Origin of the sequence: Comamonas sp. JNW (assembly GCF_003105075.1) — a bacterium.
GTDB lineage: Bacteria > Pseudomonadota > Gammaproteobacteria > Burkholderiales > Burkholderiaceae_C > Comamonas > Comamonas squillarum.
Window position 1 is genome coordinate 1 of record NZ_QETI01000019.1, and the last position, 55,669, is coordinate 55,669.

At 66.3% G+C, this 55,669-nt stretch carries 50 protein-coding genes and 1 pseudogene (1 of these 51 cut by a window edge); 24 read left to right on the top strand and 27 right to left on the bottom strand.

Features of this window, described 5'->3' with window-relative positions:
• Positions 1 to 397: 397 nt before the first annotated feature.
• The 5 genes from DCO45_RS20625 to DCO45_RS20645 all read right to left on the bottom strand — a co-directional run bounded on the left by DCO45_RS20625 (position 398) and on the right by DCO45_RS20645 (position 5,048).
• Positions 398 to 1,177, bottom strand: a complete 780-nt coding sequence (locus DCO45_RS20625) for an SDR family oxidoreductase (RefSeq protein WP_116927570.1) — start codon at positions 1,175 to 1,177, stop codon at positions 398 to 400.
• A gap of 11 nt (positions 1,178 to 1,188) precedes the next feature.
• The gene (locus DCO45_RS20630) at positions 1,189 to 2,223 is read right to left on the bottom strand and encodes a 2Fe-2S iron-sulfur cluster-binding protein (RefSeq protein WP_116927571.1); all 1,035 of its coding nucleotides are present in this window, start codon (positions 2,221 to 2,223) and stop codon (positions 1,189 to 1,191) included.
• Positions 2,224 to 2,260: 37 nt separating this feature from the next.
• Positions 2,261 to 2,737: a heme-binding protein gene (locus DCO45_RS20635; RefSeq protein ID WP_116927572.1), complete on the bottom strand. Its 477-nt coding sequence runs from the start codon at positions 2,735 to 2,737 to the stop codon at positions 2,261 to 2,263.
• A gap of 25 nt (positions 2,738 to 2,762) precedes the next feature.
• Positions 2,763 to 4,220 (bottom strand): aldehyde dehydrogenase family protein, encoded by a 1,458-nt coding sequence (locus DCO45_RS20640; RefSeq protein WP_116927573.1) that lies wholly within the window; start codon positions 4,218 to 4,220, stop codon positions 2,763 to 2,765.
• A 90-nt stretch (positions 4,221 to 4,310) separates the two neighbouring features.
• Positions 4,311 to 5,048 carry an iron-containing redox enzyme family protein gene (locus DCO45_RS20645; protein WP_116927629.1) on the bottom strand — a complete coding sequence of 246 codons (738 nt, stop codon included), beginning with the start codon at positions 5,046 to 5,048 and terminating at the stop codon, positions 4,311 to 4,313.
• 302 nt (positions 5,049 to 5,350) lie between these two features.
• On the opposite strand from DCO45_RS20645, the gene DCO45_RS20650 reads away from it, so the two are divergent.
• Genes DCO45_RS20650 through DCO45_RS20670 form a run of 5 tightly spaced genes read left to right on the top strand, consistent with a single transcriptional unit; the run spans position 5,351 to position 8,062 of the window.
• Positions 5,351 to 5,716, top strand: a complete 366-nt coding sequence (locus DCO45_RS20650) for a 2Fe-2S iron-sulfur cluster-binding protein (RefSeq protein WP_116927574.1) — start codon at positions 5,351 to 5,353, stop codon at positions 5,714 to 5,716.
• Positions 5,717 to 5,725: 9 nt separating this feature from the next.
• Positions 5,726 to 6,055, top strand: coding sequence for a ferredoxin (locus DCO45_RS20655; RefSeq protein ID WP_116927575.1), 330 nt, complete (start codon positions 5,726 to 5,728; stop codon positions 6,053 to 6,055).
• A 9-nt stretch (positions 6,056 to 6,064) separates the two neighbouring features.
• Complete coding sequence (locus DCO45_RS20660; RefSeq protein WP_116927576.1) at positions 6,065 to 6,355, top strand: 2Fe-2S iron-sulfur cluster binding domain-containing protein; 291 nt, start codon at positions 6,065 to 6,067, stop codon at positions 6,353 to 6,355.
• Positions 6,352 to 7,098, top strand: coding sequence for a sulfite exporter TauE/SafE family protein (locus DCO45_RS20665; RefSeq protein WP_232539478.1), 747 nt, complete (start codon positions 6,352 to 6,354; stop codon positions 7,096 to 7,098). Before DCO45_RS20660 ends, DCO45_RS20665 begins: the two co-directional genes overlap by 4 nt.
• A gap of 37 nt (positions 7,099 to 7,135) precedes the next feature.
• Positions 7,136 to 8,062 carry an ornithine cyclodeaminase family protein gene (locus DCO45_RS20670; protein ID WP_116927577.1) on the top strand — a complete coding sequence of 309 codons (927 nt, stop codon included), beginning with the start codon at positions 7,136 to 7,138 and terminating at the stop codon, positions 8,060 to 8,062.
• 9 nt (positions 8,063 to 8,071) lie between these two features.
• On the opposite strand, the gene DCO45_RS20675 is transcribed toward DCO45_RS20670, so the two are convergent.
• Positions 8,072 to 8,725: a GntR family transcriptional regulator gene (locus DCO45_RS20675; protein ID WP_021024713.1), complete on the bottom strand. Its 654-nt coding sequence runs from the start codon at positions 8,723 to 8,725 to the stop codon at positions 8,072 to 8,074.
• A 140-nt stretch (positions 8,726 to 8,865) separates the two neighbouring features.
• Complete coding sequence (locus DCO45_RS20680; RefSeq protein WP_116927578.1) at positions 8,866 to 9,096, bottom strand: hypothetical protein; 231 nt, start codon at positions 9,094 to 9,096, stop codon at positions 8,866 to 8,868.
• Positions 9,097 to 9,443: 347 nt separating this feature from the next.
• Here DCO45_RS20680 and DCO45_RS20685 point away from each other — a divergent pair, with 347 nt between their 5' ends.
• On the top strand, positions 9,444 to 10,982 hold the full coding sequence (locus tag DCO45_RS20685; RefSeq protein WP_116927579.1) for a hypothetical protein: 1,539 nt from the start codon (positions 9,444 to 9,446) through the stop codon (positions 10,980 to 10,982).
• Between the two features lies 1 nt (position 10,983).
• Positions 10,984 to 12,456, top strand: a complete 1,473-nt coding sequence (locus DCO45_RS20690) for a gamma-glutamyltransferase (RefSeq protein ID WP_116927580.1) — start codon at positions 10,984 to 10,986, stop codon at positions 12,454 to 12,456.
• A 20-nt stretch (positions 12,457 to 12,476) separates the two neighbouring features.
• Here DCO45_RS20690 and glcF read toward each other — a convergent pair whose 3' ends face one another.
• From glcF to DCO45_RS20710, 4 genes are all read right to left on the bottom strand, one after another.
• The gene (gene glcF, locus DCO45_RS20695) at positions 12,477 to 13,742 is read right to left on the bottom strand and encodes a glycolate oxidase subunit GlcF (protein ID WP_116927581.1); all 1,266 of its coding nucleotides are present in this window, start codon (positions 13,740 to 13,742) and stop codon (positions 12,477 to 12,479) included.
• 33 nt (positions 13,743 to 13,775) lie between these two features.
• Positions 13,776 to 14,927, bottom strand: a complete 1,152-nt coding sequence (gene glcE / locus DCO45_RS20700; RefSeq protein WP_116927582.1) for a glycolate oxidase subunit GlcE — start codon at positions 14,925 to 14,927, stop codon at positions 13,776 to 13,778.
• Between the two features lie 70 nt (positions 14,928 to 14,997).
• Positions 14,998 to 15,945, bottom strand: a complete 948-nt coding sequence (locus DCO45_RS20705; RefSeq protein ID WP_116927583.1) for an SMP-30/gluconolactonase/LRE family protein — start codon at positions 15,943 to 15,945, stop codon at positions 14,998 to 15,000.
• A 75-nt stretch (positions 15,946 to 16,020) separates the two neighbouring features.
• On the bottom strand, positions 16,021 to 16,482 hold the full coding sequence (locus DCO45_RS20710) for an Lrp/AsnC family transcriptional regulator (protein ID WP_027011371.1): 462 nt from the start codon (positions 16,480 to 16,482) through the stop codon (positions 16,021 to 16,023).
• Between the two features lie 100 nt (positions 16,483 to 16,582).
• On the opposite strand from DCO45_RS20710, the gene DCO45_RS20715 reads away from it, so the two are divergent.
• Positions 16,583 to 18,835, top strand: a complete 2,253-nt coding sequence (locus tag DCO45_RS20715) for an aminotransferase class V-fold PLP-dependent enzyme (protein WP_116927584.1) — start codon at positions 16,583 to 16,585, stop codon at positions 18,833 to 18,835.
• A gap of 88 nt (positions 18,836 to 18,923) precedes the next feature.
• On the opposite strand, the gene amt is transcribed toward DCO45_RS20715, so the two are convergent.
• The 3 genes from amt to DCO45_RS20730 form a co-directional block, all read right to left on the bottom strand.
• On the bottom strand, positions 18,924 to 20,231 hold the full coding sequence (gene amt, locus DCO45_RS20720) for an ammonium transporter (protein ID WP_043338911.1): 1,308 nt from the start codon (positions 20,229 to 20,231) through the stop codon (positions 18,924 to 18,926).
• A gap of 65 nt (positions 20,232 to 20,296) precedes the next feature.
• Positions 20,297 to 20,635 (bottom strand): P-II family nitrogen regulator, encoded by a 339-nt coding sequence (gene glnK / locus DCO45_RS20725; RefSeq protein ID WP_027010591.1) that lies wholly within the window; start codon positions 20,633 to 20,635, stop codon positions 20,297 to 20,299.
• Between the two features lie 43 nt (positions 20,636 to 20,678).
• On the bottom strand, positions 20,679 to 21,410 hold the full coding sequence (locus DCO45_RS20730; RefSeq protein WP_116927585.1) for a TorF family putative porin: 732 nt from the start codon (positions 21,408 to 21,410) through the stop codon (positions 20,679 to 20,681).
• 327 nt (positions 21,411 to 21,737) lie between these two features.
• On the opposite strand from DCO45_RS20730, the gene DCO45_RS20735 reads away from it, so the two are divergent.
• The 8 genes from DCO45_RS20735 to DCO45_RS20770 all read left to right on the top strand — a co-directional run bounded on the left by DCO45_RS20735 (position 21,738) and on the right by DCO45_RS20770 (position 29,903).
• Positions 21,738 to 23,282: a YifB family Mg chelatase-like AAA ATPase gene (locus DCO45_RS20735; RefSeq protein ID WP_116927586.1), complete on the top strand. Its 1,545-nt coding sequence runs from the start codon at positions 21,738 to 21,740 to the stop codon at positions 23,280 to 23,282.
• Between the two features lie 167 nt (positions 23,283 to 23,449).
• Positions 23,450 to 24,676 carry an ABC transporter substrate-binding protein gene (locus tag DCO45_RS20740; protein WP_198424340.1) on the top strand — a complete coding sequence of 409 codons (1,227 nt, stop codon included), beginning with the start codon at positions 23,450 to 23,452 and terminating at the stop codon, positions 24,674 to 24,676.
• Positions 24,673 to 25,449 (top strand): ABC transporter ATP-binding protein, encoded by a 777-nt coding sequence (locus tag DCO45_RS20745; RefSeq protein ID WP_116927588.1) that lies wholly within the window; start codon positions 24,673 to 24,675, stop codon positions 25,447 to 25,449. The genes DCO45_RS20740 and DCO45_RS20745 overlap by 4 nt, the downstream gene beginning before the upstream one ends.
• The gene (locus tag DCO45_RS20750; protein ID WP_116927589.1) at positions 25,446 to 26,168 is read left to right on the top strand and encodes an ABC transporter ATP-binding protein; all 723 of its coding nucleotides are present in this window, start codon (positions 25,446 to 25,448) and stop codon (positions 26,166 to 26,168) included. The genes DCO45_RS20745 and DCO45_RS20750 overlap by 4 nt, the downstream gene beginning before the upstream one ends.
• On the top strand, positions 26,168 to 27,031 hold the full coding sequence (locus DCO45_RS20755) for a branched-chain amino acid ABC transporter permease (RefSeq protein WP_243419438.1): 864 nt from the start codon (positions 26,168 to 26,170) through the stop codon (positions 27,029 to 27,031). Before DCO45_RS20750 ends, DCO45_RS20755 begins: the two co-directional genes overlap by 1 nt.
• Positions 27,028 to 27,933 (top strand): branched-chain amino acid ABC transporter permease, encoded by a 906-nt coding sequence (locus tag DCO45_RS20760; protein ID WP_116927590.1) that lies wholly within the window; start codon positions 27,028 to 27,030, stop codon positions 27,931 to 27,933. The genes DCO45_RS20755 and DCO45_RS20760 overlap by 4 nt, the downstream gene beginning before the upstream one ends.
• A gap of 2 nt (positions 27,934 to 27,935) precedes the next feature.
• Positions 27,936 to 28,499 carry a carboxymuconolactone decarboxylase family protein gene (locus DCO45_RS20765; protein ID WP_116927591.1) on the top strand — a complete coding sequence of 188 codons (564 nt, stop codon included), beginning with the start codon at positions 27,936 to 27,938 and terminating at the stop codon, positions 28,497 to 28,499.
• Positions 28,500 to 28,529: 30 nt separating this feature from the next.
• Positions 28,530 to 29,903 carry an LLM class flavin-dependent oxidoreductase gene (locus tag DCO45_RS20770; RefSeq protein WP_116927592.1) on the top strand — a complete coding sequence of 458 codons (1,374 nt, stop codon included), beginning with the start codon at positions 28,530 to 28,532 and terminating at the stop codon, positions 29,901 to 29,903.
• Between the two features lie 97 nt (positions 29,904 to 30,000).
• Here DCO45_RS20770 and DCO45_RS20775 read toward each other — a convergent pair whose 3' ends face one another.
• The 11 genes from DCO45_RS20775 to trpB form a co-directional block, all read right to left on the bottom strand.
• On the bottom strand, positions 30,001 to 30,612 hold the full coding sequence (locus DCO45_RS20775) for a peroxidase-related enzyme (RefSeq protein WP_116927593.1): 612 nt from the start codon (positions 30,610 to 30,612) through the stop codon (positions 30,001 to 30,003).
• Entirely contained in the window at positions 30,609 to 31,127 is a 519-nt protein-coding gene (locus DCO45_RS20780) for a CMD domain protein (protein WP_116927594.1), read from the bottom strand. The genes DCO45_RS20775 and DCO45_RS20780 overlap by 4 nt, the downstream gene beginning before the upstream one ends.
• 16 nt (positions 31,128 to 31,143) lie before the next feature.
• Entirely contained in the window at positions 31,144 to 32,451 is a 1,308-nt protein-coding gene (locus DCO45_RS20785) for an acyl-CoA thioesterase/bile acid-CoA:amino acid N-acyltransferase family protein (RefSeq protein WP_116927595.1), read from the bottom strand.
• Positions 32,451 to 34,019: an ABC transporter substrate-binding protein gene (locus tag DCO45_RS20790; protein WP_116927596.1), complete on the bottom strand. Its 1,569-nt coding sequence runs from the start codon at positions 34,017 to 34,019 to the stop codon at positions 32,451 to 32,453. Before DCO45_RS20790 ends, DCO45_RS20785 begins: the two co-directional genes overlap by 1 nt.
• A gap of 72 nt (positions 34,020 to 34,091) precedes the next feature.
• Entirely contained in the window at positions 34,092 to 35,120 is a 1,029-nt protein-coding gene (locus DCO45_RS20795) for an oligopeptide/dipeptide ABC transporter ATP-binding protein (protein WP_116927632.1), read from the bottom strand.
• A gap of 5 nt (positions 35,121 to 35,125) precedes the next feature.
• A complete protein-coding gene (locus DCO45_RS20800; RefSeq protein ID WP_116927597.1) occupies positions 35,126 to 36,154 on the bottom strand; it encodes an ABC transporter ATP-binding protein in 1,029 nt (342 codons plus the stop codon).
• Positions 36,151 to 37,089, bottom strand: a complete 939-nt coding sequence (locus DCO45_RS20805) for an ABC transporter permease (RefSeq protein ID WP_116927598.1) — start codon at positions 37,087 to 37,089, stop codon at positions 36,151 to 36,153. The genes DCO45_RS20800 and DCO45_RS20805 overlap by 4 nt, the downstream gene beginning before the upstream one ends.
• Positions 37,086 to 38,060: an ABC transporter permease gene (locus tag DCO45_RS20810; RefSeq protein ID WP_116927599.1), complete on the bottom strand. Its 975-nt coding sequence runs from the start codon at positions 38,058 to 38,060 to the stop codon at positions 37,086 to 37,088. Before DCO45_RS20810 ends, DCO45_RS20805 begins: the two co-directional genes overlap by 4 nt.
• Entirely contained in the window at positions 38,057 to 39,544 is a 1,488-nt protein-coding gene (locus DCO45_RS20815; protein ID WP_116927600.1) for an NAD(P)/FAD-dependent oxidoreductase, read from the bottom strand. The genes DCO45_RS20810 and DCO45_RS20815 overlap by 4 nt, the downstream gene beginning before the upstream one ends.
• An 11-nt stretch (positions 39,545 to 39,555) precedes the next feature.
• Entirely contained in the window at positions 39,556 to 40,557 is a 1,002-nt protein-coding gene (locus DCO45_RS20820; RefSeq protein WP_116927601.1) for a LysR family transcriptional regulator, read from the bottom strand.
• A gap of 194 nt (positions 40,558 to 40,751) precedes the next feature.
• On the bottom strand, positions 40,752 to 41,960 hold the full coding sequence (gene trpB / locus DCO45_RS20825; RefSeq protein WP_116927602.1) for a tryptophan synthase subunit beta: 1,209 nt from the start codon (positions 41,958 to 41,960) through the stop codon (positions 40,752 to 40,754).
• Positions 41,961 to 42,052: 92 nt separating this feature from the next.
• Between trpB and DCO45_RS20830 the strand changes: the two genes are divergently transcribed.
• The 3 genes and pseudogenes from DCO45_RS20830 to DCO45_RS20840 form a co-directional block, all read left to right on the top strand.
• On the top strand, positions 42,053 to 43,567 hold the full coding sequence (locus DCO45_RS20830) for a DUF2868 domain-containing protein (protein ID WP_116927603.1): 1,515 nt from the start codon (positions 42,053 to 42,055) through the stop codon (positions 43,565 to 43,567).
• A 13-nt stretch (positions 43,568 to 43,580) separates the two neighbouring features.
• Positions 43,581 to 45,185, top strand: coding sequence for a DUF3482 domain-containing protein (locus DCO45_RS20835; protein ID WP_243419439.1), 1,605 nt, complete (start codon positions 43,581 to 43,583; stop codon positions 45,183 to 45,185).
• Positions 45,186 to 45,400: 215 nt separating this feature from the next.
• Positions 45,401 to 45,682 (top strand): annotated as a pseudogene (locus DCO45_RS20840) (signal peptide protein); the annotation flags it as partial.
• 49 nt (positions 45,683 to 45,731) lie between these two features.
• On the opposite strand, the gene DCO45_RS20845 reads toward DCO45_RS20840, so the two are convergent.
• Both DCO45_RS20845 and DCO45_RS20850 read right to left on the bottom strand, forming a co-directional pair.
• Positions 45,732 to 47,633 carry an ABC transporter permease gene (locus DCO45_RS20845; RefSeq protein WP_116927605.1) on the bottom strand — a complete coding sequence of 634 codons (1,902 nt, stop codon included), beginning with the start codon at positions 47,631 to 47,633 and terminating at the stop codon, positions 45,732 to 45,734.
• Positions 47,634 to 47,744: 111 nt separating this feature from the next.
• On the bottom strand, positions 47,745 to 48,959 hold the full coding sequence (locus DCO45_RS20850) for an ABC transporter substrate-binding protein (protein ID WP_116927606.1): 1,215 nt from the start codon (positions 48,957 to 48,959) through the stop codon (positions 47,745 to 47,747).
• A gap of 293 nt (positions 48,960 to 49,252) precedes the next feature.
• On the opposite strand from DCO45_RS20850, the gene DCO45_RS20855 reads away from it, so the two are divergent.
• From DCO45_RS20855 to dapA, 5 genes are all read left to right on the top strand, one after another.
• Positions 49,253 to 50,683, top strand: a complete 1,431-nt coding sequence (locus DCO45_RS20855; protein WP_116927607.1) for an FAD-binding oxidoreductase — start codon at positions 49,253 to 49,255, stop codon at positions 50,681 to 50,683.
• Between the two features lie 50 nt (positions 50,684 to 50,733).
• Positions 50,734 to 51,810: an ABC transporter substrate-binding protein gene (locus DCO45_RS20860; protein ID WP_021029043.1), complete on the top strand. Its 1,077-nt coding sequence runs from the start codon at positions 50,734 to 50,736 to the stop codon at positions 51,808 to 51,810.
• Positions 51,811 to 51,923: 113 nt separating this feature from the next.
• Positions 51,924 to 53,018, top strand: coding sequence for an ABC transporter ATP-binding protein (locus tag DCO45_RS20865; protein ID WP_116927634.1), 1,095 nt, complete (start codon positions 51,924 to 51,926; stop codon positions 53,016 to 53,018).
• Entirely contained in the window at positions 53,015 to 54,778 is a 1,764-nt protein-coding gene (locus DCO45_RS20870) for an ABC transporter permease subunit (protein ID WP_116927608.1), read from the top strand. The genes DCO45_RS20865 and DCO45_RS20870 overlap by 4 nt, the downstream gene beginning before the upstream one ends.
• Before the next feature lie 6 nt (positions 54,779 to 54,784).
• Positions 54,785 to 55,669, top strand: partial view of a 4-hydroxy-tetrahydrodipicolinate synthase gene (gene dapA / locus DCO45_RS20875; protein ID WP_116927609.1) — the 5' portion only. 30 nt of this gene lie beyond the right edge of the window; 885 of the gene's 915 nt are visible here — the first part of the coding sequence; it begins with the start codon at positions 54,785 to 54,787; its stop codon lies beyond the right edge, outside the window.

Sequence of the window (55,669 nt, forward strand, 5' to 3'; positions counted from 1 at the left end):
CGCAGCGCATCGGCCATGGCCGAGTTCAGCACCGGCGCTTGGCCTGAAGGGCGCTCGCGGCGCTCCTGCTTGGGCTGGCGACGCGTATCACCGCCCGCTGCGGGCGCTGCCGCAGCTGGTGCCGGTGCGGAAGCATCAGAAGAGGTGGGGAGGGTCGGTTCGGTCATAAACAGAGGCTGGCGCAGAAAAAAGTGCAGACCCGCCAAGAGCAGCTGCACCGGTAAAAAGCAAAACGCCCTGGATCACCCAAGGCAAGACTGCAAGTATAACGAATCAAGCCCATCGCCCGGTAAGCAGCTGCACACCGCAGCAGGGCTTTAGAACGGACGCAGACAAGGCCAGTTGCGCGCTTGCATCGCGCAGCCAGGCCACCCAGCAGCCCCGGCTTTGTCCTTTGTCAATAAGTGCCCGGATACTCGCCCCCATCGATCAGCCAGCTCTGCCCGGTCACATAGCCGGTGTGCTGCGATGCCAGGTAGGCGATCAGCGCGCCGACTTCTTCGGGCTGGCCAAAGCGGCCTGCGGGGTTGGCGGCCTCGCGGCTTTGACGCACCTGGGCCGGCGAGCGGCCGCTTTGCTGGGCGAGCTTGTGGATGTGGCGAGCCTGGGCATCGGGGTCGAACGCGCCGGGCAGCACATTGTTGATGGTGACGTTGTGGCGCACCGTCTGGCGAGCCAGGCCCGCGACAAAGCCGACCAGTCCCGAACGCGCGCCGTTGGACAGGCCCAGCTCGGCATGCGCCGCCTTGACGCTGCGCGAGACGATATTGATGATGCGCCCATAGCCGCGCTGCTGCATGCCATCGACCACGCGGCGCATCATGTCGATGGGGCCGACCATCATCATGTCCAGCGCCTCGTGCCAGGTCTCATCGCTCCAGTCACGGAAGTCACCGGGCGGGTAGCCGTCCGAGTTGTTGACCAGAATGTCCGGCTGCGGGCAGGCAGCCAATGCCGCTTCGCGGCCCGCCTTCTTGGTGATGTCAGCCACCACATAGCGCACGGGGCGGCCGCACTCGGCCGACAAGGCCTGCGCCGCAGCCTGCAAGCTGCTTTCGGTGCGCGCGGCGATCACCACGTCCACCCCTTCCAGCGCCAGCTGGCGCGCGGCGGCATAGCCCATTCCCTTGCTGCCGCCCCAGACCAGCGCGGCCTTGCCCGTTAATCCCAGATCCATGGTGTGGTTCCTCAGCTTTGTTCGCTCAACTCGGCCACGGCGGCCGCTTCGTTCTGGAAGATGAAGCTGTCGCTGTAGATCTTGTCCAGCGCCGCGCCCGACAGCGCCATCAGCGCTTTCGCATCGGCAATCATAGAGGGCGATCCGCACAGGTAGATCGAATGCTCGGACAGGTCCTCGAAGTCCTCGGCAATGGCGTCCTGCACATAGCCACGCCGGCCGGTCCAGCGATCGGACGGGCGCGAGAGCACCGGCACAAAAGTGAACTCATAGAGCTGCCCGGCCCAGGCCGCGATCTCATCGAGCAAATACAGATCGGCCTCACTGCGCATGCCCCAGTAGAAGTGGATCGGCGGGCAGTCGGCATCGCCCAGCAGCGATTCAAGAATCGCCTTGATCGGCGCAAAGCCGGTGCCGGTGGCGGCAAACACCATCGGCTGGTAGTCCTGCGCGCGGTAGTAAAAGCTGCCGTGGGGCAGTTCCACCTCCAGCACATCGCCCACTGCCATCGTCGCCAGCAGGCCATCGGTAAAGCGCCCGCCGGCAATCCTGCGGATCTGCAGGCTGACGCGCCGGCCCTGCGGCGGCGTGGCCATCGAGAAGCTGCGGTACGCGCCACCGGGCAGGCAGATGTTCAGGTACTGGCCGGGCACATAGCGCAGGCCATGGTCCTCGGGCAGGTCGAGCGCCAGGTGGTAGATATCGGGCGTGTGCATGCGCAGCTCGGCCACGGTGGCCTGCACGCGGGTGGGCGCGGAGCTGTCCGGCCCGGTCGCGATGCTGATGACCAGATCGGACTGCGCCCGGGCCTGGCAGGCCAGCGCATAGCCCTGGGCGTGCTCCTCTTCACCCATGGCCAGCGGCAGCTCGCCGTCGGCATAGGCAAACTCGCCCTCTTCGACCTTCATGCGGCAACTGCCACAGCCGCCAAAGGTGCAGTCATGGGGCAGCGCCACGCCCTGGCGCGTGGCGGCGTCAAGCACCGATTCATCGGCACCCACGTCAAACGATTGCTGCGTCTGCAGCCACTGTACGCGGTAGTTCATCGCAGACCTCGTGCGCTATGCGCTGGTAGGTTGGTGCTTATTTCTTGATATCGGCCTGCACCAGCACATCGGCGGTGGCGCCCAGGTGGTCTTTCAGCGCCTGCAAGGCAGCCACGCCACAGGCGGTGTCCTGCTCGCCATTGCCGCCCGACAGGCCCACGCCGCCAATCACCTCGCCGTTGACGACGATGGGGTAGCCGCCAACGAAGACCGCAAACTTGCCCTCAAAGCTCCACTGGATGCCAAAGGCCTCGTTGCCCGGCAACGCCGGCCCGTTGGGCAAGGTGTTGAACAGGTGCGTGGAGCGCTTGTGTCCCGCTGCCGTGAAGGCCTTGTTCCAGGCGATCTGCGGGCCGGTGACGCGGGCGCCATCCATGCGCTCGAGCACCAGCGGAAAGCCGCCTTCGTCGGTGATGCAGACCGTCTCGGTCACGCCAATTTCCTTGGCCTTGGCCAGCGCGGCCAGGGACATCACACGGGCTTCTGCCAGTTCCAGTTTCAGTGCGCTTTTCATCGTGTTTCCTCTTGCAGTCAGGGGTTCAGATACCGCGGTAGACGGTCTTGATCTGGGTAAAAAATTCCAGGCCGGCGCGGCCGGACTCGCGGAAGGTGGAGGTGCTGGAGTTCTTCAGCCCGCCAAAGGGCGCATTGACCAGGTTGCCGGTGGTCGTGCGGTTGATCTTGACGGTGCCCGCCTGGATCTCGTTGGTGAACACATGCATGTAGCGCGGGTTCATCGTGACAATGCTGGCCGACAGGCCGTACTGCGAGTCGTTGGCCTGGCGCAGCGCGTCGTCAAAGTCCGCGACTTCGATGATCGCCAGCACCGGGCCGAAGATCTCCTCCTGCGCAATGCGCATGCTGTTCTTCACATCGGTGAACACTGCGGGCGACAGGTAGTAGCCATGGTCGAACTCGCCGCCGGTGAGCCGCTCGCCGCCGCAGAGCCAGCGGGCCTCGCTCTTGCCGATGTCGATGTAGCGCTGCACGGTCTGCAGCTGCTTTTCCGTCGCCAAGGGGCCCAGGTCCATGCCCGGCGCCATGCCGTTGCCGATCTTGAGCTGGGACACGCGCGTGAGCAGCTTGTCGGTAAAGGCCGCCTTGACGCTGGGCACCACCAGGATGCGGCTGGTGCCGGTGCAGGCCTGGCCGGTGAGCGAGAAGCCGCCCTTGATCGCCAGGTCCACCGCCAGGTTGAGGTCGGCGTCCTCCATCACGATCAGTGGGTTCTTGCCGCCCAGCTCCATCTGCAAGCGGGTGGACAGGTGCACGGTGCGGTGGATCTGGGTGCCGGCCGTCGTCGAGCCGGTGAACGAGATCGCGCGGATGGCCTGCGAATTGGTGATCACCGGCCCCACCTCGCCAGCGCGGCCGGTGACGCAGTTGACCACGCCTGGCGGTACACCCGCCTGCTCCAGCGCCTCAACCAGGCGCAGACCCGAGAGCGGTGCATCCGACGAGGGCTTGAACACCACCGTGTTGCCGGTGATCAGCGCCGGCGCCAGCTTGCGCGCCGGGATGGACGCGGGGAAGTTCCAGGGCGAGATCACCGTCACCACGCCCAGCGGCTCGCGGTGGCTGAACACATGCATATTGGCATCGTCCTGCGGGTAGGTCTCGCCGCCCAGGGTCTGGCCTTCGGTGGCATAAAAACGAAAGGTTTGTGCGCTGCGCAGAAACTCGTCGCGCGCCTGGCTCAGCTGCTTGCCCTCCTCGCGGGTCAGTTCCTGGGCAAACTGCTCCACGTTCTGCTCCAGGTAGCTGGCCGCATCGTTGAGGATCTTGGCGCGCTTGCCAATGGCCAGCTTGCGCCAGCCGTCAAAGGCCTTTTGCGCGGCCTGCACCGCCGCCTCGGCGTCAGCCGGGCCCGAGGCCTGAAAACGCCCCACCACATCGCGGGTATCGGCGGGGTTGAGGTTGTCAAAGGTGCTGCCCAGCAGGCAGGGCACCCAGGCGCCGTCGATATAGTTCAGAAACGTTTGCACGGTGTCGGCCATGGTCGGGAGGTCTTGGAGAGGTGAGGGGTCGGTCACAGCGGCGGCCGCCAGGGGCGCGCCGCTGCGCGGGGCAAAGGGGTGCCGCCAGGCTCAGGCGGCCAGCAGCTCTTCCTGCGAGATCTGCAGGTCCTTGGCGACATAGTCGTGGTAGAGCGCCGTCGTGTAGAGCAGGCGCATCTGGGCACCGATCTCGCAGATGCGCAGGCATTTGGCTTGCAGCTCGGGCGTGTTGGCGTGCTCGAGCACGATCTGGTAGCCGCGCTCGCCATGGATTTCGTCAGAGACGATGTGCAGGTCAAAGAACTCGACCTCTTCATCGGTAAAGCCGTACTTGTCACGCAAGGTGGGCGTCTGCTTGCGGTAGATCGACGGCACCTGCGACTCCAGGCCCACGACCAGGCCGGCCACCGCGACCACCGGGTCTTCGCGCATCGCAATCGCATAGCACCAGGACTGCAGGCCGCGTGTGGTGGGCGACATATTGTTGGGGTCCACGACGCGCTCGCGCGTCGTGCCGCAGGCTTCGGCAAAGCGGATCAGCAGATCGGTGTGGCGGTCGCCACCAATCTCCTCCTCATACATATTGGCCAGCAGAAAGTCCTTGGCCTCTGTCATATGGTCTGGCGTGCGGGCATACAGATAGCCCAGGTAGTCGGCAAACGGGCCTACATAGTGGTAGTGGTTCTCGGCCCAGCGCGCCAGGTGCTCACGGCTCAGGCGGCCTGTGGCCCAGGCCACGCTGAAAGGGGCCTTGTTGGCGCTCTTGCCCTTGATGGCATTTTCAAGCGCAGCGCGGAATTCGTCGCGGTTCATCAATGTGCTGGTCATGGCGGGTTCCTCTGAAATGTTGGGGTCGTCGCCCAAGTCAAACCGATCCAAGCGACGAAGTTAGAATACTGTATACAGAAAACATGGTCAATGTTTTCACACCCCATTCCGCCTCAGTGCTTACCCCTATTTCCAGCAAATCTCAGAGGTAAGCATCGTCTTCTCATAGCCACAATCCCTTGATGCTCCATCATTTTCAGGTGCGCCAATGCAGCCCCAATTCCCACTGCATCAGGTTATCCCTAATACATCCACAACATCCGTTTGTATACAGTATACGTAATTGCAATGCGGAGAAGCCCATGCCCCAGATCACCTTTCACAAGAACGGCCAGACCTTCCAAGGCGAGGTCAAGACCGGCGCCAACCTGGTGGTGCGCGCGGGGATCAAGCAGTTCCCCTATCCCCACCTGGCCTACCAGTGCGGCATGGGCAAGTGCGCCACCTGCGCCTGCAAGGTGCTGGCGGGGGCTGAGCACCTGCCGGCGCCGAACTGGAAAGAAAAGAAGCAGCTGGGCGCGCACCTGGACCAGGGCTTTCGCCTGGTCTGCCAGCTCTGGCCCGAGCAGGACCTGGAGCTGGAACAAGTGCCGCTGCCGGCCACCAACGCCGGCGCCGCCAGCGCCACCCAGCCCGTAGGCACAGCGCCCGCCACCCCTGCAGCCTGAGGAGCGCCCATGTTTGTGATCTTGACCAGCAAGCCCGGCCAGTACCGCACGCAGGCCAATGCCGACATCAGCCTGCTCGAAGCCTGGGACTACCACTTTTGCGGCCGCCTGCTGGCCCACTTTGCCGTGGGCGAGTTGCTGCGCGAGACCAAGGTCCAGGTGATCGAGGATGGCCCCGGCGGCACCACCAACCAGGTGCCATCCAAGTTTCTGGAGCGCTTTGACTCGCTGGAGCAAGCGCGTAGCGAGCTGCAGCACCTGTGCCAGTTCGGCGCGCTCGATGCCACCCTGACCCCGGCACCCCTCACCGCCCCGCCAGCCACCCCATCCGCTGCCTGATTGCCCCGTATGCCCACCATCACCTTTGTCAGCAACGACAACAAGACCGTCGAAGCCCCGGAAAACAGCAACCTGCTGCGCGTGTCGCTGCGCGAGAAAGGCGGCATCCCCTTCAAATGCGGCGGGGGCCTGTGCGGCACCTGTAAATGCCGCATCGAGGAAGGACTGGCCCACACCGATGCCATCAAGGCCAAGGAGCGCAAGCATTTCAGCGACGAAGAGTTTGCCGCCGGCCACCGCCTGGCCTGCCAGACCTTTGTCAACGGCGACATCAAGGTCAGCTGGGTGCGACCCGCATGAGTGCCTGGACGGCGATGGCCGAGCAGCTCTCCTGGGGCCGCTACCTGGCCATGGGCCTGATGGTGCTCGCGGGCGCTGCGATGCAGGGCGTGGGCGGCCTGGGCTATGCGATGTTCTGCGCGCCGCTGGCGGCGATCTTTTTCCCCGAGCTGGTGCCCGGCCCGCTGCTGGCCGTGGGCGCGCCGCTGGCCTTGCTGGCCTATCTGCGCGAGCGCGAGGCGCTCAACCACCAGGTCGCTGCCGCCACCTTGGTGGGCCGCGTCATCGGCACCTTTGCGGCCACCGGCCTGCTGGTGCTGTTCAGCACCCATGCGCTGTCCATTCTGTTTGCGGTGCTGATCCTGGCAGCCGTCTGCCTCAGCACCATGGGCTGGCGCGTGCAGCCCAGCACCACCAACCTGTCGATTGCCGGTGTGGCCAGCGGCATCATGGGCACGATCACCGCCGCCGGCGGCCCGCCGTTTGCGATTGCGATGCAGCACCTGGCACCGGCGACGATGCGCTCGACGCTGGGCGTGGTCTTTTTTGCCGGCACCATCGTCTCGCTCAGCGCGCTGGCCTGGGTCGGCCGCATGGGCAGTGACCAGTGGCTGCTCAGCCTCGTGCTGCTGCCCTGGATGCTGGGCGGTTTTCTCGCCTCCAACCGCCTGGCCCGCCATATCTCCAAGGCCACCATCCGCCGCTGGCTGCTGGGCACCGCCGCCGTCAGCGCCTGCATCATCCTGCTGCGCGTCTGGCTCTGAGCGCATTCCCCCACCAACCCATCACCCCACACACACCATGCTGCACATCACCGATGCCATGGTGGACACCCTGGTGTCCACCGACCAAGCCCTGCAGGCCATGCACCGCGCCTTTGCCGCCTTTGGGGCGGGCGAGGCAGCGATGCAAGCGCGCGAGCGCACCGATGCCGGGGGCGTCAAGCTGTCCACGCTGGGGGCCGTCATCCCCGCGCAAGGGGTGACCGGCGCCAAGGTCTACACCACCATTGCCGGCCAGTTCAACTTTGTCATCCTGCTGTTTTCCACCGAGACTGGCGCGCCGCTGGCCACCTTGGATGCCAATGCGATCACGCGCCTGCGCACCGCCGCCACCACGGTGCTGGTGGCCCAGCACCTGGCGCCCGCCAACGCGCGCCATCTGTTTTTGTGCGGCGCTGGCGTGCAGGGCCTCGCCCATGCGCAGCAGATGGTGCAGCAATTCGGGCTGCAGCGCATCGATGTGTTTGACCCCTATGCGCCCAGCGGCCTGGAAGCACGCCTGGCGCAGCTCACCGGTTTGCCCGAGGCGCAGATCCGCCGCGTGGCGCACACCCAGGGCGTGGGCGAGGCCGACATCATCGTCACCGCCTCACGCGCCAAAGAGCCGCTGTTCAACGGCGCGCATGTCGCCCCCCATGCGCTGGTCGCCGCCATTGGCTCCAGCCTGCCCCACACCCGCGAGCTCGACGATGCCTTGCTGGCGCGCGCGCAGCTGATTGCGGTGGAATGGAAAAAGCAGGCAACGAGCGAAGCAGGCGACCTGGTGCTGGCCGACCCGGGTCTGTCGCTCGCAGACAAACTGGTGGAGCTGGGTGATATCGTCAGCGGCCGCCATGCCGTCAGCGCGCAGCCGGGCCTCCGGCTGTACAAGGCCGTGGGCGTGGGTTTGGAAGATATTGCGCTGGCTGGCGTGGCCTACCAGAACTACCTGGCCAGCCAATCGTAAACGGGAAACTCAGGGCTCGATGCCGGCCGCGTTGTAGATATGGCGCGCGGCCAGCAGGCCGGCCAGCTCGGGATCGCCCTTGATCACGGCGCGCAGGATGGCGGCATGCTCTTCCCAGTTCTGCGGCGCACGCGCCTGGCTGCGCGGCGCAAACAGCACCTCGGTGCGGTCGCGCAAGGACAGCATCACCTCTTGCAGCACCGAGTTGGCGGCAATCTTGCCCAGCGCCAGGTGGAACTTCTGGTTCAGCACAGCCAGCACATCGCCATCGCCGGAATGGGCGTTCTTGGTGCCTTCGGCCAGCAAGGCCTCCAGCGCGGCAATCTGCTCGGGGTCATGGCGCTTGGCAGCCAGGCGTGCGTTGAGCGCCTCCAGGGTGGCGCGCACTTCGACCAGCTCGCGCAGCAGATCGCCATGGAACTTGGCAACCGAGGCACCGCGCCGGGGCTCGATGATCACCAGGCCGCTGGCCGCCAGCTGGCGCAAGGCCTCACGCACGGGCATGCGCGAGACGGAAAACTCCTCGGACAGACGCTCTTCCACCAGCCGCTCGCCCGAGGCCAGCTCGCCCGACATGATCTTCTCGCGCAAGGCCTCCACCAGCTGCTGGGTCAGCGGCGAGTGGTTGAGTCCAGGTTTTTTGTCTCCGTTGGCAATGGGCATGAAAGTCGGTCCGTTGGGTACGTTGCAAGCCCCAGGGCCAGCGCATTGGCTGCAATGCGCCGCTCAGGGTCGCGCCCAGTTTACATGCCCAGCCAGGGTTTGCAGCGTCTTTGCCTTGCCTTGTATACAGAAATCTGCGCTCAGCGCCGGGCGCGGCGGATCTCGGCCAATGAGCGCGTATCTTGCAGTGCCTGGGCCCACAGACGCCCCGGCTCCAGCTCGGCCAGGCGCTTGGCCTGCCAGCGCACAAAGGCGTTTTCCACCGCCGACAACCAGCCCAGTGATGCCGGCAGCAAGGCTTGGCGGGGCTCACGCAGTACCAGCAGATCGTCTTGCTGGGCAACCACAGAGGGGGAAGCAATGTTCTTCATGGAATAGCTCCTGGATAACCTAGTAATAACCCTAGTGTATCCAGTGTACAAATCCATGTCCTTGATCTGGGTCCATAACCCTGCACTATCCAAGCCTTTGATCCGTCTCGCAAATCCCCTAAAAAACGAGACTCTGACACCACCATAGCGCCAGGCATGCAAAAGCCTTCATCGCACAAATGTGCCCTGACATTTCCATTTTTGTATACGAAAACAGCTTTTTTTCACATTTAACCCGGGTTCATCGCATGTTGCAATGCAATATTTCTGGTATTCCCTGATGATTTTTCGCATCATTGTATTTAGTATACAAATTGGCTGTTTAAACATACCAAGGAGTAGCCGCGATGGATCCGTCAGTCTCTATAGGCCCTGCGCACTGGGCCTACCTCGCCGGGGTGCTGGTCATCATTGTGACCATGGCCTTCCGTGCCAATGTGGTGGTGCCATCGATACTGGCCACCGTCGTCGTCGCCTTCGCCTGGAGCGGCAGCTTCATCACCGGGATTGGAAGCATATTTGGTGCCAGCATGGTGGCGGCCAAGGAGCTGTTCAACATCTTTCTGATCATTGCGCTGATGACCGCCCTGCTCAACGCGCTCAAGGACCTTGGCTCGGACATCCGCATGGTCAAGCCCTTCCGTGCGGTGATGAAAAATGGACACATCGCCTATTTCATCCTGGCGCTGGTCACCTACCTGATCTCGCTGTTCTTCTGGCCCACCCCTGCGGTACCCCTGGTCGCGGCCGTGCTGCTGCCGGCAGCGATTGCAGCGGGCCTGCCGCCTATCGCAGGGGCGATGGCCATTGCGATTGCCGGCCAGGGCATGGCGCTGTCGTCGGACTATGTGATTGGCGTGGCGCCAGGGATCAGCGCCAAGGCTGCTGGCGGCATCAGTGCGGTGGCGGTGGGCGACAAGGCCTTGCTGCTGTCCTGGGTGGTGGGCATGATTGCGCTGTTCCTGTCGTACTTCAAGGTGCGCAAGCTCATCGTGCCCAGCGACAGCGCGCTGCTGGAGCGCTGGGAGCTCAACCCCGCCGGCATCGACGCGCAGATGGAAGGGGCAGGGCCCTACGACAAGGCCGAGATCGCCAAGGGCACCGCTCACGACGGCGACCTGGGCACCAACTCGGAGCTGGAAGCCGAGCTGCGCAAGACCCAGCCGCTGGCCTCGGCCTCCAAGCTGTTTGCCGTTGTCACGCCGCTGGCATTCTTGCTGGTGATTTTGGTGATGGTCGCGCCCAAGTTCACCAGCGCGGTGCCCGAGCTCAAGGGTGGCGATGCGGCCATGCTGATCGGCGGCGTCGCTGCGCTGCTGATGATCTGGGCCACCACCGCCGCCCGGGGCTTTCGCAAGATGCTCGACGGCGCAGCTGACCACATCACCGATGGCTTTGTGTTTGCGTTCAAGGCCATGGGCTCGGTGCTGCCGATTGCCGGCTTCTTCTTCATCGGCTCGGGCGAGACGGCTGGTGCCATCCTGGGCATTGCACCGGGCACCACGCCGCCGAGCCTGCTGTTCGAGCTGGTGCAAGCCGGCCAGCACCTGATCCCCGACAGCCAGCTGCTGGTCTCGCTGGGGGTCCTCATCATGGGCATGATCACCGGCATCGACGGCTCGGGCTTCTCCGGCCTGCCGCTGACCGGCACCATCGCCGGAGCACTGGGCCCGGCCTCGGGCATGGATGTGTCGGCCCTGGCCGCGCTGGGCCAGATGGGCGCGGTCTGGACGGGTGGCGGCACCTTGATCGCCTGGTCCTCGCTGATTGCGGTGGCAGGCTTTGCCCGCGTGAATGTGCTGGAGCTGGCCCGGGCGCTGCTGATACCGGTGGTGCTGGGCTTGCTGGCCGCAGTCTTCACCGCCGTGGCGCTCTGGGGCGGCTGAGATGGCACAGCTGCACCACCAAGGCGCGCCCGGCGTGCTGGGCCGGGGCGCGATGCTGGCCACCGGCCACCCGCTGGCCGCAGCGGCCGCGCAGGCCCAGCTGCAGCAAGGCGGCTCAGCGGTCGATGCCGCGATTGCCGCCGATGCGGTGCTGGGCGTTGTCGAGCCCATGGCCACCGGCGTGGGCGGCGACCTGCTGGCGATGCTGGTGCCGTCCGGCCAGGCGCCGCTGGCTTATAACGGCACCGGGCGTGCGCCCCAAGCTTTGACGGCGGCCCTGGTCGAGGCCCTGCCCCAGTGCCGCATCCCCGAGCGCCATCCGCTGTCCGTCACCACGCCCGGCGTGGTGCAAGGCTGGTGGGATCTGCACCAGCGTTTTGGCAAACGCCCCTGGGCGCAGCTGTTCGATGCCGCCGTGCAGGCCGCCAGCCAGGGCTTTGCGGTGGCCCCCGTTGCTGCCCGTGAATGGGCGCTGTTCCAGCCGGTGATTGCCCGCGATGCCGCCAGCGCCGCCCTCTACCGCGCCGATGCCCCGCCCCGCGCTGGCGAGCGCTTTGACAACCCGGCGCTGGCCCGCTTGCTGCAGGCCGTCGCTGCGCAGGGGCCGCAGGCCTTTTATGCGGGTGCCATCCCCACCGCTTGCGCCGCTGCGGTGCAGGCAGCGGGCGGCGTGTTGGCCGCTGCGGATTTCAGCGCCCACCAGGGCAACTTCTGCACCCCAGTGAGCACCTCGTTTCGCGGCGCCACCATCCATGAATGCCCACCCAATACCCACGGTGTGGCGGTGCTGCATGCGCTGGCTGCCATGCAGGACCAGGCCATCGACATGGCCAGCGCTGCCACCCAGGTCGCGCTGGTGCAGGCGATGGAGGCAGCGATGGCCCATGCCCAGCAGACCGTGGCCGACCCGGCCGGTAACACCGTCTGCACCACCGTGGTCGATGGCGATGGCCTGGCCATCAGCCTGATGAGCAGCGTGTTCAAGCGCTTTGGCTCGGGCATTGGTGTGGCCGAAGGCGGCTTTGTGCTGCAGAACCGGGGCCATGGCTTTTCGCAACCCGGCCATATCAATGGGCCGGCGCCCGGCAAGCGCCCCTATCACACGGTGGTGCCGGGAGCTGCCACACGCAATGGCCAATTCCTCGGCGTGTTTGGCGTGGTGGGCGGCGCCATGCAACCCCAAGGCCAGGTGCAGCTGCTGTGCCGCCTGCTGGCGGGCGGCGAGGCACCGCAGCCCGCGTTGAACCAGCCGCGCTGGCGCCTGGAAGGCGGCCGGGTGTTGGCGGTGGAGGCGGGCATGCCGCCCGCGATCACCGCCGCGCTGCGGGCCCAGGGCTACCGCGAGCCCAGCGGCGAAGGCGAGCTGGGGGGGCGCAGCGACTTTGGCGGCGCGCAGTGCATCTGGCGCCTGGCTGATGGACAGCTGTGCGGCGCCTCCGACCAACGCAAGGACGGCCTGGCGCTGGCCGTCTAAGCGCTACCAGCCGCCATCCATCAGCGCTGGGGCTTTTGCGGCGCCAGCGCCTCGTCCACCACCTCGATCCAGTGGCGCACCGGCACATCGGTGCCCGACTGCAGGTGCGAGATGCAGCCGATGTTGGCCGACAGAATCGCGGCGGGCGGCGCATCGCTGCAGGCCTGGTTCAAGGTGCCGATCTTGCGGTCGCGCAGCTGGTGCGCAATCTCGGGCTGCAGCAGCGAATAGGTGCCGGCCGAGCCGCAGCACAGGTGCGATTCCACCCGCGAGACGCGGATGTCAAAGCCCAGGCGGCGCAGGCTCGTCTCCACCCCGCCGCGCAGCTTTTGGCCATGCTGCAAGGTGCAGGGCGGGTGGTAGGCCAGGGGGGCTTCAGGCAAGTTCAGCTGGCCCTGCAGGCGCTGCTCCAGCTCGGGCAGCATGTCGGGCAGCAGCTCGCAAAGGTCACGCGCCAATGCGCTAATGGCAGCGGCGCGCGCGGCATAGGCCGGGTCATGGCGCAGCAGGTGGCCGTAGTCCTTGACCATCACGCCACAGCCGGAAGCCGTTGTCACAATGGCCTCGACCTGCTGGCTCTCCACATGGGGCCACCAGGCATCGATATTGGCGCGTGCCTGCGCCAGCGCGCCCTGCGGGTCGCTCAGATGTTGCTGCACCGCGCCGCAGCAGGCGGCGGCTGGGGTAATCAAGGTCTGGATGCCCACGGCATCGAGCACCCGGGCAGCGGCGGCATTGATATTGGGCAGCATCACCGGCTGCACGCAACCGGCCAGCATCAGCACCTTGCGCGCATGCGTGCGCGTGGGCCACTTGCCAGCACGCGGCACGCGCGCCAGCTTGGCCTTGAGCGCAGCAGGCAGCACCGGGCGGGCCAGCCGCCCCAGCGCCAGCGCCGGTCCAAAGGCCTTGGAGACCATGCCCTTGCGCAGCGCCCAGCGCTGCAGGCGCTCGGCCGTCGGACGCTCGACCTTCTGGTCGACGATATGGCGGCCGATATCGAGCAGCTTGCCGTATTGCACGCCGCTGGGGCAGGTCGATTCGCAATTGCGGCAGGTCAGGCAGCGGTCCAGGTGGGTCTGGGTCTTGCGTGTGGGCTCCTGGCCCTCGAGCACCTGCTTGATCAGGTAGATACGGCCGCGCGGGCCATCGAGCTCATCGCCCAGCAGCTGGTAGGTGGGGCAGGTCGCGGTGCAAAAGCCGCAATGCACGCACTTGCGCAAAATGGCCTCGGCCTCCTGGCCTTCGGGGGTGTCTTTGAATTCGGGGGCTAATTGGGTTTGCATGGTGCAGGGGTGCCTCGATTAGCGGAGATGCGCTTAGCTCAACGCCCAGTCGCCCAGGCGGCCGGGGTTGAAAATGCCATGGGGGTCAAACGCATGCTTGAGCCGCTGCTGCACCTGGCGCAGTGCGGGCGAGGCAGGCGTCAAACCAAAATCATCGGATGCGACCAGGCCCACCTGCGGGCCGGGCCTGAAGCACACGGCGCTGCCGCCCACACTGGTGGCCAGCGCCTGCAAGGCCTGGGCATGCTGCATGGGGGCTTGCACCCAGCGCAGCGCGCCGCCCCATTCCATCAGCGGCTGCAGGCCTTCTTCGGTGCAGGGCAACACCGGCGTCGTGGCCGGCAGCGACAGGCGCCACAGCGCGTGGCTCGGGTCCATGGCACTGAACCAGGGCAGCTGCTGCTCACGGCAGGCCAGCCAGGCGGCATCGGCCTGGCCGTGGTCCAGCATGGTGCCGCCCATGCCATCCAGGGCCGACTGCACAGCGGCCACTGCGCCGCGCAGCCGCACCAGCAGATGGCCTTGCTCACCGTCGCCCGATTGCTGCCACAGGCTGGCATTGATGGGCAGCGGCTTGGCGCGCCAGGCCGAGAGCTTGTCGAGTGCCTGCTGCGCCGTGCATTCGTAGTACAGGGTCGCTTGGGCGCGCTGCATCGGCAGCACCTTGAGGCTGATGTCGGTGAGCAGGCCCAGGGTGCCCCAGGCACCGGCCATCAGCCGCGACACGTCATAGCCCGCGACGTTCTTCATCACCTGGCCGCCAAAGCGCAGCAGCTCACCCTGGCCGTTGATCAACTCCAGGCCCAGGATGTAGTCACGCACCGCGCCCACCGCCGCCCGCGAGGGGCCCGACAGGCCGGCCGCCACCATGCCGCCGACGGTGGCCTCCGGGCCAAAATGCGGCGGGTCAAAAGCCAGGCATTGGCCGCATTCGGCCAGGCTCGCCTCCAGCGCCGCCAGCGCTGTGCCGGCCCGCACGGTCACGACCAACTCACTGGGCTCGTAGCTCACGATGCCGCTGTAGCTGCGGGTGTCGAACACCTCGCCGCCCAGGCGCGCACCATAAAAATCCTTGCTGCCACCGCCCCGGATGCGCAGCGGCGTCTTGTGGGCATGCGCCGATCGAACGCGCTCCTGCCAGTCGAGCACGGTGGGGGAAAGAGAGGCAGCCACAGCTTGGTCCATGGCCCCATGGTAGCGGCAGTTACGCCAGGCGTGCGGCGCTCAAGTTAGATGGGGGACTTTGAAGGACTTCTCAGAACCCATGCCCGATTTCCCGCCAAGGCTGGGTCGGCAGGCCGGCCACACCGACGCGCATCGCAAACACGCAGCCCGACAGCGGCAGCTGGGCGAGCTCGTCGCGACTGCGGCCGTGGCGGGCGGAGGTGACGTACAGGGTGCGGCCATCGCTGCCGCCAAAGCAGGGCATCGTGGGGCACAGCGCCGGGGTGTAGTGGCTGGCGAGGATGCGGCCTTGCGGGGAGATCTGCAGCACGCGCCCGCCCTCGTACATCGCGCACCAGTAGTTGCCTTCAACGTCCACAGCGGCACCATCGGGCCGGCCGCCATAGCCGGGCTCGCCCGGGGTCCAGCCCTCGGGCTTGGCATCAAAGCGCATGAAGACTTCGCCCTCGCCTTGCGGATAGCCGCTCACGTCGCAGGCGAATTTCTTGACCGTGTGGCTGGGGGTATCGGCCCAGTACATGGTGCGCCGGTCGGGCGACCAGGCCAGGCCATTGGCGTTGGAGACGCCATCTTGCACCTTGCGCACCGTCGTGGTGCCCGTCAGCCCATCGATGCAGTAGAGCGCGGCCACCGGTTGGCGCGGGCCGCTGGCGGGCTCGTGGATGGTGCCGACCCAGAAGCGGCCCTGCGCATCGCAGCGGCCATCGTTGCCGCGCTCGGTGGCCGGGTCGATCGGCAGGCGGGCGATGTCGTGCAGGGTACCGCCCCAGTGAGTGGCGCGGCAGATGCGGTCGCGCAGCACGACGATCCAGCCGTCCAGCGCGCCGCCGCTGCGGGCCGGCGCAATGCAGCCGGGCTCGGCGGGCATGTCCCAGCGGTCCATATAGCCCGATCCGGGCATCGTGCGCCACAGCTGTTTGCCAGCGACATCGACGCCATAGAGGACACCACCGCTGGCTTGCCAGAAAGGGGACTCCCCCAACGCAAAGGGCTGGCTGACCACGGTATGCCAGATCATGGCGTTCCTTTAGAAATGAATTGCATGGAAAACCCTAAGCATTATCTGTGCCACCTGGCTTGCAGCGAGGCTGGCTTATGGAATATAGGACAGCGGCAAGGCGGTGGTGAACTTCAGCTCTTCCATCGCAAAGCTCGACGACACATCGAGCAGCTGGGTATCGGCGATCAGGCGCTTGTAGACCTTGTCGTAGGCGGCGATATCGGGCACCACCACGCGCAGCAGGTAGTCCACCTCGCCGCTCATGCGGTAGAACTCGACCACCTCGGCAATGGCCGCCACTGCCGCACGAAAGCGCTCAAACCACTCCTGGCTGTGCGTGCTGGTGCGCACCGCCACAAACACCGTCACGCCCACATTGACCTTGTCGCGGTCCACCAGCGCCACCTGGCGCTTGATGACCCCGGCCTCCTTGAGCCGCTGGATACGGCGCCAGCAGGGCGTGGCCGACAGCCCGACCTGGGCCGCCAGATCGGCCACCTGGGTCTCCGCGTCGGCCTGCAGCAACTCCAGCAGTTTGCGGTCAATAGAATCCAATTTCATTTTTTTCCTATTTTCTGGAATAGAACTCCAATATTGTGCAGTAGCTGGCGAATTTTGCGACTGTATTCCCCGGCCCGGGCTGGACAATTTGGGCATGGAAATCTACCTCGACGCCAACGCCACCACCCCCGTTCTCCCCCAAGCCCGCGCCGCCGCCCTGGCGGTGATGGCCGATGCCTACGGCAACCCCAGCAGCATCCATGGCAGCGGCCTCAAGGCCCGCGCGCTGCTCGACGAAGCACGTGCCGCCGCGCGCCAGGTGCTGGGCGTGCCCAGCGGCCAGCTGCTGTTCACCAGCGGTGCGACCGAGGGCATCCAGACCGCCGTGCTGTCGGCGCTGAGCGCCCTGCGCCAGCGCCGCGAGGCCGGCGACAGCACTGTGCTGCAGCTGCTCTATGGCGCGACCGAGCACAAGGCCGTGCCCGAGGCCCTCAAGCACTGGAACGCCGTACTCGGCCTGCACCTGCCGATTGCCGCCATCCCCGTGGGCCGCGATGGCCGCCATGACCTGGCCTGGCTGCGCGCGCAGGCACCCTCGGCCGGCCTGGTGTGCACGATGGCCGCCAACAACGAAACCGGCGTCATCAGCGACCTGGACGGCATTGCCGATGCGCTGCGCGGCAGCCCGGCGCTGTGGCTGGTCGATGGCGTGCAGGCGCTGGGCAAGCTGGCGCTCAAGCCGGTAGAGCGCGGCATCGACTACGCGCCGTTCTCCGGCCACAAGCTCTATGCCCCCAAGGGCGTGGGCATGCTCTATGTGCGCGAGGGCGCGCCCTTTACCCCGCTGCTGGCCGGCGGCGGGCAGGAAGGCGCACTGCGCGCCGGCACCGAGAACATGGCCGGCATTGCCGCGCTGGGCGCCGTGCTGCGCGCGCTGCAGGACGGCAGCAGCTTTGCCAGCGCCGCCACGATGGCGGGCCACCGCAGCCAGCTCGAAGCCGCACTGCGCGAGGCCTTTGCCGGCCTGGTGTTCAATGCGCCGCCCGCGCTGTGCCTGCCCACCACGTTGAATTTTGCCGTGCCAGGCCTCAGCGCCAAGCTGCTGCTCGATCTGTTTGACGCTGCCGGCCTGCGGGTGAGTGGCGGCTCGGCCTGCAGTGCCAGCAAGGCGCAGCCCAGCTATGTGCTCGAGGCCATGGGCCTGCCCGCCTGGCAGACGGCCGCTGCGGTGCGCATGTCCTTTGGCGCGGCCGACCCGGCCGAGATGATCGCCGAGGCCTGCCAGCGCATCCGCGCCTGCGGCGCGGCACTGCGCGCGAACTGTCTGGTGGAAGCGCCTGAGGACACCGCCCATGGCACAGCCCCGCTGCTGACGCGCTTTGTCGTTGACGGCGCCTGCTGCTACCTGCTGGCCGATGCTGCCAGCCAGCGCTGTGTGGTCGTCGATCCGCTGCCCGAGCTGGTCGAGCGCCTGGCGCAATGGCTGCGCTGCCGGGGCTTTACCCTGGCGGCCGTGCTCGATACCCACAGCCATGGCGACCATGCCTCATCGGCGGCCGAGCTGCGCGCTGCCGTTCCCGCTGCGCTGCAGGCCACGGGCGCGGTCGATGCGCTGGGCTGGCCCCAAGGCGCCACGCAGATCACGCTGGGCGCCTACCGCTTAAGCCGCCTGGCGCTGCCCGGCCACACCGAAGACTCCACCGCCTACCTGCTGCATGAAGGCACTCAGCTGCAGCTGGCACTGGTGGGCGATACCGTGCTGCCCGGCGCGCTGGGCCGCAGCGATTTTGTGCAGAGCGCGCCGCTCGCCTATGCGGACAGCCTGCGCCTGTTGGCCCGGGCCGTGGGCCCGCAAACCCTGCTGCTGCCCGGCCATGACTATGACAACCGCTTTGCCTGCACCTTGGCCGTTGAAGCTGCAGCCCAGCCGCTGCTGGCCGGCGTGCTGCAAGGCCAGCTCGATGCCGCCGCCTTTGCCGCTGCCAAGGCCGCGCTGGAGCAGGACCTGGCCCCCACCGCCTACCAGACAATGGCCTGCGGCGCCCGCGTCGATGCCGCCACGCCCGCCGTGTGTGTGGAGCTGCCCGTGGCCCGTGCCCAGGCGCTGCAGCAGGCGGGCAGCGCCGCGCTGCTGGTGGATGTGCGCGAGTCCTATGAACAGCAGCTGGGCCAGGCGCCTGGCCTGGACGATGGCGCCAGCAGCCAGGCCGTGCCGCTGTCGGGCCTGCTCAATGCGCTGCCGCAGTGGCTGGCCTTGCCGGCCGATACCCCCGTGGTGTTTTACTGCCGCAGCGGCAACCGCAGCGCCCAGGCCGCCCATGCATTGCGCCGGCTGGGCCACCAACAGGCCTTCAGCGTGGCCGGCGGCCTGGCGCTGTGGCCAGAGCGCGCCACGGCATCCGTCTGAGAACGCATTTCAACCGCCAGCACGGCGCATAAAAAAAGGCCGGCCGGGTTGTGCACCCGTCCGGCCCCCCAAGGAGTATCCGCAAGAATCAACGTCCGTAGGCCGCTTCGCCGTGGGAGGTGATGTCCAGGCCTTCGCGTTCGGCTTCTTCCGTCACACGCAGACCACCGGTCAGCAAACCTGCCACCTTGTACGAGATCCAGGCCACCACACCCGACCACACGATGGTGATCAGCACGCCCTTGGTTTGCACCCAGATCTGGTGGGCCATGTTGTAGCCTTCTGGCTCGACACCGCCGAGGCTGGAGGCGCAGAACACACCGGTCAGGATGGCACCCAGGATACCGCCCACGCCGTGCACACCGAAGACGTCGCAGGTGTCATCGACCTTGAGCAGCCGCTTGAGACCGGACACACCCCACAGGCACAGAGCACCGGCGAGCAGACCCATCACGATGGCACCCATGGGGCCGACAAAACCGGCGGCTGGGGTGATGACCACCAGGCCACCAACGGCACCCGAAGCGGCACCCAGCATCGAGGGCTTGCCCTTGTGCAGCGTCTCGCACACCAACCAGCTCACGCAGGCTGCGCCGGTGGCCACGATGGTGTTGATGAAGGCCAGGCCCGCAATACCGTTGGCAGCACCTGCCGAGCCGGCGTTGAAGCCGAACCAGCCCACCCACAGCAGCGATGCGCCCACCATGGTCAAGGTCAGGTTGTGCGGAGCCAGCGCTTCGCGGCCAAAGCCCAGGCGCTTGCCCAGCACATAGGAGCCCACCAGACCGGCCACACCGGCGTTGATGTGCACAACGGTGCCGCCGGCAAAGTCCAGCGCGCCATCCTTGCCCAGCAGACCACCGCCCCAGACCATGTGGGCAATCGGCAGGTAGCTGAAGGTGAACCACAGCACGGCGAAGATCATCACGGCCGCAAACTTGATGCGCTCGGCAAAGGCACCGACGATCAGCGCCACGGTGATGGCGGCGAACGTGGCCTGGAACGAGACGAACACATACTCCGGCACAGTCGCCATCGCACCCGACAAGGTATCGGGCGTGATGCCCATCAGGAACACCTTGCCGAAGTCGCCAAAGAAGTTGCCTTCACCGGAGAAGGTCAGCGAGTAGCCGTAGATGGTCCACAGCACGGTGATCAGCGAGAAGATCGTGAACACCTGGGCCAGCACCGACAGCATGTTCTTGCTGCGCACCAGACCGCCATAGAACAGCGCCAGACCCGGGATGACCATCAGGATCACCAGCATGGTCGAGGTCATGATCCAGGCGGTATCGCCTGCATTCAGAACGGGAGCTGCCGCATCGGCCGCAGCCGCGTTGCCCGCAGTGGCCAGTGCCACTGCCGCCAGCCCTGCCAAGGAAAGAAGTCGTCTCATGTTGTTCACACCTTCAAGATAAATTGGCTTGTTGCGCGCGCCTTGCCAGCGCGGAGCGCTGTTTTTTAGATCGCGTTCGGGCCGGTTTCGCCGGTACGGATACGCACCACCTGCTCCAGCGGCGAGACAAAGATCTTGCCGTCGCCGATCTTGCCGGTGCGCGCTGCGTTCTCGATGGCCTCGATCACCCGGTCCACCAGGTCCTCGGCCACCGCAATCTCCAGCTTCACCTTGGGCAGGAAGTCCACCACGTACTCGGCGCCTCGGTACAGCTCGGTATGGCCCTTCTGACGGCCAAAGCCCTTGACCTCGCTCACCGTGATGCCTTGCACCCCAATATCGGACAGCGCCTCACGCACTTCATCGAGCTTGAAGGGCTTGATCACCGCCACTACCAGTTTCATGTTCATAGTCTCTCCTGTCGTCACTTATTGCAGCGGCGCTGCGTCAAAAAGCCTTGGTCAGCGATACGATCGCGCGACCCTTGTTCACAAAGCCAAAGGCACCCGTCTTGTTGGCGCCCACCCAGGCAGCGCTCAGCGAGAAGCCATCACCCAGGTCATAGGCACCGCCCACGCTGTAGTCCAGGTAGTTGGGCACGCCCAGGTCCTTGATGTCGCTGGAAAAGCGCGTATAGCCCACGGCCAGCTTCAAGGTCGTCTTGGGCGCCACTTCCTGGGCGAATGCCACATTCAGGTAACCGGTGTTGCGGCCCTTGTACGTGCTGTCGTACTTGGTGCCGGCCCAGCCAAAGTAATCCTTCGACACGGTGTGCGAGTACTTCACGGTCACGGGACCGTAGGTGCCCGAGCCATACAGTTCGGTGGTGTTGCCCAGCGTGTTGCCGGGGTAGACATAGGTCAGCAGACCCACATCCCAATCCACATCAGCGGCCTTGAACTTGTAGCCACCGTAGAAATCCATCTCCAGCTTGTTGTTGTCGAGCCAGTCGACGGTGGAGTTCCAGTTCCCCACATAAAAGCCGCTGTCGCCAAAGGCGTAGTCGACCCCTCCCTGGAGTGCGGGCTTGACCCATTGGGCACTAGAGGACTTCTGGTCCTGACCGCGGAACTTGTAGTTCGTGGTCACGCTCACATTGGCGGTCAGCTGCGCGCTTGCCACCATTGGCAGCGCCAGGAACGCTGCACCCGCCACCACCATCCAGCCTCTGTTGCTCATTGCCATTGCCACACTCCTTGTTGATGAATTCGACCCATCCGTTTGTGGCAAGCACAATGCACAGAGCGTGCCAAACCCAGCGCTACCCGCTGCGTTGCGCGCACCAGACAAGCGCAGCGCGCTATATTTTTTTGCAAATGCTTACGTTCTGAGCCGCCACAGGGCGGCCGGGGGCGCGGGATGGCAGGCCGGCGCCGCCGCCACGCCTTCCCCGGGCTGTCGCCACTTGTTGCTGCCAGCGACTTTTGCGATGCTGGTGGCAGCCGTGCCTCCAAGAGGTGCTTCGCAATGCACCAAAAAGGTGCAAAACAACAAGGAAGCCCGCCCATGAGTCTCGCCGTGGTGCACAGCCGGGCCCTGGTCGGGCTCACCGGCCATCCCGTCAGCGTCGAAGTCCATCTGGCCAATGGCCTGCCCAGCTTTACCCTGGTCGGCCTGGCCGATCTGGAAGTGAAGGAAGCGCGTGAGCGTGTGCGCTCAGCGCTGCAAAACAGCGGGCTGGAGTTTCCGCACAACAAACGCATCACCGTCAACCTGGCACCGGCCGATCTGCCCAAGGAGTCGGGCCGCTACGACCTGGCCATCGCGGTCGGCATTCTGGCGGCCAGCGGCGCTATCGATGCGGACCGGCTCAAGGACTATGAATTTGCCGGCGAGCTGTCGCTGTCGGGTGCATTGCGCCCGGTGCGCGGCGCGCTGGCCGCCAGCATGGACCTGCACCAGCGCGGCCAGCAGGTGCGCCAGGTGCTGCCCCCGGGCAGTGCAGAGGATGCCGCCCTGGTGCCCGATGCCGAGGTCTACCGCGCCAGCCACCTGCTGGACGTGGTGCAGCACTTTGCGCCCCAGGCCGCCAGCGCCGAGCCCGATGCAGCGCCCAGCCAGTGGCAGCGCATGCCCGCCCAGCCCCGCCCGCCCGAGGCCCCCGGCGCCGACATGGCCGATGTCAAAGGCCAGGCGGCCAGCAAGCGGGTGCTGGAGATCGCTGCCGCAGGCGGCCACAACCTGCTGATGCTGGGCGCACCGGGCGCTGGCAAATCGATGCTGGCCCAGCGCTTTGCCGGCCTGCTGCCGCCCTTGAGCGTGGCCGAGGCGCTGGAGAACGCCGCCGTGCACAGCCTGGTCGGCAGCTTTGATGCCCAGCGCTGGGGCCAGCGCAGCACGATGGCGCCGCACCACACCGCCAGCGCCGTGGCCCTGGTGGGCGGCGGCAGTCCGCCCCGGCCCGGTGCGATATCGCTGGCCCATTGCGGCGTGCTGTTTCTCGATGAACTGCCCGAGTTCCCGCGCAGCGCGCTCGAAGCACTGCGCGAGCCGCTGGAGACCGGCCAGATCAGCATCGCCCGCGCCGCGCAGCAGGCCACCTTTCCCGCCCGCTTCCAACTGATTGCCGCGATGAACCCCTGCCCCTGCGGTTTTCGGGGCTCGCGCCAGCGCGCCTGCCGCTGCTCGCCCGACCAGGTCAGCCGCTACCAGGCCCGCATCAGCGGCCCCTTGCTCGACCGCATTGACCTGCACCTGGAAGTCAGCCCCCTGCCCGCCGATGAGCTGCTGACCGCCCCGGCCGGCGAATCGACCGCCACTATCCGCGAGCGGGTGACCGCTGCCCGCGCCCGGTCACTGCAGCGCCAGGGCATGCTCAACCAGCAGCTGCAAGGCCAGGCGCTCGACGATTACTGCCATGCCGAGCCCGCTGCGCTGCAGCTGCTGCAAACCGCCGCCGCCCAGCTGGCCTGGTCGGCACGCGGCATCCATCGCAGCTTGCGTGTGGCGCGCTCGATTGCGGATCTCGCGCAGTCGGAGACCATCAGCCCGGCCCATGTGGCCGAGGCGGTGCAGTACCGGCGGGCGCTGCTGGGCAGCAGCGGCATGTAGGCAGCACATGCACGCGGGCAGCGCTGCCGCATGTCCACCCTTATGCAGAAAACGCGTTTAGTAAGTCAGAAAAATTAGTTCCTCCCGCAACGCTGACTTCGCACAATCCCCCTTTTGCGCCGCGCAGCCCTGCTGCGAACGGCGGTTTTTTGAAAGCGGATATGGGCGTGAGCAAATTGGGTCAGTGGCGGGTCTTGGGCGTGGCGGCAGCGTCGCTTTGTGTGGTGGCCGGTGCCAGTGCGGCAGGTGCAGCCAGTGCCCCCAGCGGCGCCCCCATCCGTATCGGCTTGCTGGCCCCGCTGACCGGATCGGGTGGCGCCTATGGCAAGGAAGAGGAAACGGCGGCCAAGGCAGCCGCAGCCCATATCAATGCACATGGCGGTGTGCTGGGCCGTCCGCTGGAGATCGTCGTCGCCGATGACGAGACCACGCCCACAGCCGGCGTGTCGGCCGCGCGCAAGCTGATCGATGTGGATGGTGTGGTCGCGATCACCGGCGTGTGGAGCAGCGCGGTGGCGCTGGCCGTGCGCCCGGTGGCACTCGAGAAGAGTGTTGCGCTGCTGCCCGTAGGCTCGGCCGATGAGCTGACCGAGGGCGACAACAAGGGCCTGGTCTGGCGCTTCCAGACCAATGGCAAGAACTGGGGCCAGGCCTTTGCCAATGTGGCCTACAAGGATGGCGCGAGGACCGCCTCCATCCTGGTGCTGCAGACGCCCTTCACGCTCAGCACCGTCAAGCCCTTTGCCGAGCGCTTTGCGCAGCAAGGCGGCAAGGTGCTTGACACCCTCTACTTCAACCCCAACCAGCCCTCGTACCGGGCCGAGGTGGAAAAGATCTTCAGCAAGAAGCCCGATGCGGTCTTCCTGCCCAGCTATATCCCCGAGTTCAGCGCCATCGTGCGCGAGATCTACCGCAGCGGCTACGAAAGCAAGCTCTACACCTTCAGCCATGCGGCCGACAGCGGCGGCAAGTTTGTGCAGAACGTGGGCAAGGCCGCCGCCGAAGGCGTGAACCATGTGCAGGCCACGCCGGTGGGCAACAACGCCAGCTACCAGCTCTACCTCAAGCAAACGCAGCAGCCCGAAGGCACCATCGTCGCCTTTGGCGCCAATGTGTTTGACGAGATCAATGTGCTGGCGCTGGCCATCGAAAAAGCCAAGAGCGCCAAGGCGGCCGACTTCAGCAAGGAAATCGCCAATGTGGTCAACACCAAAGGTCCCGATGTGCACGACCCCGTGCAGGGCCTGCAGCTGATTCGCGCAGGCAAGCCTTTCCGCTACTCCGGCGCGACGGCGGACTTCCGCTTTGCGCCCAATGGCGACCAGGTGGACCTGGACTACGGCCACTACCGCGTGCTCAACGGCGTGAGCAAGCTGGTGGGCACCACCAAATGAGCCTGCAGACAGACGATCTGCTCAGGGTTCAGGATGTTCATGTAGGTTTTGGTGAATTCACCGCGCTGGACGGTGCCCACCTGCGCATTGCGCGCGGCGGCATCACCGGCATGGTGGGGCCCAATGGCGCGGGCAAGTCCACCTTGTTCAACGTGCTGGGCGGCCAGCAGGCCCACCAGGGCGGCCGGGTGCTGTTCGACGGCCAGGACATCACGCATTGGTCCGTGCACCGCCGCGCCCAGGCCGGGCTCACCCGCACTTTTCAGATCTCGCGCGAGATGGGCGCGCTCACCGTGCTGGAGAACCTGCTGCTCGCCGCTCCCCAGCAGCCCGGCGAAAAGCTCTGGCATGCGCTGCTGAACACGGCGGCCGCCCGCCAGCACGAAGCCCAGGCGATGGCGCAAGCCCAGTCCCTGCTCGAGCGCGTGGGCCTGTGGCGCCTGGCGCATGACCGGGCCGACAGCCTCTCGGGCGGCCAGAAGAAACTGCTGGAGCTGTGCCGCGCGCTGATGCTCAAGCCCCGGCTGGTGCTGCTCGACGAGCCGGCGGCCGGCGTCAACCCGGTGCTGGTCGGCGAGATTGCGGACTTCATCCGCAGCCTGCAGGCCGAAGGCATGAGTTTTGCCATTGTGGAACACAACATGGACATGATTGCCGCGCTGTGCGACCCGGTGTATGTGCTGGCCCAGGGCAAGGTGCTGACCCAGGGCAGCTTTGCCCAGGTGTCTGCCAACGCGCTGGTGGTCGAGGCCTACCTCGGAGGTGTGGCATGAGCGCCGAACTGCGTCTGGACAGCGTCGTGGCCGGCTACGGCGCGCGCGCCGTACTGCATGCCGTGAGTCTGGATGTCGCACCCGGCTCCAGCCTGGTGGTCGTCGGCCCCAATGGCTCGGGCAAATCCACCTTGATGCGCGTCGTGACCGGGCTGATCCGCCCGCAGTCGGGCCGCGTCATCTGGGATGGCCGCGACATCACCGCCCTCGATGCGCCGGGCCGCGCACGCCTGGGGCTGGGCTATGTGCCGCAGGAGGCCAATGTGTTCCGCAACCTCTCGGTGCTGGACAACCTCAAGCTCGGCCATGAGTTCATCGCCAGCGGTGGCGCCAGGGCCTTGCGCGAGCGGCTCGATGCGGTGCTGGCGCTGTTTCCCGAGATCGTTCCCAAGCTGAACGTGGCCGCTGGCTTGCTCAGCGGCGGCCAGCGGCAGATGGTGGCCATGGGCGCGGCGCTGATGCCCTCACCCCGGCTGCTGGCGCTCGATGAGCCCTCGGCGGGCCTGTCGCCGCTGAATGCATCGCGCCTGTTTGACGTGGTGCAGCGCGTGGCGCACACCGGGGTCACCTTGTTCATGATCGAGCAGAACACCCGCCTGGGTCTGGCCGCTGCCGACCGGGGCCTGGTGCTGGTCGCCGGCCAGGTGCGGGCACGCGCGCCCAGCCAGGAGCTGCTGGCCAACGGCCAGCTGCAAAGTCTTTATCTGGGAGCGCACTGATGCTGGCGCAACTCATCTTCAACGGCCTGGTATCGGGCCTGCTCATTGCGTTGCCGGCCTTGTCGCTGGCCTTGATTTTCAGCGTGCTGCGCTTTGCCAACTACGCCATTGGCGCGATGGTGACCACCGGCGCGTACCTGGTCTATGCCTTCAACGGCCCGCTGGGCTGGCCGCTGCCGCTGGCGGTGGCCGCCGGCATGGCGCTCAGCGTTGCGCTTTCGCTGCTGCTCGACCGGCTGGTGTTTGCGCCGCTGCGCGGGCGCTCGGGCGTCACCTTGCTGGTGGCCTCGATCGGCCTGGGCCTGGTGCTGGAGAACCTGGTGCGCCTGGTCGCCGGCAATGCGCCGCGCGGCTTTGGTGTGGAGATTGCCCGGCCCGCGCGCCTGCTCGGCCTGCGCGTCAACCAGGAGCAGCTCATCACCCTGGTCTGCGTACTGGTGGCGCTGGCGCTCGTGTGGCTGGTGTTCCGCTTCACGCGCCTGGGCCGGGCCATGCAGGCGGTGGCCGACAACCCCGATCTGGCGGACGTGCGCGGCATCTCGCGCAAAAAGGTGACGGCCACGGTCTGGGCACTGGCCGCCGCAATGGCGACCTTGTCGGGCGTGCTGATCGGGCTCGATTCGAATGTGGATCCGCAAATGGGTTGGAACTACCTGTTGCCGGTCTTTACCGCAGCCATTCTGGGCGGCATCGGCAGCCCGATGGCGGCGGTGGCGTGCGCGCTGCTGCTGGGCGTGACCGAAGAGCTGGCCACCCTGTTGCTGCCGCCCCACTACCGCACGGTGGTGGCCTTTGGGGTCATGGCCTTGCTGCTGCTGCTGCGCCCGCAGGGTCTCTTTGGTGCCAAGTGGGTGCGCAAATGACAAGCTATCTGATTGCAACCCTGGTGCTGGTGGTCATCGCCACCTTGTCGGGCCTGGCGCTGAACCTGCAGTGGGGCCTGGGTGGCCTGGTTAATTTTGGCCTGTTCGGCTTTTATATGCTGGGCGCCTATGCCTGCAGCCTGCTGCAGATGCAGGGCCTGCCGCCGCTCGCTGCCATGCTGCTGGCGCTGCTGCTGACGGCAGCGGCCAGTGCGCTGGTCAGCTTGATATCCGTACGGCTGAGCGAGGACTACCTGGCCATCGTCACCTTGGGCTTTGCCGAATCGCTGCGGCTCTTTATCAGCTACGAGGAATGGCTGACCCGGGGCACCTTGGGCATCCCCAACATCGTGCGGCCTTTTGCCGAGCTGGTGCCCAGCGCCTGGCGCGACCTGTTCTTTCTGGGCTTTTGCCTGGTCTGGCTGGCGCTGGTGTTTGTGGTGCTGCAGCGCCTGGCGCGCTCGCCCTTTGGCCGCCTGCTGCGCGCCACGCGCGAGGACGCGGGCGTGGCCGAGGCGCTGGGCAAGAACGTGCTCTGGGTGCGGGCGCGCAGCTTTGCGCTGGGCGGCGCCATCCTGGGCATTGCCGGCAGCCTGCACGCCTTCTACTACACCTATATCGACCCGACCCAGTTCAGCACCATCTTGACGGCCTACGCCTTCATGGCTGTGATCCTGGGTGGGCGCGGTAGCCATGCCGGCGTGCTGGTTGCCGGCTTCACGGTGATCCTGCTGCTGGAGGGCAGCCGCATGCTGGCCGGCGTCGTGCCCTGGCTCGATGGCACGCAGCTGGCCGCCATCCGCCTGTCGCTGGTGGGCCTGCTACTGCTGGCGATGCTGATCTTCAAACCCAACGGCCTGCTGCCGGAGTACCGGCTCGGCCCCCGCTCTCAAGGAAAATAGCCATGTCCCGAATCACCCGCAAATCCCGCGACGACCTGCCTGCCGCAGAGCAGCCACTGTGGGACCGCATGCTGGCCGCTGGCGACTTTGCCGACCAGGCCGGCGTCATGGCGCAGCGCCTGCCGATCTTCTCGCAGACCTGGGCGCTGCTGCTGCAGCTGGGCCAGGAAGCGGTGCTGCCCAAGCGCTACACCGAGCTGGCCATCGTCACCGTCTCGCTGCTCAATGCATGCGAGTACTGCATCGACCACCATGGGCCCAAGCTGCTCGTCGAAGGCCTGTCGGCCGAAGGCGTGCGGACCTTGCTGGACTATGCCAGCCACCCTGAACTGAACGAGGTGGACCGCCTGGTGGTGGAGTACGCGATCGCCGTGACCCGCAACTGGAGCCAGACGCGCGACGAAATCTTTGCGCGCCTGCACCAGCATTTCAGCGAAGCGCAGATTGTGGAGCTGACCTGGCGCACCGCGCTGTGCGGCGCCTTCAACCGCTTCAACGACATTCTGCAGGTGCAGACCGCGCCATTGGCCACCCCGGCAGCCAGCGAGGCGGCGGCGCAGGTCTAAGGGCAGAGGCACCGTGATGGATTTATGGGAATGAGCCGACAGCCCCGGCGTGAACTGCGCCTCAACACTTTTCAGATGGCCGCGCCCTCCCACAACTGGGCCGGCCTGTGGAAGCACCCGCGCGACAACCAGGCGCAATACCACCAATTGCGCTACTGGGCAGACATGGCCCGCACGGCAGAGCGCGGCCTGCTCGACGGCATCTTTATCGCCGATGTGTTCGGCATCTACGACGTCTACGCGGGCAATGCCGATGCGGCGCTGGTGGCAGGGGCCCAGTCCCCGCAGCTCGACCCGACCATGCTCATCTCGGCCATGGCCCTGGTGACCGAGCACATCGGCTTTGGTGTGACATCGAGTCTGAGCAACGACCATCCGTTTTCCTTCGCACGGCGCTTTGGCACCCTGGACCACCTGACCAACGGCCGCCTGGGCTGGAACATCGTCACCGGCTACCTGGAAAGCGGCGCGCGCGGCCTGGGCCGCGATAGCTTGCGCGACCATGACGAGCGCTACGAGGTAGCCGAAGACTTCATGGCCGCGATCTACCAGCTCTGGGAAGGCAGCTGGGAGGCCGGTGCTGCCGTGCGCGACAAGGACACAGGCGTGTTCACACACCCCGAGCGCGTGCATGCCGTCGCCCATGACGGCCCCTACTACTGCGTGCATGGCCGGGCGCTGGCCGAGCCCTCACCCCAGCGCACACCCCTGCTGTACCAGGCTGGCAGCTCCGCGCGCGGCCAGCAGTTTGCCGGCCGCCATGCCGAGGCCTGCTTTATCAATGGCCCCACACCTGCGGCAGCGGCCAAATCGGTGAAGGCCTTGCGTGAATCAGCCCGCAACGCCGGGCGCGATCCCTACGATCTGCTCACCCTGCTGGGCGCCACCGTGATCGTTGCGCCGACGACCTCCGAAGCCCAGGACCTGCGCGACGACTACCGCCGCTACCTGGACAGCGCCGGCCAGCTGGCGCTGGTCTCGGGCTGGACCGGCATGGACCTGTCCCAGCTGGGTCTGGACGATGTGCTGCCCTTTGCCAAGACCAATGCCATACAGTCCACCGTCGAGCACCTGACCCGCAACACGCCACAGCCGCCCAAGGTCCGCGATCTGCTGGATTTCAGCCCCGTCGGTGCGCGCGCGCCGGTCTTCATCGGCTCGCCGGTTGATGTGGCCGACCAGATGGCCCATTGGGTCGCCGAGAGCGATATCGACGGCTTCAACCTTGTGCGCACCGTCATGCCCGAGAGCCTGGACGCCATCGTCGACCTGCTGATCCCCGAGCTGCAAAACCGGGGCATGTTCAAGACGCGCTATGCGCAAGGGACACTGCGCGAAAAGCTGTTCCCGGCAGGGGGCAAGCTGCTGCCGGCCAGCCATCCGGGCGCCGCCTACCGGCGCTGATGTTCCAGCAGACGGCCACAAGGACCACCCACAAAAAACAACCCCCACCACCCGGAAACAGGCGATGGGGGTTGGCACATCAGCGCAGACAGCCGCTTTAGGCTTCCGGCATCAGCGGCTCGCCCAGGTTCAGCATCAGGCGGTTGGCCCAGGCAAAGATCGCGTCCGAGTGCAGGAGGTCCAGCACCTCGCCTTCGTTCAGGCCCTCGGCCTTGAGCGCATCGATGTCGGCGGCGTTGATGGCGGCGGGCTGCTCGGTGATCTTGATCGAGAACTGCACGATGGCCTTTTCACGCGCCGTGGTGCCGGCGGTGGCGGGCTCTTCGAACACCTGGGCGATGGAGTCGCTGCGCTTGGCCAGCTGCTCAAAGCGCTGCGCATGGACCGACGCGCAGTAGACGCAGCCGTTGATGCGCGAGACCACGGTGGAGCCCAGCTCACGCTCGGCACGCGAGAGGCCGCCGGGCGCATACATGATGGCGTTGAAGGCGGTGGAGCGCTCGCGCAGGATCAGCGGCTGGTGCACCAGGAACAGGTAGTAGTCCGAGGTCTTGGCCTTGGGGTGGCTTTCTTCGAGCACGGCCATCTGGTCGGGCGTGGCCTGGCCCAGCTGGACCACATCCAGCCAGGCCTTCCACTCCAGCGATTCGTTGGTAAAGCCGTGGGCGCGGATGACCTGGGCGGGTTGGAATGCGGCGGGCGTGCTCATGCGGTGGCCTCCTCGGATGCTTTCATGGCTTGCAGGCCGGCGACAAGGCGGACCTGGTAGGAGAGAAACGCGATCAGCTGCGACAGCGCCACAACGGCCGGGGTGCTGATGCCTGCGGCTGGCAGGGTTTCCAGCGCCGCCTTGTCGCCCTCGATCGGGTTCTCGATCAGGGTGCGGGTAAAGGCCAGCATGGCGGCCAGGCGCGGGTCTTGCGCATCCTGGGGCTGGCCGGTCTCGGCGACGGCGATCAGTGCAGCATCGACTGCCAGCTGCTGCAGGCGTTCGCGGTAGTGGGCAACCAGCTCGGGCGCAGGGGTCAGGCGGCAGGCGTAGAGCGCAACCAGCAGGCGCTCGGCCAGGCTGATGCCCGGCAGCGCCGGATCAAACAGCGCCTGGTAGCTGCCCTGGGTGGCGGCCACCACCTTTTCACGCTGGTGGCGCGCCGCATAGGTGCGGCTGCCCGGTGCCAGACCGACCAGCCGGTCGATCAGGTCATCGCTGGGGGATGTGGACATGCAAGACTCCTTGGATTTATGGTTGTGCAGCGCCGGCCTTGGCCGCCACCGCGCGTTCTAGAAACTGCAGCACGCCCTGCCAGGACGCGGCATCGGCATGGGCGTTGTCGGCCGGGTTGCCACCGCCGGTGCTGACCTTGCCCGAGACCGGGTGCGCGTAGACCAGCTGCGTGGTCGGCACATAGGGGAACAGGATCGCGTGGCCGGCGCGCTCAAAGTCCAGCCACTGCACATCGTGCGGGTGCTGCACCTCGGCCAGCTTGTCGCGCACCATCTGCGAATACACGCTCGACGGCCAGGAGCCATCGTCGGTGGCCGACAGCAGCATCACCGGGCCCTGGATGCGCTCGACCGGGATGCGCGCACGCGCCACGGCCTCGGCATCAAGCAAGGCGGTGCGCATCGCGCGCTCATGGCGGTGGGGCGATGGACCTTCGTCAAACGGTGCCCAGCTGGCTGTGCGGTTGTTCTCCCAGATGTGGGTCAGCGGTTTGCCGCCCAGCAGCCAGGTTGGGCCTTCGCGCCCCACCTGCGGGTCGCAGGCGTTCTGGCCGCTGTGCACAAAGGCGCTGGGCACATAGCCCACCACGGCCGATACCTGCTGCGCAAAGGTGGCCCCCAGCAGCAGCACCAATTCCCCCCCGCGCGACTGGCCGCTGAGCGCGACAAAGTCATGCGCGGGTTGCACCGTGCGGCGCAGCCATTGCAGGCCTTTTTCAAAATACTCCAACGGGGTGTTGGAGATGTAGGGCGACAGGCCAGGCGCCTTGAAATACGCCAGCGCAAAGGCCGCATAGCCGCGCGATGCATAGAGCGCCGCGCGCGGCTCATTGATGCCGCCGCCCGAGCCGTTGACGATCATCACCGCCGGGTGCGGGCCGGCGCCAGCGGGCAGGTACAGGGTACCGACCAGCCCGTCCTCGCGCACCTCGCGGCGGGTCACGCCGGGGGCTGCGAGCTGCTGGCTCAAGCTTGCCTGCGCCTGCGCAGTGCCTGTGCTGGCCTGCAAGGTCGTCAGCAGCGCATCGGTCACCGGCTGGTTGAACAGCTCGCGGCTGGTGGATGCCACCGGGCTTTGCGACCAGACCAGACCCATGCCATCGGCACCGGCATAGCTGCCGGAGACGGGCGCATCGCGGCGCAGATCTACCGTCCCCTTAGCATCGGCGATGAAACGCGCCTGCGCGCGCCACAGCACGCCGCTGCGCGGGGTCTCGGCAGTCACCTCCACCGCCTCACCGGGCTGGGCGCCTTCGATACGGATGTGGCGTGCCACATCGATCAGCGCGTCCGCCTGGTCCATCGTGATGGACAGCTGGGCCATCAGGGTGCCACCTTGGTCACCATCGATGCGGTGGTGCGGTCGCTGCTGAACGGGGTGACCTTCAGGCCCTTCTTCGCGGCCCAGATATTGCGGTAGTGGAACAGCGGGATGATGCCCACATCATCGGACACCACCTTGGCCGACTGGCGCAGGATGCTCTCGCGCTTGGCCATGTCGAACTCTTCGGTGGATTCGGTCAGCGCCTTGTCCACGGCCGGGTTGCTGTAGTGGCCCCAGTTGGAGGCGCCCAAGCCCTTCTTGGCATCGACCGTGGCCAGCACGTTCACCAGCGCATAGCTGGCCTCACCGGTGCCATTGCCCCAGGCCAGCATGCTCATCGCATATTCGTTCTTGTTGGCGCGGCCCGAGTACACGGCCCAAGGCACCACCTCCACCTGGGTCTTCACGCCAATGCGGGTCCAGAACTGGGCCACCACCTGGGCGGTTTCCGGGCCTTGTGGGTAGCGGTCGTTGGGCACATGCATGGTCAGCTTGAAGCCTTCGGGGAAGCCGGCATCGGCCAGCAGCTTCTTGGCCTTGGCGGCATCAAAAGGAATGTCCTTGATGTCGGGGTTGTAGCCATAGGTGTTCTTGGGCATCCACTGGTTGGCCTCGGTGGCCGCGTCCTGCAGGATGCGGTCCACGATGGCGCCCCGGTTGATCGCCAGGTTCAGCGCCTCACGCACGCGCTGGTCCAGCAGCGGGTTCTTAGGCAAAGGCTTGCCGGCGTTGTCGGTGATGAAGGCATTGGGCGCCGGGTTGAAGCTGGGCTGCAGCAGCATCACGCGCAGGCCGTCGTAGGGGTAGACGGTGACATTGGGCGCATTCTTCAGGCGCGCGAGATCAGAGACCGAGACCTTGTCGATCACATCCACATCGCCGGCCAGCAGCGCAGCGGTGCGCGATGCGGCATTGTTGATGTAGCGGTAGTTGACCTTGTCCCAGATCGGCTTGTCACCCCAGTAGCCATCGTTGCGCTGCATCACCACGCGGTCGCCTGGCGTGTAGGACACCCATTTGTAAGGGCCCGAGCCGACCATGGCCTTGCCCGAGTTGTAGTCTTCGGTGGCCGATTTTTCGCCCACATGCTTGCTGACGATGTGCACCGAGGCCAGGTTCAGCGGCAGATCGGGGTTGGGGATGTTGGTCTTGATGATCAGCGTGTGCGGGTCCTTGGCCGTCACCGATTCGACGGTGCGCAGGTAGCCGGCAAAGGTGGCCACGCTGCCGGGCACGGCGCGGGCGCGCTGGTAGGAGTAGATGACGTCCTCGGCGCTGAAGGCCTTGCCGTCCTGCCACTTCACATCAGTGCGCAGCTTGAACTCCCAGGTCTTGGGGTCCAGGTTCTTCCAGCTCGCAGCCAGGCCGGGCTGCAGCTTGTTGTGGTTGTTCTGCACCAGCAGATCCCAGAAATGCAGGTCCACCGAGCGGTCGCCGGCATGGTTGTTGAGCTGGGGGTCCATCGACGAGACCGGGTCGGCAAAGCCGATGTTCAAGGTCTGCGCATGGGCAGCCAGGCCAGCGCCCATCAGGGCAGCGGTGAGGGAAGAGACGATGATGCGTTTCATGGCGAACTCCTGGTGAAACTGTGAAAACGGTTCGAACAAATACGGAGAAAAAGGCGGCGCTCAGCTGAGCGCTCAGGCGTCGTTCAAATGGCAGGCGCTTTGGTGCTGGATGGCGATGCCCTTGAGCTGGGGCGCCTCCACCTTGCAGCGCGGCATGGCTCGCGGACAGCGCGGATGAAAGTGGCAGCCGCTGGGTGGGTTGAGCGGGCTGGGGATTTCACCCTGGATGGCCGAGTAGGTCTTGTGGCGCGCGTTCATGTTCGGCACCTCGGCCAGCAAGGCCTGGGTGTAGGGGTGGTTGGGCCGGGCAAACAGCTCCTCGACCGGCGCGGTCTCGATCACGCGGCCCAGGTACATCACCACCACCCGGTCGCAGATATGCTCGACCACGCCCAGGTCATGGCTGATGAACAGATAGGTCAGGTGCAATTGCTCGCGCAGGTCCATGAACAGGTTCAGGATCTGCGCCTGGATCGACACATCGAGGGCGGCGACCGCCTCATCGCAGACCAGCATGCGGGGCTGCACGGCCAGCGCGCGGGCAATGCCGATGCGCTGGCGCTGGCCACCGCTGAACTGGTGCGGGTAGCGGCTGCGCAGCGCGGGGTCGAGCCCGGCGCGCTCCATCTGCGCGCAGACGTAGTCGTCAAAACCAGCCTGGTCGACCAGACCATGGATGCGGGCCGCCTCGCCAACGATCTCGTCCACGCGCAGGCGCGGGTTCAGGCTGGCGTACGGGTCCTGGAAGATCATCTGGATGCGCAGGCGCTCGACATGGCGCTCGGCCGGCGTCAGGCTGGCCATGGCCTTGCCGGAGAACAGCACCTCGCCATCGGACGGGGGCAACAGCCCCGCCGCGATGCGGCCCAGGGTGGACTTGCCGCAACCGGATTCGCCCACCAGGCCCACCACCTCGCCGGGGCGCACCAGCAGATCGACCTGGTCGACCGCGCGGGTGACCGGGTGGGGCTTTTCCAGCCCCAGGCTTTGCAGCAGGCGGCCACCAATGCCTGGCTTTTGCTCGCCAAAGCGCTTGCTGACCTGGCGCAGCTCGACCACCGGGGTGTCTGCCGCGCTGTCGGCTGCTGTGGTATTCGTCATCTCGTTCATACGCGGGCCTCCAGGCCTTGCGGCGCGGTGGCACCAAGGGTGCTTGGGGCGCTGGCGGTCAGCGCCGGGTGAAAGCAGCGCACCAGGCGGCCGGGCAGCGGCTCGGTCTGCTCAGGCTGGGCCTGGCAGGCGGCAGTGGCGCGGGTGCAGCGCGCGGCAAAGGCGCAGCCGGGAGGAAGCTGCAGCATATTGGGCGTCATGCCGGGAATCTGCTGCAGGCGGCTGCCGCGCCGGTTGTTGGCCGGCAGGCTGCCGATCAGGCCAGCGGTATAGGGGTGCAGGGGGCTGTCCAGCACGGCATCGACGCCGCCTTGCTCGACAATGCGGCCGGCATACATGACAGCCACTTCGTCGGCCAGACCAGCCACCACCGACAGGTCATGCGTGATCCAGATCAGCGCCGTGCCCTGCTGGCGCGCGAGCTTTTGCACCTCGGACAGGATCTGCGCCTGGATGGTCACATCCAGCGCCGTCGTGGGCTCGTCGGCAATGATCAGATCGGGCCGGTGCAGCATCGCAGTCGCAATGGCCACGCGCTGGCGCATGCCGCCCGAGAGCTGGTGCGGGTAGGCCTGCAGGCGCTCGTCGGGGCTGGCAATGCCCATCATCGCCAGGGTCTCGCGGGCCCGCTCACGCGCCTGGGCCTTGCTGGCCGAGGTGTGGGCGCGCACCGCTTCGATCATCTGCGTGTCCACGCGCAACACGGGGTTGAGCGTCATCATCGGGTCCTGGAAGATCATCGCGATGCGGTTGCCCTGCAGCTGGCGCAGCTCGCGCGGCTTGATCTTGGTGATGTCGCGGCCCTGGAACAGCACCTCACCGCCGGTCACGCGGCCCGGTGCATCGACCAGGCCCATGATGGAAAAACCGGTGACGGACTTGCCCGAGCCGGACTCGCCGACCAGGCCCAGGATGCGGCCGCGCTCCAAGGTGAAGGAGACATCGTTGACCGCGCGCAGGGTGCCGGCGCGGGTCGCAAACTCGGTGCGCAGATTACGCACCTGCAAGGTGGGCACGCTGCTCATCGGGTGTTCCTCGGGTTCAGGACATCGCGCAGGCGGTCGCCCACCAGGTTGATCGCCACGATGGTGACCAGCAGCGCAATGCCGGGGTAGAAGCTGATCCAGTACTGGCCCGAGAGCATGAACTGGTAGCCGTTGGAGATCAGCAGGCCCAGCGAAGGCTCGGTCACCGGCACGCCCAGGCCCAGAAAGCTCAGGGTGGCCTCCAAGGTGATCGCGCGGGCGATCTGCAGGGTGCCGATCACGATCAGCGGCGGCAGGCAGTTGGGCAGGATGTGGCGCACCATGATGCGCCAGTTGGGGATGTCCAGGCAGCGCGCCGCCTCGACATACTCGCGCCGGCGCTCGACCAGGGCCTGGCCGCGTGCCGTGCGGGCGTAGTAGGCCCATTCCAGGATCACCAGGGTCAGCACCACATTGCCCACGCCCTTGCCCAGGTAGGCGAGGATCATCATCGCCACCAGGATCGAGGGGAAGGACAGGATCAGATCGACCACGCGCATGATGATCGTGTCGGTCTTGCCACCGGCATAGGCGGCCAGCAGGCCCAGCAAGGTGCCCACCACACCGGCAATCAGCGCCGAGCCCACGCCCACCAGCAGGCTGATGCGCAGGCCGTAGAGAATCGCCGAGTACAGATCGCGCCCCTGGCCATCGGTGCCCAGCAGGTAGTGGAAGCTGGCCAGCCCATTGGCTGAGCCCGGCGGCAGGCGCGCATCGAGCACATCGAGCTGCTGCAGGTCATAGGGGTTCTGCGGCGTGATCCAGGGCGCGACGAGCGCCGCCAGGATCAGCACGACGGCGACGATCAGGCCAAACAGCGCCAGGCGCGAGGCCAGAAAATCGGCCACATGCGCGCGCCAGGGCGAAGGCTGGCGCAGCGCCGCGGCCGGGGCCGTGCCCACGGGGGCGTTGGCAGGGGTGTTGGTGCCGCTCATGCTGCGCCCTCCAGGCGCACGCGGGGGTCGAGCACCTTGTACAAGATATCCACGATCAGATTGAGCGTGACAAACAGGCAGACCACCACCACCAGGTAGGAGACGATGACGGGACGGTCCAGCGCATTGATGCTGTCCAGAATCAATTTGCCAGCGCCCGGCCAGGAGAAGATGCTCTCGGTCACCACCGCAAAGGCGATGGTCGAGCCCAGCTCCAGGCCCAGCACGGTGACCAGCGGAATCATCGTATTGCGCAGCACATGCAGGCCCACCACACGCAGCGGCGACAGGCCCTTGGCGCGGGCAAACTTCACATAGTCGAGCGGCAGCACCTCGCGCACACCGGCGCGCGTCAAACGGATCACCAGCGAGATCTTGAACAGCGACAGGTTGATCGCAGGCAGCAGCATGTGTCGCAGGCCATCGGTGGTCAGAAACGACCACTGCGCGCCCAGGAACTCCACCGTCTGGCCGCGCCCGCTCGACGGCAGCATGCCCAGCGACACGCTGAAGGTCATGATCAGCATCAGGCCGACCCAGAACGTGGGCAGCGAAAAGCCCACGATGCTGCCGGCCATGATGGATTTGGAAAACCAGCTCTCGGGGTAGAGGCCGGCCAGCAAACCCAGCGGCACGCCCAGCACCACGGCGATGACCAGCGCGGCAATCGCCAGCTCCAGGGTTGCGGGCAGGCGCTGCAAAATCAGCTCGATCGCCGGCACGTTGTAGACAAAGCTCACGCCCAGGTTGCCCTGCAGCGCGCCGCCGACAAAGCCCAGGTACTGGCGCCACAGCGGCTGGTCAAAGCCCAGCTGGGCGATGATGCGCGCGCGCTCGACCTGGTCCACGTCCTGGCCGATGAGGATATCGACCGGGTTGCCGATGGCATGCAGGCCGACGAAGACGATGACCGTCATCAGCAGCACCACCACCACGGCCTGCACAAGGCGGCGCAGCAGCCAGCCGATCATGGTGCGCCCGCCTTGTCCAGCAGTGCGGTGGCCTGGCCAGGTGGTTCAGCCGGCGTCCACTCATCGCCAAACACCTCGGGGTCGCTGAAGGCCTGCAGCTTCTCGAAATGCCACTGCACATCTTCGGCATACAGGCGGCTGCTGATGCCCTGTGCCAGGCGCTCGGCGCCCACGCTGATCGCAGGAATATCGCCGGACACCGTGCCATGCGTCAGCGCGGCCGGGTAGGAGAACGCATGGATGCGCTCCAGCCCCGGGCAGGCGCCGGGAATCTTTTGCTGCAGCTCGAAGGCCGGGCCCAGGTCGGGCGAATCGGACAGCTCCTGGTCGTCCTCGCCCTCGGGGTGGCGGTAGCGGTCGCCCCAGTTGCGCACATGGGCGGCAAAGGGCGCAAACTCGCTGCGCGCATTCCAGTCGATGCGAAAGCCGGTGGAGAACACGACAAAGTCCAGGTGGAACACGCCCTTGGAGGTATGGACGCGGATCTCGTCGCCGGTCCATTCCATGCGCTCGATCGCGCAGCCCAGGTTGAAGCGGGCATTGGCATGGCGCGAGACGCGCAAGGTGCTGCCCCGGGGTGGCGGCACCTGCTGCACATTGATGTAGTGGCGGATCTTCCACTTCCAGTCGTCGGGCAGCTGCAGGTGGCCATGGGTCAGGCCCGGGCTGCCGGCACCCTTGCCCTTGTTGACGCGGGGAATGTCGTTGCGGCGGATCAGCAGATCAACGCTGGCCGCGCCGCTCTCCAGCGCCGTCGCTGCGCTGTCCATCGCCGAGGCACCGGCCCCCACCACGCCGATACGCTGGCCAGCCAGTTGGGCGTAATCGGTGCTGTCTGACGAATGGGCCCAACGGTCGCGCGGCAGGCTGCGTGCCATCTCGGGCACATAGGCGCCGCCCAGGCCGTCGCGGCCGGTGGCCAGCACCACATGGCGCGCCAGCACCTTGCGTGCGCCGCCGGGCGTCTCCAGATCGAGCTGCACCACGCCATCGGCGCCGCGTGGGCGCACGGCCAGCACCTTGTGGCCGTTGTGCACCGGCAGCGCCAGCACCTGGCGGTACCAGCGCAGGTAGTCCATCCACTGCAGGCGCGGGATCTTGTCGAGCGCCTCCCAGGCCTCCAGGCCGAACTGCGACTCGAACCAGGCGCGGAAAGTGAGCGCCGGTTTGCCCAGCGCCGGGCCGGTGAGCTGCTTGGGTGAGCGCAGCGTTTCCATGCGCGCCGTCGTCGCCCAGGGGCCTTCAAAGCCCGCCGGCGACTGGTCAAAGATCTCGGCCGGCACGCCCATGAAGCGCAGCGCCGCGCATGCGGCCAGGCCCGACATGCCGCCGCCGATGATGGCCACGGGCAGCACCGGCTCGCCCTCCAGCGCGGTCTCGGGGAGCCAGTCCTTGGCGGGCAGGTCCAGCCAGGCCAGGTCCTGGCGCACCCGGGCTTCGAGTGCGGCCAGCCCCTGGGGCGGCAGTAAGCGTTCGTCGTTCATGCGTGGTTCTCTCAAAATTCTGGTGTGCCCGCAGCGGGCCGCTGGCCCTCGGGCAGCATTTCTTCCAGCAGCGCGGCGTGGGCGCGTGCGTCATGCAGTACAAAGCCGGGCAGCAGCGCCTGCGCCACCTCGGTCAAGGCCTGGCACAGCGCATCCATCGCAGGCGTACACGGCGTGGCCTGCTGGCTGACCACGCCAAACAAAAACGGGATCTCGGTATCGAGCGGGCGTACCACCACGCCTTGCAAAGGCAGGCCCAGCGCCGTCACCGGCTCCAGCACCGACACGCCCAGGCCGGCGCGCACGGCGGCCATCGCATTGACCGAAGCATTGGTTTCCATGAACTGGGTCTCGCCCGGCTGCGCGCCCGGGCGGGCAGCGGCAAAGGCTTCATCGAGGCGGCCACGCAAGCGGTAGGGGTTGGCCATGGTGATGATGCGGCGCTCGGCCAGTGCCAAAAGCGGCACCACGTCCAGCGCGGCCAGTGGGTCCGCTTCGGGCAGCACCGCCACGCAGGGCGCGCGGCCAATCCAGTGCACCTGCAGGCCCCGGTGCTCCAGCGGCAGGCTGCTCACGCCCAGCTGGGCGGCCCCCGTCAGCACGCCTTGCGCCACCTGCTCGGGCGAGGCGCTGCGCAGCTGGATGTGCGAGATGCTCTGCGCCATCGCGCCTTCGAGCCGCGCCAGCGCCGCAGGTACCAGGCCCGCGGCCAGCGCCGGCGTGGCCAGCAGGTTCAGCGGGCGTTGGCTGCCGCCTGCAATCTCGCGGGCACGCTGGCGGATCTGTTGCAGGCTGTGCAGCGCATGGGCCACATCCTCGTACAGCAAAAAGCCTTGTTCATTCGGGGTAATGCGCGGGCCGTTGCGGCTGAACAGCGCGTAACCAATCTCCTGCTCCAGCTCCTGCACCAGGCGGCTGATCGCGGGCTGCGAGCGGCCCAGCATGCGCCCGGCGGCCGTCACGCTGCCGGTCGAGATCACGGCCGCGAAGGCCTCAAGCTGGCGAAGTTCCATGGGTATTGAATGCGAAAACCGCATTCTGAGCTATCGAGTATGCAATCCACAAATACTAAATAGACATATCCAAATAGCAGAAGCGTATTTACCCGAGTACCAGGCGACCTGCGCTATGCCGTAGCCACGCAAAAAAGGGAGCATGCGCTCCCTGCGTGACGGCCGTTTCCGGCTGCTTCTAGCTCAAAACTCGCTCAGAGCCCCAGCTTCTTGGCCACATAATCGGCGTCCTTGTCGCCCCGGCCCGAGAGGTTGACGAGGATGTTCACCCCCTTGTCCAGCTGCGGCGCGATACCCATGGCCCAGGCGACGGCATGGGCGCTTTCGAGCGCCGGGATGATGCCCTCGACCCGCGACAGGGTCATGAAGGCGTTGAGGCAGGCCTGGTCGTCCACGGCTTGGTAATCGACCCGGCCCAGGTCCTTCAAGTAGCTGTGCTGCGGGCCCACGCCGGGGTAGTCCAGGCCCGAAGCGATGGAATGCACGGCCGCAGGGCTGCCATCGGCGTTCTCCAGCACATAGCATTTCATGCCATGGATGGCGCCGGGCTTGCCCACCGACAAGGTGGCGGCATGCTTGCCCGGCTGGTCCACGCCCTCGCCCGCTGGCTCCACGCCCACTAGCTTGACACTGGCATCGGGCAGAAAGGCCGTAAAGATGCCCATCGCATTGGAGCCACCGCCCACGCAGGCGGCCACATAGTCGGGCAGCTTGCCGTGCCGGGTCTGGAACTGCTCGCGCGCCTCGCGCCCGACGATGGACTGGAAGTCGCGCACCATCTTCGGAAACGGGTGCGGGCCCACCACCGAGCCGATCGCATACAGGTAGTTCGTCGGATCCTTGAGGTATTCCTCAAACGCGCTGTCCACCGCCTCCTTCAGAGTCGCCTGGCCAAAGGTCACCGGCACCAGCTTGCAGCCCAGGATGCGCATCTTGGTGACATTGGGGTGCTCTTTTTCGATATCGACCTGGCCCATGTGGATCTCGCAGGGGATGCCCACCAGCGCGCAGGCGGTGGCCAGCGCCACGCCATGCTGGCCGGCGCCGGTCTCGGCAATCACCTTGGTCTTGCCCATGAACTTGGCCAGCAGCGCCTCGCCCAGGCAGTGGTTGATCTTGTGCGCCCCCGTGTGGTTGAGGTCCTCGCGCTTCAAATGGATCTGCGCGCCGCCCAGCTGCTCTGACAAACGGCGGGCATGGAAGATCGGGCTGGGGCGGCCCACATAGTCCTGGAACAGCTGCTGGAGTTCGTCCTGGAAGTCCTGGCGCTGCACGATCTGCTCGTAGGCCTCGGCGATGTCGTCCATGGCCTTTTTCAGATGCGGGGGCACCAGCTGGCCGCCGTAGTCACCAAAGAAACCGTTGGCATCGGGCATCTCAGCAAAGTTCATCATGGTTGTCATAGGCTGCTTTATCTCTGTGAAGGCAAAGCTTGTTGATACCACAGCACTCCGGGCAAAACCTTGCAGGTTTTCCCGATGCCACAATAGCTGCCATGAAAGCTGACGCCGTTCGTGACATCGCCCTGGCCCATGCCATCGAGACCTCACCGCCCCATGAGGCCCTGCCCAGCGCTGCGCGCTGCGAGGCCATCACGCAGGAGGTGCTGCACACCTTGGGCAAGCCCGCGCTGGGTGGCAAGGCCGGCCAGGCCGCCTTTGCCCAGTTTCTGCAGCTGCGCGCCAAGCGCATCATCCAGGCCAGCCAGCTGCCCGCTGATGTGCGCCAGCTGTGGCAGCATGCCCCGGGCCTGGCGCACTGGGCACCGCTGGCCATCGGCCTGCTGGCGCTGTGCCTTGGCTTTGCCAGCCACCGCATTACCGATCCGCACCGGGTCGATCTGCTGTCGCTGTCGCTGATGGGCATCGTGCTGTGGAACCTGCTGATGTACACCGTGCTCTTGCTGCGCAGCCTGCTGCGCCTGGCACGGCGCCAGCCAGCGCGCGTGGCGCCCTGGGAGCCCGCACAGCCCACGCCAGCCGGCACGGCACCCAGCGCGGCTGCTGCCGATAAGCACCCCGGCTGGATCGCCCGCCTGCGCGGCAAGGCCATGCCTGCGCTGCGCGGCAGCGGCCTGCGCAAGATGGCGCTGCGCTTTGAGCGCAACTGGTGGCAGGCCAGCGAAGGGGTGCGCAATGCGCAATGGCTGCTGTGGCTGCACCTGGGCGCGGCGCTGGTCGCCGTGGGCGCACTGGCCTCGCTCTGGCTCACGGGCCTCACCAAGGAATACCAGGTCGGCTGGGAGAGCACCTTCCTGTCGGCCCCGCAGGTGCAGCACTGGCTCAACCTCCTGTTCGCCCCCACCCAATGGCTGCAGTGGACGACGCCCTGGAGCCTGACCGATATCCAGGCGCTGCAAGGCTGGGTGAGCAGCAGCCTGCCCGCGGCGCCATCGGCCCCGGCAACCCAGGCCATGGCAGCCCCCGCCTCCGGTGTCGGCGCGCGCTGGGTCTGGGCCTATACCGCCTTGCTGGGCGCCACCGTGGTGGTACCGCGTGTGCTGCTGGCGCTATGGCAAGGGCTGCGCGCGCGCTGGCGCAGCCAGCACCTGCAGCTGCCGCTGAACCAGGCCTACTTTGCCCGGCTGCAGCGCGACTTTGGCGGCCTGGCCACGCGCCTGGTGCTGCTGCCGTTCAGCATCGATGTGACGCCCGAGCGGCGCGCCGCGATCGACCACTTTGCGATCGATCTGTATGGCGCCGGCGCCCATGTCGACTGGCTGCCGACGCTGGCCTATGGCGCTGCGCTGCCGGCCGTCGATTTGGCGCCCGCTGCGCAGGCCATTGCGCTCATCAACCTGTCAGCCACGCCCGAGGCCGAGGTACATGGCGAGCTGCTGGCCCAGCTGCGCAGCCGCTTTGGCGCCAACGGCCAGCTCTGGCTCTGGGCCAGTGACTTTGCCGCCCGCAATGCCGGCGCCCCTCGCCGCCTGCAGGAGCGCGAAGCGCTGTGGCAGGAATTTGCCCAGCAGCACGGCTTCAACGCGCAGCTGATCACCACCGGCACCTGACGAGACCCGCACGATGACCGAGATGACGAACGCCCCCCCACTCCCCGCCGCTGTGCCGCAGGCAGCGGATGCGGCCAACGACCAGACCATCGCCTGGTGCCTGCTGTCGCACACCAATATCGGCAAGACCACCCTGGCCCGCACCCTGGTCGCCGAGGACATTGGCGAAGTCCAGGACGCCGCCCATGTCACCAGCCAATCGCAGCGCTACCTGCTGCAGCGCACCGAGCAAGGCGATGAACTGTGGCTCTGGGACACGCCGGGTTTTGGCGATTCGGTGCGGCTCTACAACCGCTTGAAGCAGCAGGGCAACCCGCTGGGCTGGTTTCTGTCCAATGTCTGGGATCGCTGGCGCGACAAGCCCTTCTACATGAGCCAGCGCGCCTTGCAGGCCGCGCGTGACCATGCCGATGTGATGCTCTACCTGGTCAATGCCGCCGAAGACCCGGCCGACGCCGGTTACTGGGCCAGCGAGATGCGCATCCTGCAGTGGATGGACAAGCCCGTGCTGGTGCTGCTCAACCAGATCGGCAGTGACACCACAGCCACCCAAACCGCCGCCGACCTGCAGCGCTGGCGCGCGGCAACGGCCGAGTTTGCCGGCACCGTGCGCTCGGTGCAGGTGCTCGATGCCTTCACACGCAGCTGGTGGCATGAAAAGCAGGTGATGCAGTCCATCGCGCCGCTGCTGCCCGATGCCAAGCAGCCGGCTTACCAGCGCCTCTTGCAAACCCGCGCACAGCGCCAGCAAGCGCGCGAAGCGGCCAGCCTGCAGGCCCTGGCCGAGCAGCTGCTGCTGGCGGCCACTGCGCAGGAGACCGTGCAGACCAGCGACAACAAGCTCTGGCAGCGCGCCTGGAGCAAGGTGAGCGGCTCGGTTGCACAGGCCATCCGTGGCAGTGGTCCTGAGGGCGCCGAGCTCAGCCCCGAGCAGACCGCCGCGATGCAGCGCCTGACCCAGTCCCTGCAGCAGGCCGACCTGGCCAGCACCCAGGCGCTGCTGGCGCTGCACCAGCTCGATGGCCAGGCGGCCAGCCAGATCCAGCAGCAGCTCAAGGACCACCTGAAAACCAGCACACCGCTGGATCCGCAGACGGCCAGCCTCTGGGGCGCGCTCACGGCTGGTGCTGCAACCGGCCTGGGCGCCGATATGGTCGCCGGCGGCATGACCTTGGGCGCAGGCGCGCTGGTGGGCGCCTTGGTGGGTGCCGTCACCTTTGCCGGTGCCGCCTGGAGCGCCAACAAGATGTTTGACCAGCAGGCCCAGCGCTTTCACCTCTCGCCCGAGTACCTGAGCGCCTTGACCGGCCAGCTGCTGCTCAAGTACCTGGTGATCTCGCACTTTGGCCGGGGACGCGGGCGCTACACCAGCCCCAGCGCACCGGCGCAGTGGAGCGAGGCCGTGCAGACCGCCGTGCAGCACCGCGCCACCCAATGGCAGCAGCAGTGGAAGGCGCTGGGCAGCCTGGCCGCCGATGCCGGTTTGAGCGACGAGGCGCGCGCCGCCCACTTGCAGGCGCTGCAGCTGCAGCTCGGTGAATGCCTGCACCAGGCGCTTGGCCGCCTGTACCCCGACATGGATCGACCGGCAGGCAGTGCTCATGCCAACAATCAATAAAAACAAGCAATTACAAAATTAATGGCGATAAAAAACATATATCCGCATTGACCCGGTTGTTTTTTGCAGGTGCCCGTCGCAGCATGGGGGTGCCATGGCCCTGAGGCCCGGCATCCCTTGCAACAAAACGACAGGAGAGTTCTATGCGCAATACCTGGAAAGCCTGGATCAGCGGTATCGCCCTGTGCAGCACAGCGGCAGTTTTTGCCCAGACACCGGCAGCGGGCACGGCACCGGCGGCCAAACCAGCCCCTGCCGCCAAGGCCGCGCCGGCGGCCCCCCCAGCCGCAGCGCCAGCGGCCGCTGCCGACAAGGCCAAGACCCCCGCCCCTGGCGGCGGTGCCGGCAAGGTCTGGGCCAATACCAGCTCCAAGATCTACCACTGCCAAGGTGACCGCTACTACGGCACCACCAAGCAAGGCGAGTACATGACGGTGGCAGATGCGAAAGCCAAGGGCATCCAACCGGCCAAGGGCAGCAAGGCCTGCAACAGCTGATCGGCGCCGCCCCGCACCACCCAGACCCTGCGCAAACCCGCAGGGTTTTTTACGCTGCCCGGCGCTGCACCAGCCGCTGCCACCAGCGCTTGCCGTAGCCGGCAATGCCCTGGGGGAACAGCAAGACCAGCAGCAGAATCACCGCGCCCAAGGTGGCACGCCAGTAGTCGGTGTTGCGCGCCATGGCGTCATGCAGCCAGGTAAAGCTGAAGGCGCCCAGAATCGGCCCCACCAAGGTCTGCACACCGCCCAGCAGCACCATGACCAGGCCATCGACGGACTTGGCCACCGACATGGTCTCGGGCGAGATGCTGCCCTTGGAGAACGCAAACAAGGCGCCCGCCAGCCCGGCCACCGAGGCAGCCAGCACAAAGCCCATCCACTGCACCCGCGCCACCGCAATGCCGATGGCCTCGGCGCGCAGCGGTGCGTCGCGGCTGGCACGCAGCGCATAGCCCAGCGGCGCATACAGCACCCGCCACAGCGCCAGCACGCCAGCGGTGGCCAGCAGCAGGGTCAGCAGGTAGAACCAGCGCTTGTCCTCCAGCCAGGCCGCCGGCCAGACACCCGTGAGGCCATTGCTGCCCCCGGTGACCGAATCCCACTGGAAGGTGGTAGCCCAGATGATCTGCGCAAAGGCCAGGGTCAGCATCGAGAAATACACGCCCGTCAGCCGCACCGCAAACCAGCCGGTCAACAGGCCGCCCAAGGCCGCCAGCAGTGGCGCCAGCAGCAGCGCCCACAGCATCGGCAGGCCCGCCGCGTTCAGCAGCAGCGCCGCACCATAGGCGCCCAGGCCAAAGAAGGCCGCATGGCCAAAGGAATGGAGACCTGCCGGCCCCATCAAGAAATGCAGGCTGGTCGCAAACAGCGCGGCAATGACCAGGTCCACCATCAGCACCAGGGTGTAGGACTGCGCATCGACCGCCCAGGGCAGCGCCAGCAAGGCCAGCAGCACAGCAGCTCCCACGGCTTTCAAGGCAGGCGGGGGGGCGCGCAGCGGCTGCTCGCGCAGGCCCTGGCTGCGGCTCGCGGCCTGCGGCTTGCCCAGCAGGCCCCAGGGGCGCAGCACCAGCACCACGGCCATCACCAAAAAGTCCGCCACCAAGGTCAGCTGCGGAAACGCAATATCGATACCGGCGATCTGCACCACGCCCAGCCAGATGCACAGCGCCTTGACGGTGGACACCAGCAGTGCCGCGACAAAGGCACCGGTGAGCGAGCCCATGCCGCCGACCACCACCACGACAAAGGCCGAGCCAATGGTCTGCAGATCGAGCTCCAGGGTGGCCGGTTCGCGCGGCAGCTGCAGCGCGCCGCCCAGCCCGGCCAGCGCGGCGCCCAGCGCAAACACCGCCGTGAACAGCCAGGCCTGGCGCACGCCCAAAGCGCCCACCATTTCGCGGTCCTGCGTGGCGGCGCGCACCAGCATGCCAAAGCGGCTGCGGTGCAGCAGCAGCCAGGTGGCACCCAGCACCAGTGGGCCCACCGCGATCAAGAACAGGTCATAGCTTGGAAAGGCGCGGCCCAGGATATCGACCGCGCCGCCCAGCCCCGGCGCGCGCGGGCCCAGCAGCTCATCGGGCCCGCACAGCCACAGCACCGCATCCTTGATCACTAGCACCAGCGCAAATGTGGCGAGCAGCTGAAACAGCTCGGGCGCCTTGTAAATGCGGCGCAGCAGCAGCACCTCCACCACACCGCCCAGCAGCCCGACGGCGATGGCCGACAGCGGCAGCGACAGCCAAAAACCCCAGCCGCCCCCAAGGGGCGCCATGGCCTCGGCCAGCGCATAGGCCGCGTACAGCCCCACCATGTAAAAGGACCCATGCGCAAAGTTGACGATGCGGCAGACGCCAAAAATCAGCGACAGCCCGGCGGCCACCAGAAACAGCGACGAGGCGCCGGCCAGGCCATTGAGCAGTTGCACCAGCAGACCGGAAAAACTCATGCGCCTCCCTGCGCTTGTCGCCATGCCTGGCCGTCTTGCCGCCCCAGCCAGCGGGGCATGCGCGCCCACCGACCTGCGGCGCTTGCGGGGGCCAGGCAGCGTTCCATCAGCTTACTGCGGGCGCATCTTGCGCACTTCGTCATCGCTGGGCAGGTAGTCCTTGCCATCGCGGTAGACATAGTCCACCAGCTCGCCCTTGCCGCCCACGTTCTTGAGCTTGCCCACATAGGCGCCCATGGTCGATTGGTGGTCCTGCGCGCGCCAGGTGATCGGGCCAAACGGCGACACGACCTGCAGGCCTTCAAAGGCCTTGATCAGCGCCTCGGTGTCAGTGTTGCCGGCCTTCTTGATGCCCTCGGCCAGCGACTTGATGCCGGCATAGCCGACGACCGAGCCCTGGCGCGGGTAGTCCTTGTACTTGGCCTGGTAGGCGTCGAAGAAGGCCTTGTGCTCGGGCGTCTTCAGCGTGTGCACGGGGTAGCCGGTGACGATCCAGCCATTGGGCGTTTCGGCCTTGAGCGTGTCCAGGTATTCAGGCTCGCCGCTCAAAACGCTGACGACCTCGCGGTCCTTGAACAGGCCGCGCGTATTGCCCTCGCGCACAAACTTGGTCAGGTCGGTGGCAAACAGCACATTGAAGATCGCATCGGGCTTGGCATCGGCCAGCGCCTGCACGACGCTGCCGGCATCGACCTTGCCCAGCACGGTGGCCTGCTCGGTGACGAACTCCACATCGGGCTGGGCCGCCTTCATCTTGGCCTTGAAGGTGGCGACTGAGGACTGGCCGTACTCGTAGTTGGGGTAGACGAGAGCCCAGCGCTTTTTCTTGAGCTTGAGCGCCTCTTCGACCAGCATCGACACCTGCATGTAGGTGGAGGGGCGCAGGCGGAAGGTGTAGGCGTTGCCATTGCTCCAGACCATCTTGTCCGTCAGCGGCTCGGTAGCGAGGTAGAAGAACTTGCGCTGCTTGGCAAAATCGGTCAGTGCCATGCCGGTGTTCGACAGAAAGCCGCCGGCCAGCACATCGACCTTTTCGCGCGCGATCAGCTCCTCGGCCACGCGCACGGTATCGCCCGGGTTGGCATTGTCGTCGCGCGTGATCAGCTCGAGCTTCTTGCCGTTCACGCCGCCTGCGCGGTTGACTTCGTCCACCGCCAGCTCCATGCCGCGCTTGTAGGGCTCCAAAAAAGCGGGCTGGTTCTTGTAGCTGTTGATCTCACCGATCTTGATGACACCGGCCGCCTGGGCAGCCGAGGCCCCCAGACCAGCGAGCACCAGCGCACTGGCCGTGCGGGACAACAGAGGGGTGCGGGCAGAAATACGCATGCAAAAGTCTCCAGGTGAGACCGGCCCCACAGCGGAGGCAGGCGCTGACATTCAGGCCGCTATTGTGACGGCTTCCGCGCGCTGTGAACGCCCGGGCCTGCAAAGGGCTGCCCGCATGCGGATGCCGATGCGTTTTTGACCGCTTGGTGCGACAGGTTTTGCGGCCTGCGGCGCCCTAGCCAGATTTTGACTAATTGCCATTCGATCACATGTATTCGTATTTCATCTAATACTAATCTTATTAAGAATTAGCGATCATCGGTTCCTCTCCCAGACTTTGGACCCGTGGGCATATGGCATTGATTCAGACCTTCATCGCGTTGCTTGGTGATAGCGCAGTTCTCCGCAGCCAGCAGGACCTGGCCGGCCATGTGACCGACTGGCGCGGCCGCTACCAGGGCCAGGCCCAGTGCGTGCTGTTCCCGTCGACGACGGCGCAGGTGGCGGAGGTGGTCCGGATCTGCCATGCAGCGCAGGTGCCGGTCGTGGCCCAGGGCGGCAATACCAGCCTCTGCGAAGGCGCGATTCCGCGTGCCGATCTGCCCGAGACCGTGGTCATCAACCTGGGCCGCATGCGCCAGGTGCGCGCGGTCGATCCGGCCAACAACTCGATGGTGGTCGATGCCGGCTGCGTGTTGCAGACCGTGCAGGAGACCGCCCGCAGCCATGGGCGCCTCTACCCGGTGAGCCTGGGCGCCGAAGGCTCCTGCCAGATCGGCGGCAATATCGCAACCAATGCCGGCGGCACGGGCGTGCTGCGCTATGGCAATACCCGCGAGAACGTGCTGGGCCTCGAAGTGGTGCTGCCCGATGGCCGCATCTGGGAAGGGCTCTACGGCCTGCGCAAGAACAACACCGGCTTTGATCTCAAGCATTTGTTCATTGGCTCAGAAGGCACTTTGGGCATCATTACCGGCGCCACGCTCAAGCTCCACCCGCTGCCCACGGCGCGCGCGATGGCCTGGCTGGCGGTGGAATCGCCCCAGGCGGCCATCGCCATGCTGGCCCGGTTCCAGAGCCGCTGCAGCGCCTCGCTGTCGGCTTTCGAGATGCTCAACGATGTGCAGCTGAACATTGTGCTGGGCCATGTGGCCGACCGCCGCGCGCCGCTCAGCCCCAGCTACCCCTGGCATGTGCTGGTGGAGCTGACCGACACCTGTGACGAGGCGCTGCTGTCCGCTGCGCTCGAAGAGACGCTGTCGGCCGCCGCCGAAGAGGGCCTGCTGCTGGATGCGGCCATCGCCACCAACGGCAAGCAACAGGCCGACTGGTGGGAGGTGCGCCACAGCGTCTCCGAAGGCAACAAGAAGGCCGGCATCGGCATCAACACCGACCCGGCGGTGCCGCTGTCGGCCATCCCGGCGTTCATCACCCAGGCGACGGCCGCCGCGCACGGCATCGTGCCGGGCGCGCCCATCATCATCGTGGCCCACCTGGGCGACGGCAATGTGCACTTCATCCCGCAGATGCAGTTTGCGCAGTGGCAGGCGCTCTCGCCCGCTGAGCAGGACCAGCTCTCGCACCGCGTCAAGCAGGCCGTCAACGAAGTGGCCTGCGCGCTGGCAGGCACCTTCAGCGCCGAGCATGGCATCGGCCAGGTGCTGACCGACGAGATGGCGCTGTTCAAGCCCGCCGTCGAGCTCGATCTGATGCAGGCCATCAAGCGCGCCATCGATCCGCAGCAGCGCTTCAACCCCGGGCGCCTGCTGCCGCCCGCCCCCTGATCCCCTCCCTCCCTTGACTTCCCCTGCCTCTTCCTTCGAAAGGACACTTTATGACTGAGATCACTACCTCCCGTCGCACCGCACTGAAGGCGGCCGTGGCTGGCGCAGGCCTGATTGCTGCACCTGCCGTACTGCGCTATGCCCGTGCCACGTCCAAGCGTATCGTGGTGCGTGATGACGGCGGCATCTACACCAAGGCCTATGGCGCGGTGTACTACAAGCCTTTCACGCAGAAGACCGGCATCGAAGTGGTGGGGGTGCAGGCAACGGCTGAGCCCGTGGCGCAGATCCGCAGCATGGTCGAGACCAAGAACTACACCTGGGACATGGCCAAGATCAGCCAGCCCGCCATCCTGCTGCTGACCGAAGGCGGCAAGGTGCTGCTGGAAAAGCACGGCCTGGAGAATGACCCCTTCGTCAAGACCATCCCGGCGCAGTACATGTCGCCCTACGGCGTGGGCACCAATGTCTACAGCACCGTGCTGGCCTACCGCGAAGAGGCCTTCAAGGGCCGCGCCGCGCCCAAATCCTGGGCCGACTTCTGGAACGTCAAGGACTTCCCCGGCCGCCGTGGCATCCGCAAGCACCCGTTTGACACGCTGGAGCAGGCCGCGATGGCCTCGGGCGTGTCTGCTGCGCAGCTGTACCCGCTGGATCTGGACCGCGCCTTCAAGGCCCTCGATGAGATCAAGCCCAAGATCGATGTCTGGTGGAACTCGGGCGCCCAGGTCGAGCAGATGCTCAAGTCCGGCGAAGTCGACATGATCGCCACCTGGGTGTCGCGCCCGCAGTCGGCCAATGCCGATGGCGCCAAGATCGGCATCGTCTGGAACCAGAACATCTGGGGCGTGGACAGCTGGTCCATCCTGGCGGGCACGCCCAATGCCGACGCCTGCCGCGAGTTCATCAAGTTCGCGTCCGAGCCCCAGCGCATGGCCTCGTTGACCCAGTACTTTGCCGCCGGCGTGACCCAGCCAGAAGCCTTCAAGTTCATCAAGCCCGAGCTGGCCAAGGAATCGCCCACCTATCCCGACAACATCAAGAACGGCGTGCAGATCGATGCCAAGTACTGGGTGGCCAACCAGGCTGCGGTGATCGAGAAGTTCAACGGCTGGGTGCTCAAGTAAGCGCTGCGCGCCAGTGATGACCAAGCCTGCTGAGGCACGGCACACCGTGCCAGCCTCAGCACAGGCACCACCAGGTTGATTCGTTGCAGCACGGTGCAATGGAGAAGATTGAAATGAAGAATATAAAACTGTCGATTGCGGGCTTGACCAAGCGCTATGGCTCCTTTGTCGCGCTGCACCCCACCAACCTGGAAGTGCCCGAGGGCGAGTTCCTGACCTTGCTGGGCCCTTCGGGCTCGGGCAAGACCACCTTGCTGAGCATGATCGCCGGCCTGTCCGTGCCCGATGGCGGCCAGCTGCTGATCAACGGCAAGGATGTGACCTATGGCGCGCCCTATGAGCGCGACATCGGCATGGTGTTCCAGAACTATGCGCTGTTCCCGCACATGACGATTGCCGAGAACATCGCCTTTCCGCTGAAGATGCGCAAGCTCGACCGCGCCACCGCGATGAAGCGCGCCATGGAGGCGCTGGAGCTGGTGCACCTGCCCCATGTGGCCCAGCGTTTTCCCAAAGAGTTGTCGGGCGGCCAGCAGCAGCGCATTGCACTGGCGCGCTGCCTGGTCTACAAGCCCTCGATTGTGCTGATGGACGAGCCCCTGGGCGCCCTGGACAAGAAGCTGCGCGAACACATGCAGCTGGAGATCAAGCGCATCCACCGCGAGGCCGGCACCACCATCGTCTATGTGACCCACGACCAGGAAGAGGCGATGACCATGTCGGACCGCATCTGCCTGATGAACGGCGGCCGCATTGAGCAGCTGGGCTCGCCCGCAGACCTGTACTTCCGCCCGCGCACGCCCTTTGTGGCCGATTTTCTGGGCGAGAGCAATCTGTTCAAGGGCACCGTCGTTGCCAGCCAGGCCGGCCAGGCCCGCGTCGCCTTGAACGGCACCAACACCGAGCTGCTGGCCTCGGCCGACCAGCCGCTGGCCACCGGCGCCAAGGTCTGCGTGATGGTGCGCCCGCAGAACATGGCCGCCGCCGCTGCGGCCCAGGGCACCAGCGAGCGCTTCAGCGGCCAGCTGCTCGACACGATGATCACCGGCAGCCTCACCAAGCTCTACCTGAAGGCGCCAGCGCTCAGCAGCGAGCCGGTGGTGCTGTCCTTCCCGACCTCCATCGCCAAGCATGACCACGCGCTGGGCAGCACCTTGGACTTTGGCTGGTCCAGCAGCGACGCCGTGGCCGTCCCGGAGCCCGCATGAACAGCGCCGCCACCCCCCGTGCCGCCTGGCTGAGGCCGCTGATGATGGCCGCACCGCTGGTCATGCTGTTTCTGGTGCTGCTGGTCTACCCGGTGGGCCAGTTGCTGCTGCTGAGCATCTACAGTGACGGCAGCTTCAAGTGGAACAACTACAGCCAGCTGTTCAGCTCCTCGGTGTATCTGGACACGATGTGGATCACCTTGAAGATTTCGCTGGTCACGGCGCTGTTGTCCATCGTCGGCGGCTACCCGATTGCCTACCTGGTCTCGTCGCTGCAAAAGGACAAGAAAAGCCGCTGGGTGTTCTGGATTCTGCTGTCGTTCTGGACCAGCTTCCTGGTGCGCGCCTTTGCCTGGATCGTCGTGCTGGGCCGCAATGGCCTGGCCAACCAGCTGCTGCTGGCGCTGGGCCTGCAGGATACGCCGTCGAACATGCTCTACAGCTTTGGCGCCGTGCTCGTGGGCATGGTCCATGCGCTGATGCCGCTGGCCGTGCTGACCATGCTCTCGGTGATGGAGAACATCGACCGCAACCTGCCGCGTGCCGCGCTCACCTTGGGTGCCCGCCCGGGCACGGCCTTCTGGCGCGTGTACTTTCCTCTGTCCATGCCCGGCGTGGCTGCGGGCGCGATCATGGTCTTTGTCACCGCCGTGGGCTTTTTCATCGTGCCGCAGTTGCTGGGTGGCCGCAAGGAGACCATGATCACCCAGCTGATCATCGAGCAGGTGATGCAGGTGATGAACTGGGGCTTTGCCGGCGCCATCTCGGTGCTGCTGCTGATCGTCGTGCTGATCGTTTTTGCGATCTATGACAAGGTGCTGGGTCTGTCGACGATGACGGGCGCGCAGTCGGACAAGAGCAACCACAGCAGCGGTTTCATGCGCCAGCTGTCCGAGATGGTGCTGGGCCTGCTCGGCAGCATCAGCGACCGGCTGATTGCGCTGGTGCCGCGCTCGCGCAAACGCGATCTGCAGCAGGGGGATTCCTTTGTGCTGCGCGCCAGCGTGGTGGCCCTCTTGGTGTTCCTGAGCGTGCCTGCGCTCTTGATGATCCCGATCTCGTTTGCCGACAAGTCGGGCCTGAACTGGCCGCCCCAGGGCTTTACCCTGCAGCACTACCAGGACATGCTGGCCTCGCCGCTGTGGATCAACGCCACGGTGCGCAGCTTTGTCGTGGGCTTTTTTGCCGCGCTGGCCGCCATGGCTGTGGGCACGCCAGTGGCCTTCTTGCTGGTGCGCGGCCAGATGCGCGGCAAGGCCTTGCTGCTGGCCTTTGTGCTGTCGCCGCTGATCATCCCGCGCATGATCATTGCCGTGGGCATGTTCTATTTCTTCTCCAAGGTGGGCCTGGTGGGCACCTCGCTGGGTCTGGTGCTGGGGCATACCGTCATCGCCATCCCCTATGTGGTGATGACGATGATGGCCGTGCTGCGCAACTACGACACGCGCCTGGACATGGCCGCCCAAAGCCTGGGCGCGCGCCCCTGGCAGACCTTGCGCTACGTGACCTTCCCAATCATTGCCGCCGGCCTGACCTCGTCCTTCCTGTTTGCCTTTGCCACCTCGTTTGACGAGCTGACCATCTCGCTGTTTGCCTCGGGGGGCCTGAGCTCCACCCTGCCCAAGCAGTTCTGGGATGAAGTGACATTGCAGATCTCGCCGGTGATCGCCGCCGTCTCGACCTGCCTGTTCGCCTTCATCGGCATTTTGATCACCTGTGCGGACTGGCTGCGTCGCCGCTCCGCCGCTTCTTTGAATTGATGAACCATGACTACACGTATCACCTCTGAGCAACTCCGCGGCATCTTCCCGGCACTGGCCACGCCCGTGACCGCCGACGGCCAGATCGACACCCAGGCCGTGCGTGCGCTGCTCGCCCACCTGCAAGGCAGCGGCATCAGCGGCACCGTGCCGCTGGGTGGCACCGGCGAGTACGGCGCCCTGTCGCGCGCCGAGCGGGCCCGCATGGTGGCCACGGTGCGCGAGCACCAGGCCGCTGACCTGCCGGTGCTGGCCGGCGTGCTCGACCCCGGCTACCACGACGCCATTGCATCGGGCCAGGCGCTGGCCGATGCCGGCGCCGACGCGCTGATGCTGCTCACGCCGTACTACACCACGCCATCGCAGCAAGGCATCCGCGACTACTTCATGCGCTATGCCGATGCCTCGCCGCTGCCGGTGGTGATCTACGAGATCCCTTACCGCACCCGCATCTCGATTGCGCCCGAAGTGCTGCACGAGCTCTCGCGCCACGAGAACATCATCGGCATGAAGGCCTGCAACACCGACATGTACCACTTCCTCAAGGTGGTCCAGGGTGTGGATGCCAGCTTTGCGGTGCTGAGTGGCGAGGACACCATCTTCCCCGCGCAGATGCTCTGCGGCGCCCAGGGCGGCATCATCGTGACGGCCAACCTGCTGCCCAAGACCTGGACCCGCATGTACGCGCTGCTGACCAGCGGCAAGACCGAAGAAGCGCTGGCCCTGCACCAGGAGCTGATTGGCCTCTTGGACCTGGCCTTTGCCGAAACCAACCCCGGCCCGATGAAGTCGGTCTGGGACCTGGTGGGTGTGCAGGCCCCGCACCTGCTGGCCCCGCTGGTCGATTGCAACCCCGATCTGTCCGCCCGCCTGCGCGAGGCGCTGACAGTG

Bases quoted from the DNA above. Each gene is read 5' to 3' on its own strand.
- DCO45_RS20790 (WP_116927596.1), bottom strand. From the start codon at position 34,019: ATGAAACGCATCATCGTCTCTTCCCTCACCGCTGCCCTGATGGGCGCT.
- DCO45_RS20745 (WP_116927588.1), top strand. From the start codon at position 24,673: ATGAGCCTGCAGACAGACGATCTGCTCAGGGTTCAGGATGTTCATGTA.
- DCO45_RS20785 (WP_116927595.1), bottom strand. From the start codon at position 32,451: ATGGCCCAGCTGTCCATCACGATGGACCAGGCGGACGCGCTGATCGAT.
- glcF (WP_116927581.1), bottom strand. From the start codon at position 13,742: ATGCAAACCCAATTAGCCCCCGAATTCAAAGACACCCCCGAAGGCCAG.
- DCO45_RS20760 (WP_116927590.1), top strand. From the start codon at position 27,028: ATGACAAGCTATCTGATTGCAACCCTGGTGCTGGTGGTCATCGCCACC.
- DCO45_RS20625 (WP_116927570.1), bottom strand. From the start codon at position 1,177: ATGGATCTGGGATTAACGGGCAAGGCCGCGCTGGTCTGGGGCGGCAGC.
- DCO45_RS20775 (WP_116927593.1), bottom strand. From the start codon at position 30,612: ATGAGCACGCCCGCCGCATTCCAACCCGCCCAGGTCATCCGCGCCCAC.
- DCO45_RS20755 (WP_243419438.1), top strand. From the start codon at position 26,168: ATGCTGGCGCAACTCATCTTCAACGGCCTGGTATCGGGCCTGCTCATT.
- DCO45_RS20830 (WP_116927603.1), top strand. From the start codon at position 42,053: ATGAAAGCTGACGCCGTTCGTGACATCGCCCTGGCCCATGCCATCGAG.
- DCO45_RS20870 (WP_116927608.1), top strand. From the start codon at position 53,015: ATGAACAGCGCCGCCACCCCCCGTGCCGCCTGGCTGAGGCCGCTGATG.
- DCO45_RS20645 (WP_116927629.1), bottom strand. From the start codon at position 5,048: ATGACCAGCACATTGATGAACCGCGACGAATTCCGCGCTGCGCTTGAA.
- glcE (WP_116927582.1), bottom strand. From the start codon at position 14,927: ATGGACCAAGCTGTGGCTGCCTCTCTTTCCCCCACCGTGCTCGACTGG.
- DCO45_RS20750 (WP_116927589.1), top strand. From the start codon at position 25,446: ATGAGCGCCGAACTGCGTCTGGACAGCGTCGTGGCCGGCTACGGCGCG.
- DCO45_RS20675 (WP_021024713.1), bottom strand. From the start codon at position 8,725: ATGCCCATTGCCAACGGAGACAAAAAACCTGGACTCAACCACTCGCCG.
- DCO45_RS20685 (WP_116927579.1), top strand. From the start codon at position 9,444: ATGGATCCGTCAGTCTCTATAGGCCCTGCGCACTGGGCCTACCTCGCC.
- trpB (WP_116927602.1), bottom strand. From the start codon at position 41,960: ATGACAACCATGATGAACTTTGCTGAGATGCCCGATGCCAACGGTTTC.
- amt (WP_043338911.1), bottom strand. From the start codon at position 20,231: ATGAGACGACTTCTTTCCTTGGCAGGGCTGGCGGCAGTGGCACTGGCC.
- DCO45_RS20705 (WP_116927583.1), bottom strand. From the start codon at position 15,945: ATGATCTGGCATACCGTGGTCAGCCAGCCCTTTGCGTTGGGGGAGTCC.
- DCO45_RS20655 (WP_116927575.1), top strand. From the start codon at position 5,726: ATGTTTGTGATCTTGACCAGCAAGCCCGGCCAGTACCGCACGCAGGCC.
- DCO45_RS20860 (WP_021029043.1), top strand. From the start codon at position 50,734: ATGACTGAGATCACTACCTCCCGTCGCACCGCACTGAAGGCGGCCGTG.
- DCO45_RS20815 (WP_116927600.1), bottom strand. From the start codon at position 39,544: ATGAACGACGAACGCTTACTGCCGCCCCAGGGGCTGGCCGCACTCGAA.
- DCO45_RS20865 (WP_116927634.1), top strand. From the start codon at position 51,924: ATGAAGAATATAAAACTGTCGATTGCGGGCTTGACCAAGCGCTATGGC.
- DCO45_RS20690 (WP_116927580.1), top strand. From the start codon at position 10,984: ATGGCACAGCTGCACCACCAAGGCGCGCCCGGCGTGCTGGGCCGGGGC.
- DCO45_RS20665 (WP_232539478.1), top strand. From the start codon at position 6,352: ATGAGTGCCTGGACGGCGATGGCCGAGCAGCTCTCCTGGGGCCGCTAC.
- DCO45_RS20635 (WP_116927572.1), bottom strand. From the start codon at position 2,737: ATGAAAAGCGCACTGAAACTGGAACTGGCAGAAGCCCGTGTGATGTCC.
- DCO45_RS20770 (WP_116927592.1), top strand. From the start codon at position 28,530: ATGAGCCGACAGCCCCGGCGTGAACTGCGCCTCAACACTTTTCAGATG.
- DCO45_RS20805 (WP_116927598.1), bottom strand. From the start codon at position 37,089: ATGAGCGGCACCAACACCCCTGCCAACGCCCCCGTGGGCACGGCCCCG.
- DCO45_RS20730 (WP_116927585.1), bottom strand. From the start codon at position 21,410: ATGAGCAACAGAGGCTGGATGGTGGTGGCGGGTGCAGCGTTCCTGGCG.
- glnK (WP_027010591.1), bottom strand. From the start codon at position 20,635: ATGAAACTGGTAGTGGCGGTGATCAAGCCCTTCAAGCTCGATGAAGTG.
- DCO45_RS20795 (WP_116927632.1), bottom strand. From the start codon at position 35,120: ATGACGAATACCACAGCAGCCGACAGCGCGGCAGACACCCCGGTGGTC.
- DCO45_RS20735 (WP_116927586.1), top strand. From the start codon at position 21,738: ATGAGTCTCGCCGTGGTGCACAGCCGGGCCCTGGTCGGGCTCACCGGC.
- DCO45_RS20810 (WP_116927599.1), bottom strand. From the start codon at position 38,060: ATGATCGGCTGGCTGCTGCGCCGCCTTGTGCAGGCCGTGGTGGTGGTG.
- DCO45_RS20660 (WP_116927576.1), top strand. From the start codon at position 6,065: ATGCCCACCATCACCTTTGTCAGCAACGACAACAAGACCGTCGAAGCC.
- DCO45_RS20835 (WP_243419439.1), top strand. From the start codon at position 43,581: ATGACCGAGATGACGAACGCCCCCCCACTCCCCGCCGCTGTGCCGCAG.
- DCO45_RS20845 (WP_116927605.1), bottom strand. From the start codon at position 47,633: ATGAGTTTTTCCGGTCTGCTGGTGCAACTGCTCAATGGCCTGGCCGGC.
- DCO45_RS20680 (WP_116927578.1), bottom strand. From the start codon at position 9,096: ATGAAGAACATTGCTTCCCCCTCTGTGGTTGCCCAGCAAGACGATCTG.
- DCO45_RS20630 (WP_116927571.1), bottom strand. From the start codon at position 2,223: ATGAACTACCGCGTACAGTGGCTGCAGACGCAGCAATCGTTTGACGTG.
- DCO45_RS20850 (WP_116927606.1), bottom strand. From the start codon at position 48,959: ATGCGTATTTCTGCCCGCACCCCTCTGTTGTCCCGCACGGCCAGTGCG.
- DCO45_RS20715 (WP_116927584.1), top strand. From the start codon at position 16,583: ATGGAAATCTACCTCGACGCCAACGCCACCACCCCCGTTCTCCCCCAA.
- DCO45_RS20855 (WP_116927607.1), top strand. From the start codon at position 49,253: ATGGCATTGATTCAGACCTTCATCGCGTTGCTTGGTGATAGCGCAGTT.
- DCO45_RS20765 (WP_116927591.1), top strand. From the start codon at position 27,936: ATGTCCCGAATCACCCGCAAATCCCGCGACGACCTGCCTGCCGCAGAG.
- DCO45_RS20640 (WP_116927573.1), bottom strand. From the start codon at position 4,220: ATGGCCGACACCGTGCAAACGTTTCTGAACTATATCGACGGCGCCTGG.
- DCO45_RS20650 (WP_116927574.1), top strand. From the start codon at position 5,351: ATGCCCCAGATCACCTTTCACAAGAACGGCCAGACCTTCCAAGGCGAG.
- DCO45_RS20670 (WP_116927577.1), top strand. From the start codon at position 7,136: ATGCTGCACATCACCGATGCCATGGTGGACACCCTGGTGTCCACCGAC.
- DCO45_RS20800 (WP_116927597.1), bottom strand. From the start codon at position 36,154: ATGAGCAGCGTGCCCACCTTGCAGGTGCGTAATCTGCGCACCGAGTTT.
- DCO45_RS20820 (WP_116927601.1), bottom strand. From the start codon at position 40,557: ATGGAACTTCGCCAGCTTGAGGCCTTCGCGGCCGTGATCTCGACCGGC.
- DCO45_RS20780 (WP_116927594.1), bottom strand. From the start codon at position 31,127: ATGTCCACATCCCCCAGCGATGACCTGATCGACCGGCTGGTCGGTCTG.